This window comes from Sphingobacterium bovistauri, assembly GCF_020295405.1.
GTDB lineage: Bacteria > Bacteroidota > Bacteroidia > Sphingobacteriales > Sphingobacteriaceae > Sphingobacterium > Sphingobacterium bovistauri.
Window position 1 is genome coordinate 230,687 of record NZ_JADEYP010000001.1, and the last position, 57,671, is coordinate 288,357.

51 protein-coding genes (2 of these 51 running past the window's edge) are annotated in these 57,671 nt (G+C 34.5%); 16 read left to right on the forward strand and 35 right to left on the reverse strand.

All coding sequences use genetic code 11. The features are described from left to right. From IPZ78_RS00980 to IPZ78_RS00990, 3 genes are all read right to left on the reverse strand, one after another. Window positions 1–2,333: the 5' portion of a SusC/RagA family TonB-linked outer membrane protein gene (locus IPZ78_RS00980; protein ID WP_225551052.1), read on the reverse strand. The gene continues 1,078 nt to the left of window position 1, outside the view; only the first 2,333 of its 3,411 coding nucleotides appear in the window; its start codon is at window positions 2,331–2,333; the stop codon falls past the left edge of the window. 192 nt (window positions 2,334–2,525) lie between these two features. Continuing rightward, window positions 2,526–3,605: a FecR family protein gene (locus IPZ78_RS00985; protein ID WP_225551053.1), complete on the reverse strand. Its 1,080-nt coding sequence runs from the start codon at window positions 3,603–3,605 to the stop codon at window positions 2,526–2,528. A gap of 63 nt (window positions 3,606–3,668) precedes the next feature. After that, window positions 3,669–4,271, reverse strand: a complete 603-nt coding sequence (locus IPZ78_RS00990) for an RNA polymerase sigma-70 factor (protein WP_225551054.1) — start codon at window positions 4,269–4,271, stop codon at window positions 3,669–3,671. A gap of 140 nt (window positions 4,272–4,411) precedes the next feature. Between IPZ78_RS00990 and IPZ78_RS00995 the strand changes: the two genes are divergently transcribed. Then, window positions 4,412–5,302 (forward strand): sugar phosphate isomerase/epimerase family protein, encoded by an 891-nt coding sequence (locus IPZ78_RS00995; RefSeq protein ID WP_225551055.1) that lies wholly within the window; start codon window positions 4,412–4,414, stop codon window positions 5,300–5,302. A gap of 38 nt (window positions 5,303–5,340) precedes the next feature. Here the strand turns inward: IPZ78_RS00995 and IPZ78_RS01000 are convergent, their stop codons facing one another. After that, complete coding sequence (locus IPZ78_RS01000; RefSeq protein WP_225551056.1) at window positions 5,341–6,618, reverse strand: Gfo/Idh/MocA family protein; 1,278 nt, start codon at window positions 6,616–6,618, stop codon at window positions 5,341–5,343. A 194-nt stretch (window positions 6,619–6,812) separates the two neighbouring features. Here IPZ78_RS01000 and purL point away from each other — a divergent pair, with 194 nt between their 5' ends. From purL to IPZ78_RS01015, 3 genes are all read left to right on the forward strand, one after another. Beyond that, complete coding sequence (purL, locus tag IPZ78_RS01005; RefSeq protein WP_225551057.1) at window positions 6,813–10,481, forward strand: phosphoribosylformylglycinamidine synthase; 3,669 nt, start codon at window positions 6,813–6,815, stop codon at window positions 10,479–10,481. 189 nt (window positions 10,482–10,670) lie between these two features. Continuing rightward, window positions 10,671–12,404: a sensor histidine kinase gene (locus IPZ78_RS01010; protein WP_225551058.1), complete on the forward strand. Its 1,734-nt coding sequence runs from the start codon at window positions 10,671–10,673 to the stop codon at window positions 12,402–12,404. Next, window positions 12,404–13,144, forward strand: coding sequence for a LytR/AlgR family response regulator transcription factor (locus IPZ78_RS01015; RefSeq protein ID WP_225551059.1), 741 nt, complete (start codon window positions 12,404–12,406; stop codon window positions 13,142–13,144). Before IPZ78_RS01010 ends, IPZ78_RS01015 begins: the two co-directional genes overlap by 1 nt. Before the next feature lie 160 nt (window positions 13,145–13,304). On the opposite strand, the gene IPZ78_RS01020 is transcribed toward IPZ78_RS01015, so the two are convergent. Together IPZ78_RS01020 and IPZ78_RS01025 are read right to left on the reverse strand one after the other, a co-directional pair. Next, window positions 13,305–14,039 carry a DKNYY domain-containing protein gene (locus IPZ78_RS01020; RefSeq protein WP_225551060.1) on the reverse strand — a complete coding sequence of 245 codons (735 nt, stop codon included), beginning with the start codon at window positions 14,037–14,039 and terminating at the stop codon, window positions 13,305–13,307. An 11-nt stretch (window positions 14,040–14,050) separates the two neighbouring features. Beyond that, window positions 14,051–14,821: a hypothetical protein gene (locus IPZ78_RS01025; protein WP_225551061.1), complete on the reverse strand. Its 771-nt coding sequence runs from the start codon at window positions 14,819–14,821 to the stop codon at window positions 14,051–14,053. A gap of 1,166 nt (window positions 14,822–15,987) precedes the next feature. Here IPZ78_RS01025 and IPZ78_RS01030 point away from each other — a divergent pair. The 3 genes from IPZ78_RS01030 (at window position 15,988) to IPZ78_RS01040 (ending at window position 17,555) form a co-directional block, all read left to right on the forward strand. Then, window positions 15,988–16,290 (forward strand): antibiotic biosynthesis monooxygenase family protein, encoded by a 303-nt coding sequence (locus IPZ78_RS01030; RefSeq protein ID WP_225551062.1) that lies wholly within the window; start codon window positions 15,988–15,990, stop codon window positions 16,288–16,290. 140 nt (window positions 16,291–16,430) lie between these two features. Continuing rightward, window positions 16,431–16,937, forward strand: a complete 507-nt coding sequence (locus IPZ78_RS01035; RefSeq protein ID WP_225551063.1) for an S-ribosylhomocysteine lyase — start codon at window positions 16,431–16,433, stop codon at window positions 16,935–16,937. Next, window positions 16,938–17,555 carry a 5'-methylthioadenosine/S-adenosylhomocysteine nucleosidase family protein gene (locus IPZ78_RS01040; RefSeq protein WP_225551064.1) on the forward strand — a complete coding sequence of 206 codons (618 nt, stop codon included), beginning with the start codon at window positions 16,938–16,940 and terminating at the stop codon, window positions 17,553–17,555. 82 nt (window positions 17,556–17,637) lie between these two features. On the opposite strand, the gene IPZ78_RS01045 is transcribed toward IPZ78_RS01040, so the two are convergent. Further along, window positions 17,638–18,324, reverse strand: coding sequence for a phosphoribosylaminoimidazolesuccinocarboxamide synthase (locus IPZ78_RS01045; RefSeq protein ID WP_225551065.1), 687 nt, complete (start codon window positions 18,322–18,324; stop codon window positions 17,638–17,640). Window positions 18,325–18,517: 193 nt separating this feature from the next. On the opposite strand from IPZ78_RS01045, the gene IPZ78_RS01050 reads away from it, so the two are divergent. The 3 genes from IPZ78_RS01050 (at window position 18,518) to IPZ78_RS01060 (ending at window position 20,293) form a co-directional block, all read left to right on the forward strand. Further along, window positions 18,518–18,811, forward strand: coding sequence for a hypothetical protein (locus IPZ78_RS01050; RefSeq protein ID WP_225551066.1), 294 nt, complete (start codon window positions 18,518–18,520; stop codon window positions 18,809–18,811). Between the two features lie 106 nt (window positions 18,812–18,917). Then, window positions 18,918–20,090 carry a BaiN/RdsA family NAD(P)/FAD-dependent oxidoreductase gene (locus IPZ78_RS01055; protein WP_225551067.1) on the forward strand — a complete coding sequence of 391 codons (1,173 nt, stop codon included), beginning with the start codon at window positions 18,918–18,920 and terminating at the stop codon, window positions 20,088–20,090. 5 nt (window positions 20,091–20,095) lie between these two features. Then, window positions 20,096–20,293, forward strand: a complete 198-nt coding sequence (locus IPZ78_RS01060) for a hypothetical protein (RefSeq protein WP_225551068.1) — start codon at window positions 20,096–20,098, stop codon at window positions 20,291–20,293. On the opposite strand, the gene IPZ78_RS01065 is transcribed toward IPZ78_RS01060, so the two are convergent. Next, window positions 20,290–20,673: a hypothetical protein gene (locus tag IPZ78_RS01065; RefSeq protein WP_225551069.1), complete on the reverse strand. Its 384-nt coding sequence runs from the start codon at window positions 20,671–20,673 to the stop codon at window positions 20,290–20,292. The genes IPZ78_RS01060 and IPZ78_RS01065 overlap by 4 nt on opposite strands. A 71-nt stretch (window positions 20,674–20,744) precedes the next feature. Continuing rightward, window positions 20,745–21,149 (reverse strand): GlcG/HbpS family heme-binding protein, encoded by a 405-nt coding sequence (locus IPZ78_RS01070; protein ID WP_225551070.1) that lies wholly within the window; start codon window positions 21,147–21,149, stop codon window positions 20,745–20,747. 118 nt (window positions 21,150–21,267) lie between these two features. Between IPZ78_RS01070 and IPZ78_RS01075 the strand changes: the two genes are divergently transcribed. Then, window positions 21,268–22,164, forward strand: coding sequence for a helix-turn-helix domain-containing protein (locus IPZ78_RS01075; RefSeq protein ID WP_225551071.1), 897 nt, complete (start codon window positions 21,268–21,270; stop codon window positions 22,162–22,164). Between the two features lie 30 nt (window positions 22,165–22,194). Here IPZ78_RS01075 and IPZ78_RS01080 read toward each other — a convergent pair whose 3' ends face one another. The 3 genes from IPZ78_RS01080 to IPZ78_RS01090 are packed head-to-tail and all read right to left on the reverse strand — an operon-like array spanning window position 22,195 to window position 24,001. After that, complete coding sequence (locus IPZ78_RS01080) at window positions 22,195–23,337, reverse strand: glutathionylspermidine synthase family protein (RefSeq protein ID WP_225551072.1); 1,143 nt, start codon at window positions 23,335–23,337, stop codon at window positions 22,195–22,197. Beyond that, complete coding sequence (locus IPZ78_RS01085; protein WP_225551073.1) at window positions 23,337–23,708, reverse strand: hypothetical protein; 372 nt, start codon at window positions 23,706–23,708, stop codon at window positions 23,337–23,339. Before IPZ78_RS01085 ends, IPZ78_RS01080 begins: the two co-directional genes overlap by 1 nt. Then, window positions 23,708–24,001 (reverse strand): hypothetical protein, encoded by a 294-nt coding sequence (locus tag IPZ78_RS01090; protein WP_225551074.1) that lies wholly within the window; start codon window positions 23,999–24,001, stop codon window positions 23,708–23,710. Before IPZ78_RS01090 ends, IPZ78_RS01085 begins: the two co-directional genes overlap by 1 nt. A gap of 325 nt (window positions 24,002–24,326) precedes the next feature. Here IPZ78_RS01090 and IPZ78_RS01095 point away from each other — a divergent pair, with 325 nt between their 5' ends. Continuing rightward, window positions 24,327–24,545 carry a hypothetical protein gene (locus IPZ78_RS01095; protein ID WP_225551075.1) on the forward strand — a complete coding sequence of 73 codons (219 nt, stop codon included), beginning with the start codon at window positions 24,327–24,329 and terminating at the stop codon, window positions 24,543–24,545. Window positions 24,546–24,617: 72 nt separating this feature from the next. On the opposite strand, the gene IPZ78_RS01100 is transcribed toward IPZ78_RS01095, so the two are convergent. The 7 genes from IPZ78_RS01100 to eno form a co-directional block, all read right to left on the reverse strand. Continuing rightward, window positions 24,618–25,514 carry a BT_3044 domain-containing protein gene (locus IPZ78_RS01100; protein WP_225551076.1) on the reverse strand — a complete coding sequence of 299 codons (897 nt, stop codon included), beginning with the start codon at window positions 25,512–25,514 and terminating at the stop codon, window positions 24,618–24,620. Between the two features lie 24 nt (window positions 25,515–25,538). Then, window positions 25,539–27,560 (reverse strand): RagB/SusD family nutrient uptake outer membrane protein, encoded by a 2,022-nt coding sequence (locus tag IPZ78_RS01105; protein WP_225551077.1) that lies wholly within the window; start codon window positions 27,558–27,560, stop codon window positions 25,539–25,541. Window positions 27,561–27,584: 24 nt separating this feature from the next. Continuing rightward, entirely contained in the window at window positions 27,585–30,692 is a 3,108-nt protein-coding gene (locus IPZ78_RS01110; protein WP_225551078.1) for a SusC/RagA family TonB-linked outer membrane protein, read from the reverse strand. Window positions 30,693–30,711: 19 nt separating this feature from the next. Beyond that, a complete protein-coding gene (locus IPZ78_RS01115) occupies window positions 30,712–32,064 on the reverse strand; it encodes an IPT/TIG domain-containing protein (RefSeq protein ID WP_225551079.1) in 1,353 nt (450 codons plus the stop codon). A 211-nt stretch (window positions 32,065–32,275) separates the two neighbouring features. Continuing rightward, on the reverse strand, window positions 32,276–33,841 hold the full coding sequence (locus IPZ78_RS01120) for a calcineurin-like phosphoesterase C-terminal domain-containing protein (protein WP_225551080.1): 1,566 nt from the start codon (window positions 33,839–33,841) through the stop codon (window positions 32,276–32,278). Between the two features lie 163 nt (window positions 33,842–34,004). Continuing rightward, window positions 34,005–34,304, reverse strand: a complete 300-nt coding sequence (locus tag IPZ78_RS01125) for an FtsB family cell division protein (RefSeq protein ID WP_225551081.1) — start codon at window positions 34,302–34,304, stop codon at window positions 34,005–34,007. A 112-nt stretch (window positions 34,305–34,416) separates the two neighbouring features. After that, on the reverse strand, window positions 34,417–35,715 hold the full coding sequence (gene eno / locus IPZ78_RS01130) for a phosphopyruvate hydratase (protein ID WP_225551082.1): 1,299 nt from the start codon (window positions 35,713–35,715) through the stop codon (window positions 34,417–34,419). 303 nt (window positions 35,716–36,018) lie between these two features. Here eno and IPZ78_RS01135 point away from each other — a divergent pair, with 303 nt between their 5' ends. Then, the gene (locus IPZ78_RS01135; protein WP_225551083.1) at window positions 36,019–37,326 is read left to right on the forward strand and encodes a DEAD/DEAH box helicase; all 1,308 of its coding nucleotides are present in this window, start codon (window positions 36,019–36,021) and stop codon (window positions 37,324–37,326) included. A gap of 89 nt (window positions 37,327–37,415) precedes the next feature. On the opposite strand, the gene IPZ78_RS01140 is transcribed toward IPZ78_RS01135, so the two are convergent. The 6 genes from IPZ78_RS01140 to IPZ78_RS01165 form a co-directional block, all read right to left on the reverse strand. After that, window positions 37,416–37,745, reverse strand: a complete 330-nt coding sequence (locus IPZ78_RS01140; protein WP_225551084.1) for a hypothetical protein — start codon at window positions 37,743–37,745, stop codon at window positions 37,416–37,418. A gap of 4 nt (window positions 37,746–37,749) precedes the next feature. Further along, window positions 37,750–38,307 carry an RNA polymerase sigma factor gene (locus tag IPZ78_RS01145; protein ID WP_225551085.1) on the reverse strand — a complete coding sequence of 186 codons (558 nt, stop codon included), beginning with the start codon at window positions 38,305–38,307 and terminating at the stop codon, window positions 37,750–37,752. Between the two features lie 5 nt (window positions 38,308–38,312). After that, the gene (locus IPZ78_RS01150; RefSeq protein ID WP_225551086.1) at window positions 38,313–38,645 is read right to left on the reverse strand and encodes a hypothetical protein; all 333 of its coding nucleotides are present in this window, start codon (window positions 38,643–38,645) and stop codon (window positions 38,313–38,315) included. A gap of 112 nt (window positions 38,646–38,757) precedes the next feature. Beyond that, window positions 38,758–39,222: a pantetheine-phosphate adenylyltransferase gene (gene coaD, locus IPZ78_RS01155; RefSeq protein WP_225551087.1), complete on the reverse strand. Its 465-nt coding sequence runs from the start codon at window positions 39,220–39,222 to the stop codon at window positions 38,758–38,760. Between the two features lie 2 nt (window positions 39,223–39,224). Continuing rightward, window positions 39,225–39,758, reverse strand: coding sequence for an RsmD family RNA methyltransferase (locus tag IPZ78_RS01160; RefSeq protein ID WP_225551088.1), 534 nt, complete (start codon window positions 39,756–39,758; stop codon window positions 39,225–39,227). Then, window positions 39,749–40,543, reverse strand: a complete 795-nt coding sequence (locus IPZ78_RS01165) for a DUF3822 family protein (protein WP_225551089.1) — start codon at window positions 40,541–40,543, stop codon at window positions 39,749–39,751. Before IPZ78_RS01165 ends, IPZ78_RS01160 begins: the two co-directional genes overlap by 10 nt. A gap of 94 nt (window positions 40,544–40,637) precedes the next feature. Between IPZ78_RS01165 and IPZ78_RS01170 the strand changes: the two genes are divergently transcribed. Beyond that, a complete protein-coding gene (locus IPZ78_RS01170) occupies window positions 40,638–42,056 on the forward strand; it encodes an ATP-dependent DNA helicase (protein WP_225551090.1) in 1,419 nt (472 codons plus the stop codon). 54 nt (window positions 42,057–42,110) lie between these two features. Here the strand turns inward: IPZ78_RS01170 and IPZ78_RS01175 are convergent, their stop codons facing one another. After that, window positions 42,111–45,257, reverse strand: a complete 3,147-nt coding sequence (locus IPZ78_RS01175) for a glycoside hydrolase family 2 TIM barrel-domain containing protein (RefSeq protein WP_225551091.1) — start codon at window positions 45,255–45,257, stop codon at window positions 42,111–42,113. Window positions 45,258–45,522: 265 nt separating this feature from the next. Here IPZ78_RS01175 and IPZ78_RS01180 point away from each other — a divergent pair, with 265 nt between their 5' ends. Both IPZ78_RS01180 and IPZ78_RS01185 read left to right on the forward strand, forming a co-directional pair. Continuing rightward, entirely contained in the window at window positions 45,523–48,012 is a 2,490-nt protein-coding gene (locus tag IPZ78_RS01180; protein WP_225551092.1) for a S9 family peptidase, read from the forward strand. Between the two features lie 6 nt (window positions 48,013–48,018). Then, a complete protein-coding gene (locus IPZ78_RS01185; RefSeq protein ID WP_225551093.1) occupies window positions 48,019–48,576 on the forward strand; it encodes a hypothetical protein in 558 nt (185 codons plus the stop codon). On the opposite strand, the gene IPZ78_RS01190 is transcribed toward IPZ78_RS01185, so the two are convergent. The 9 genes from IPZ78_RS01190 to IPZ78_RS01230 all read right to left on the reverse strand — a co-directional run. Beyond that, window positions 48,553–49,305 carry a hypothetical protein gene (locus IPZ78_RS01190; protein ID WP_225551094.1) on the reverse strand — a complete coding sequence of 251 codons (753 nt, stop codon included), beginning with the start codon at window positions 49,303–49,305 and terminating at the stop codon, window positions 48,553–48,555. The two genes, IPZ78_RS01185 and IPZ78_RS01190, sit on opposite strands and share 24 nt — an antisense overlap. A gap of 14 nt (window positions 49,306–49,319) precedes the next feature. Beyond that, the gene (gene ruvB, locus IPZ78_RS01195) at window positions 49,320–50,342 is read right to left on the reverse strand and encodes a Holliday junction branch migration DNA helicase RuvB (protein WP_225551095.1); all 1,023 of its coding nucleotides are present in this window, start codon (window positions 50,340–50,342) and stop codon (window positions 49,320–49,322) included. After that, window positions 50,342–51,067: a polyprenol monophosphomannose synthase gene (locus IPZ78_RS01200; protein ID WP_225551096.1), complete on the reverse strand. Its 726-nt coding sequence runs from the start codon at window positions 51,065–51,067 to the stop codon at window positions 50,342–50,344. Before IPZ78_RS01200 ends, ruvB begins: the two co-directional genes overlap by 1 nt. Before the next feature lie 123 nt (window positions 51,068–51,190). Continuing rightward, window positions 51,191–52,984 (reverse strand): peptide MFS transporter, encoded by a 1,794-nt coding sequence (locus IPZ78_RS01205; RefSeq protein WP_225551097.1) that lies wholly within the window; start codon window positions 52,982–52,984, stop codon window positions 51,191–51,193. 126 nt (window positions 52,985–53,110) lie between these two features. After that, window positions 53,111–54,700, reverse strand: a complete 1,590-nt coding sequence (locus tag IPZ78_RS01210; protein ID WP_225551098.1) for a peptide MFS transporter — start codon at window positions 54,698–54,700, stop codon at window positions 53,111–53,113. Between the two features lie 137 nt (window positions 54,701–54,837). Then, a complete protein-coding gene (locus IPZ78_RS01215; protein WP_225551099.1) occupies window positions 54,838–55,572 on the reverse strand; it encodes a hypothetical protein in 735 nt (244 codons plus the stop codon). 81 nt (window positions 55,573–55,653) lie between these two features. Beyond that, a complete protein-coding gene (locus IPZ78_RS01220) occupies window positions 55,654–56,532 on the reverse strand; it encodes a sugar phosphate isomerase/epimerase family protein (RefSeq protein WP_225551100.1) in 879 nt (292 codons plus the stop codon). Window positions 56,533–56,561: 29 nt separating this feature from the next. After that, complete coding sequence (locus tag IPZ78_RS01225; RefSeq protein WP_225551101.1) at window positions 56,562–57,296, reverse strand: (Fe-S)-binding protein; 735 nt, start codon at window positions 57,294–57,296, stop codon at window positions 56,562–56,564. Continuing rightward, window positions 57,289–57,671 carry the 3' portion of an MFS transporter gene (locus IPZ78_RS01230; RefSeq protein WP_225551102.1) on the reverse strand. 934 nt of this gene lie beyond the right edge of the window, so only the last 383 of its 1,317 coding nucleotides appear in the window; its start codon lies beyond the right edge, outside the window — the gene reads right to left on this strand; it ends in the stop codon at window positions 57,289–57,291. Before IPZ78_RS01230 ends, IPZ78_RS01225 begins: the two co-directional genes overlap by 8 nt.

Genomic DNA, 57,671 nt, shown 5'->3' on the forward strand with positions numbered 1-57,671 from the left:
GGTAACCCCGCCCATTGGTTAGTCGCAATAAAATAAACGGTATTGATATCATAGATATCTGGTGCGCCTTTAGCAATTGTCCAGTTGCTTCTTACTTTCCAAAAAGATAACCAATTGGTTTTGGGTAATAAATCAGACAGAATTAAACTTCCTGACACAGATGGGTAAAAATATGATCTGGTCTCTTCTGGTAAAGTCGAAGTCCAATCATTACGCATTGTAGCTTCTAAAAATGCTAGATTTCTCCAATTTACTCCAACCTTTCCAAACACACTGTTGGTTTGTTTCTTCCAAATAACAGAATTCACTGCTGCGGGATTTATTGATGCTTTTAGTGAATAATAACCAGGAACGGATAAGCCACCTTGAGTTTTTGCTTCTATTCCCTCGTCTTCCTTATAAAAGATTGAAGTCCCTATAAACCCATCAAATCCAAAATCGCCAGCAGTCGCATCTCCCAATAACAAAGCTTCTGTATTAGTACTAAATCCTCTACTTAATCCACTACTAAAAGAACCTTTTGTTGTTTCGCCCCAAATTTCGGTCCCACCACGATTCATTACTTTTGAATTACCACCTCCCTGATATGACCCCTGAGATATACGAACAATCTGTTTATCACTATATGTGTCATATCCTGTTCTTATTGTTGCCTTTAATCCTTTTATTATATCGTAATTTAATGTTAGTTGACCATTAAACACATCTTTATTATATGGTCTAATTCGCTCATACCTATCAAAATAAGGATTATTATTACCTGCAGTAAAACTGTTATTTTGCTGCTCATTTGGCATCAACCAATAATCTTTATAATCTAATATATTCCAATCTGGTGATCCCCAAATAAGCATACTATACATAGGGTCATACCCTGTATAGCCACCAAAACCAAGATTAGGTGAATTATGTTTATTATAAGATAAGGATGTCACTATGGAAGTTTTATTAAAATTTAAATCTCCACCTACACTGTAGGTGATCTTATCAAACCGTGAGTTCGGATATGTTCCCTTATTATTAACCCAAGTAGAAGAAACACGAATTCCACCAAATTCACCTCTGTTAGCAATGCTCAAATTATTATTTAGAATATGACCATTCTGTAGAAAATTTTCAAAATTATTTGCACCTCTTGCTATGTATGGTATCGATATCATTGTGCGACTAACGGGGTCCCACTGTATAACATCTTGACCTTCCAATGGTGGCCCCCAAGATCCATCTCCAGTCCTTACATAAGTATTAGTTGAAGTATTTACGACGCGACCATAAGTGGTCTGCGTTTCAGGGATAGCGAGGTATCCAGCTTCTAGCATACTACTACTATTGAATGAAATTTCCAATCCATTGTTAGCAGCACCTTTGATTGTTGTCACCATCACAGCACCAGCTCCTCCGCGCTCACCGTATAAAGCTGATGCAGTAGCACCTTTAAGAAAATCAATAGATTCGATATCATCCTGAGGTATATCTCGTAATGTCATATTACCATATGGCACACCATCTATAACTATTAAAGGTGATTCACCTCGCAAAGACAGTTCTGGAGCTTGAGCAAACTCTGCACTATTTTTTACGATCATACCTGCTACTTTACCAGTTAATGATGTTGCTACATCTATACCTTTAGTAGTTTTCAATGTATTACCTTTTACATTTTGTGTTGAATAGCCCAATGCTCTTTCTTCTCGTCTTACCCCAAGTGCTGTAACAACTATATTTTCCAGTTCAGTGATAGTTTTTTCAAGCACAACCACTTTAGAGTTAACTAACTGATGGTACGAAACTTCTTTAGAAGCATAACCTATATAGCTAAACAAAAAAATTGAATTACTATTTATAGTTTGCAAACTAAATTCACCCTCTCTATTGGTAGATACGGCAATTGATGTTCCTTTAATAGAAACAGACGCTCCTGCTATTCCCTGCCCCTCTTCGTTCACTACTTTACCTGTAATCACTTGCACATCTGATAATAATGTTCCATTATTGGAAGAAATCGAATGAGTTGCTTTAAATAGCACAACCTTATTATCCACAACCTCGTAGTCAATTCCATAATTTGAAAGAATATTTTTTAAAAATGATTCAATGGAAATCTTTTTTTCAGAAAGGCTAAAAAACAATTCGTCAGCTTTGATTGCATTTTTACTATAGGAAAATGAGACTTTCGTTTGAATCTGAATATCTCCAATTACATCACTTAATGACTGATTTTTGATATCCAATGAAAATTTACGTTCCAGAACATGTTGTCCATGGGCTTCGTTTGCGTAAAGAGAACTAATAGTCACTAAAATTAGTACTATTGGGGTTAGTGTTATCCTCATAATTAAGCATATTGAAGCAACTGTATGTTGCCTATTTTTCATATATTTAGAAGTTTTTGGTTTGCAATTAAATTAAAAACACAAGAAGCATTCATGTGCTTCGAAGAGTCGGTTGGTCCACGAAACTAATCGGCTCTTTCATTTTATACTATGTAGGTAGACGTTCTTTCATAATCAGCTATATTATTGGTTTTACATTTCGCATCCAGATCCTTTAATTATAATATCCGTTCCTATTACTTCATACGATGAATTTGTCGCCAAACAAATAATTTTCAGTTTGGAAAAAAGATTTGTATCAGATAAACTACCTGTGAAAGTACAACCATTCAAATCACTATTGTCCAAATAAATACGAACACCATATGTCGTTTCTAACATTTTAAATATTTCAGAAATTCTTTCTTGGTCATATTCATTTTTTTCTGAACGACTTACATCAATGGAATTATTTTTTTGAATGAGTGGCTGAGGACTTGTAATCAACGTTTTATTTAATGCACGACTTTTAATATTATACACACCCTTCTGATTTGGGGTTAGTAACACTGCTTTTTCAAGTGCAGAATCATTTACCAAATTGCCCCCTACCTCTCTAACTTCTACTAAACCTGTTCTAACTTCTACTTCATCAATTCCATCCTTGAGATTAGAATTCACTAAAAAGCTAGTCCCTAAAACCTTCGTTCTCAACTTCCCACTTAATACTATAAATGGCTTGGATTTATCTTCTGTAATTGTGAAAAATGCTTTCCCAATTAGGGTTACTTTTCTAATATTATCCGTAAATGATAATGGGTAAGTTAAGTTAGAGCTAGGATATAAATCCACAGTACTTTGATCTGCTAAAACTATCTGTTGAATTGTATCTGAATCGTTAAAATACACCAAATCATTATGTAAATAATCATCTTTATGTTTAGTAATATTAGGATACTTATAGAAAAACAGCCAACCCAACCCCACTAGTGTGATAAGTGCTGCAATAGAGGTAATATAAATCCCAATTTTGCGAATTGAAAACCGAGATTGTTGTCCAAGAGATTTAGAATTCTTTAGTATTTCACGAAAAACAATATCACTTTCATCAGCAGATAGCTGTTCGTTTGATCTTAGAGAGGCTTGGGTTAATTTTTTATAGATATCATCAGTTATTATATGATCATATTCAGAACTCCTAATAAATTGATATAATTGATCACATTCTTCTTTAGATATTACTTCCTTGACATACTTGTCTAGCAAGTATGTGAAATATTCATTGTCTTTCATACACCCAATTGGTTAATCAGCTTTATTGTAAGACAACCACAAATATGTATCGGAGTACAACGATTAAAAAAAATCTTCAATAAAAATTAAAAACAGTGGTATCTCAAGTCCATTTCTACTAATTTTAGCACGAATAGCTTGCAATGCTCTAGCCATATGAGTCTTAACCGTCAATGGTGACAAATGTAATTTTTCGCCAATCTTATCATAGGTTAAGTTGTCGTGACGAGCTAATTCAAATACTTTCTTTTGCTGCTCAGGAAGAGAATTAATTGCATCCTGTAATAGAGACTGATAATCTTTTGCGTGAAGTTGATCTTCTGTATTGGTATCTAGGAGCTCTGTCCTTAAACTGAAATATTCTTTTGCCTTACTCTCCACCGCGATTCGCTTCAATTTGTTCAGAACATTATTTTTAGTTACTCTATACAGCCAGGATTTCAAGCATTTAACATCTGCAAGACCATCCTTATCAACCCAAATTTTTAAAAACACATCTTGTACAACTTCTTTCGCCACTTCTTTGGATTTCAAATACTGTAGTGCTACATGATATATTTGTGAGCGATAATTATCATAAAAAAATCGAAACGCTAATTCATCGCCTAAACGAATACATGATAAGAGATGATCCTCATCTAAGTTTTTATAATTGGTTCGTTTCAAAATACTAGAGATAAACAACTCAAATGTAATAGATTTACAGAATCAAAACAAAAAATATTAAGGTAAAAAGGTATATCGTTTCTCCAATAATATAATTACTTTTACTGGTAAATAACCTAAACAATCTACAAATTTAAATCATGATAAGACTCCTTATTTTTAGTATCCTAGCTTTATTACAATACGCTACAGTATTGGGACAATCCAAAGAAAAATTAAATTCAAAATTTGGTGGCGTTCAAATTGGTGTGATCACCTATTCGTACAGGTCCATGCCACAAGATCTTGAGAGCTTAATTCAACAAATAAAAATGAGTGGAATTAATGCCATAGAATTAATGGGAGATCCTGTTGAACTGTACTTAGGCAGACCAAAGGATGCAGAAGAAATAAAAAAATGGAGAGAGTCCATTTCTATGAATGAATTTAAGAAGGTAAGAAAAAAACTCAAAAAAGAAGGTATAGAAATCTATGCTTACAAACCGAATCTTCTTAATAAAAACAATACAGACAAGGAAGTTGAATTTGCAATGAAATCAGCAAAAGCTTTAGGAGCCAAATCCGTGACGACAGAATTACGTATAAATGACGCTGATCATTCTGAGCGATTAGGACGCATAGCATCCAAATATAAAATGCTAGTTGGCTACCATAATCATTTGCAAGGAAACGACCTTGCATGGAACACTGCCCTAGGTCAAAACGAATACAATTCTGTTAATTTGGATTGTGGACATTATATCGCGGCTGGAGGAAATAATACAGTAGAATCATTATTAACTTACATCAAGGGTAATCACACCCGTATCTCTACGATTCATATGAAAGATCGTAAAAACAAAGTAAATGGTGCAGATAATCTAAAATGGGGAAATGGAGACACACCGATTAAGGAAATACTATTACTCTTAAAAAATGAAAAGTATAATATACCAGTCACTATTGAACTGGAATATAAAATTCCTGAAGGATCAAATGCAGCACAAGAAGTAAAAGTCTGTAGAGATTATGTGAAACAAATTTTACAATAAAACAAAAGTCAGTTGCTACACCAACTGACTTTATTTATTTAGAACTTTGTGTAATCCCAACTTCCTCGGTACGGACGAGAACGCATATTATTAGCAAATCCATTATCAAAACTTTCCTTTTTAGGGTCCCATTTCAAAGGTTTTTGCAATTCATAAGCAATATTAGCTGCATTACAGACTGTTGATGTGCGGTGCCCTACTTCTACAGATGCTACAGGATTTGACCTTTCTTTCATTGACTTCACCCAATCTGCATAGTGATTATCAGAAAAATGCACACGCTTATCAGAAGATTTAAATTGTATATTCTCCAACTTCGGATTATCAAATCTTAAGAATGAACGAGACACTTCAATTTTACCTTCTGTACCGATAAATTGAATTGCATTACTTTCACCCCAATTTTTATGATAGATAGTTGGGCCATTCTCATATGTATAATACAATCCAAATTTAGCACCTGGTTTATCTGGAGGTACAAACGCATTTGGACCTGTGTGATCTTTTTCTAATGCCCATTGAATAATATCAAACATATGCGCCCCCCAATCCGCAATATTGCCACCTCCAAAATCCCTATACCAACGCCAACCTGCCCATTGCGTCGATTCTATTGGAGGCGAAAGATCAGAATGATACCCACGATAAAGGGAAGGTCCTACCCACATGTCCCAATCCAAATAATCTGGAACAGCCATATTCGGTAGATCACACTGCTTAACGGGTTCACCGATATGTACATTAACAGTATGAACCTCACCGATGTAACCATTACGAATTAAATCCACAGCCTGTCTGAAATTGTATTGCGAACGCTGCATGCTTCCTGTCTGCAGTACTCGCTTATATTTTTTCACTGCATTACACATTGCCCTTCCCTCATCGATGGTTAGCGCTAGAGGTTTTTCGCAATAAATATCTTTTCCAGCCTTTGCCGCATCAATGACATGTAATGCATGCCAATGGTCTGGTGATGCTACTACTATTGCATCAATATCCTTACGTTGTAATAGCTCTCTATAATCAGCATATCCCTCTACATTTTTATTACTTTTCTTAGCATTTACCTGATTTGCGGAACTTATAAAACGAGTAAGCTTACGCTGATCAACATCAGACGCGGCAATAATCATAGTTTCGGGTAATTTTGCCAATCCATTCATCAGCGTCCCAACTTGCTTTCCTACACCAATATAACCAAGATTAATTCGATCACTTGGTGCCAGAAAATTATTTCCTCCCAACACATGCCGTGGAACAATAGTAATACCAGCTAGTGCCAAAGCTGTATTTTTAAGAAAATCGCCTCTTTTCATAGTAGTTTATAATTTAGGTAGAGTTGAATATATAAATAATTTTCAAAAGATTCGTTTTAGAACCTATTTATATTTTACTATAAATTGTGAATAAACAGCTTTTTACTAACATCTCTACTTTCTTGTGAATGATTCTAAAATAATGCGTATTTTTGTATTTTAATTTGAAGAACGTTCAAAACTAACATACAATAATGATCCATTTCTTTGAGAACCCATCGAACATCGTTTATGCTGTTCAAAGTGTTAACTCTTTATCACAAGAAGACATTACTAAACTAAACTGGCTATTCGGCAGCGCCAAAAAACTTGACGATCAAACCCTTAATCATTTCTTTGTAGGTCCTCGTGCCGCGATGATTACGCCTTGGAGTACCAACGCCGTAGAAATCACGCAAAACATGGGTATTGAAGGTTTGATTCGTATTGAGGAATTTCAACCTGTATCGGCAGATTTCAACGATTTCGATCCAATGATTTCGCAGAAATATACTGCCTTGACACAAGAAATGTACAGCATCAATATCGAACCAGAACCTATCTTGGAAATCGAAGATATTGATGGGTATAATAAAGCTGAAGGTCTAGCTTTAAACTCCGAAGAAGTAGAATATTTAAATAATTTAGCGACTAAATTAGGTCGTAAATTAACGGATTCAGAAGTTTTCGCTTTCTCTCAGGCTAACTCAGAGCACTGTCGTCACAAAATCTTTAATGGTACTTTTATCATTGATGGCGAAGAGCAACCAACTTCTTTATTCAAACTCATCAAGAAAACATCTGAAACTAATCCTAACGAGATTATTTCTGCATATAAAGATAATGTAGCTTTTGTAAAAGGCCCACGCGTTACACAATTCGCACCATTATCCGCTGATAAACCTGATTTTTATGCGGAGAAAGAATTTGATTCTGTATTATCAGTTAAAGCAGAAACACACAATTTCCCTACTACGGTAGAACCATTTGCTGGTGCTGCTACAGGATCAGGCGGTGAAATTCGTGACCGTCTGGCTGGTGGTCAAGGTGCTTTGCCTTTGGCAGGTACAGCAATCTATATGACGGCTTACTCGCGTTTGTTGCAAGATAGACCTTGGGAAAAAGCTGTTCAAGAGCGTGAGTGGTTATACCAAACACCTATGGATATCTTAATCAAAGCGTCAAACGGTGCTTCTGATTTTGGTAATAAATTTGGTCAGCCTTTAATTACTGGTTCGGTATTAACATTCGAACATGAAGAAGAAGGTCGCAAATTAGGTTACGATAAAGTAATCATGCAAGCTGGTGGTGTAGGTTATGGTAAATTAGACCAAGCTAAAAAACACAAACCAGAAACAGGTGATAAAATCGTTATCCTAGGTGGTGAAAACTACCGTATCGGTATGGGTGGTGCTGCGGTATCATCGGCTGATACAGGTGCTTTCGGTTCGGGTATCGAATTAAATGCCATTCAACGTTCTAACCCCGAAATGCAAAAACGTGCGGCTAACGCGGTTCGTGGTATGGTAGAATCGGACAACAACCCTATTGTTTCTATCCACGATCACGGTGCTGGCGGTCACTTAAACTGTTTATCTGAGTTAGTAGAAGATACAGGTGGTTTGATCGATTTAGATGCTTTACCAGTAGGTGACCCTACCCTTTCTGCGAAAGAAATCATCGGTAACGAATCACAAGAGCGTATGGGCTTAGTGATTGCCGAAAAAGATATCGAAACATTAAAACGCGTTGCAGATCGTGAACGTGCGCCTATGTACACCGTAGGTGATGTAACTGGCGATCACCGTTTTACATTCCAATCGAAAACTTCTGGTGAAAAACCAATGGATTATGCCTTAGAAGATTTCTTCGGTTCTTCTCCAAAAACATATATGAAAGACAACACTGTCGTGAGAAATTACGCAGATGTGGAATATAACGTAGCTGACGTTCCTACTTATTTAAACAATGTATTGCAATTAGAAGCTGTTGCAGCTAAAGATTGGTTGACGAACAAAGTTGACCGTTGTGTAGGTGGTCGTGTTGCGAAACAACAATGTGCAGGTCCATTACAATTGCCATTGAACAATGTGGGTGTAATGGCTTTAGATTTCAAAGGTAAAGAAGGTATCGCGACAACTGTTGGTCATTCTCCAGTAGCAGCTATCGTAGACCCTGCTGCGGGTAGCCGTACAGCGATTGCAGAATCTTTATCAAACTTAGTGTTCGCGCCTATCAAAAATGGTTTAGCTGGTGTTTCTTTATCGGCGAACTGGATGTGGGCATGCAACAATGAAGGCGAAGATGCGCGTTTATACCAAGCAGTGAAAGCTTGTTCAGATTTTGCTATTGAATTAGGCATCAACATCCCTACAGGTAAAGACTCTTTGTCGATGAAACAAAAGTATCCGAATGGCGAAAATGTAATCGCTCCAGGTACTTTGATCATCTCTGCTGCGGGTAACTGTACAGATATTAATAAAGTAGTAGAGCCAGTTTTAGCTAAAAATGCAGGTTCTATCTATTATATCAATTTATCGAAAGATAACTTCAAATTAGGTGGTTCTTCATTCGCTCAAATCTTAAATAAGATTGGTAAGGAAGTACCAACTATCCAAGATGCAGCTTACTTCAAAAAAGCATTCAACACGATTCAAGATTTAATCCAAGCGGGTCAAATCGAAGCGGGTCATGACGTTGGTTCTGGTGGTTTAATCACTACGTTATTGGAAATGACTTTTGCAGATGTAAACTTAGCGGCTAACTACGATTTATCTGGTTTAGGCGAGGTTGATACCGTAAAAGCATTATTTAATGAAAACATAGCTGTAGTATTACAAGCGAAAGATGACGTAGCATTCGAAGCGACACTGGCACAAGCAGGTATTGAAGCTGTAAAAATCGGTCAAGCGATTGAAGGTGCTGACGTTACCATCAAAAACAACACTGATACTTTCACTTTCAATGTAACTGAAACGCGTGATACTTGGTACAAAACGTCCTACTTATTAGACCAAAAACAATCGAAAAACGGTACGGCGCAAGAGCGTTACAACAACTATAAAAATCAACCATTAGCGTTTACATTCCCTGCTCAATTTACAGGTGTAAAACCTAAACACGAAGGCGCTCGTCCTAAAGCGGCTATTATCCGTGAGAAAGGTTCCAACTCTGAGCGTGAGATGGCGAATGCGATGTATTTAGCAGGATTTGATGTGAAAGATGTACACATGACAGATTTGATTTCTGGTCGTGAGACATTAGAAGACATCCAATTCGTAGGTGCTGTTGGTGGTTTCTCTAACTCAGATGTTTTAGGTTCGGCTAAAGGTTGGGCTGGTGCATTCAAGTACAACGAGAAAGCGCGCACTGCATTAGAAAACTTCTTCGCTCGTTCTGAGACGATGTCTGTAGGTATTTGTAACGGTTGTCAATTGTGGATGGAATTGGATTTAATCAATCCAGACCATGAAGTTCACGGTAAAATGACACACAATACTTCAGGCAAACACGAGTCGAATTTCGTATCGGTGAAAGTGCAAGACAACAACTCGATCATGTTAAGCACCTTAGCTGGTTCGACATTAGGTGTTTGGATTTCACATGGTGAAGGAAAATTCAAATTGCCATATAGCGAAGACCGTTATAACATTGTAGCGAAATACGCTTACGAGCAATATCCACACAATCCTAACGGTTCGGACTTCAACACAGCAATGATGTGTGATGCTACTGGTCGTCACTTAGTAACTATGCCACATATCGAACGTTCTATCTTTCAATGGAACTGGGCAAACTACCCAGCTGGTCGTCAAGATGAAGTAACACCTTGGTTGGAAGCATTTATCAATGCGCGCAACTGGTGTTTGGAAAACAAGAAATAAGTTGGACAAATCGTAATATTTGGAATCCTCCTGCGCTTTAAGTGTAGGAGGATTTTTTTTATAAAATAAAACTTTTTCTATTAGCTCTTCAAGTCAAATTTCACTAAATTCAAAAGCATAAATACCATATTCAAGTATTGACTAACAATAATTTTAGGCAATGTATAACTTTCCTAAAATTTAAAAATTATGAAACTAAAAATTATTGCGTTACTGCTACTGTACATTCCTATTTTAACAATTGGACAAATACCTCGTGTACAAAAATTAATCGATGGAAAACCATGTGACACTTGCTTTGTGAAACATGACATGTCATTTTCAAACATTTTACCCTATGTATCTATCGGTACTTATTCTAACCCTCAGAGATTAAGTGATAAATTAAAAGAATTTAAAGTAAATGAATTTACTAAAGATGAGAAAGCATCGTATAGTAAATTTTTCGAATCACATCGCCATATTATTACAGATAGTATTTTTAGGCTGGTATTTGTCACTGAAAATGATGACAAACGCTATTGGCCAATCCGTCATGATTATAAAAATTATGATTATAAAGAAGTTGAAATCTTAATAGAAAAAAATAACAAAATTTTAAATAATTGGCAAATATTGGATAAACTACCACCTGTATACGGTTATCAACTAAATAGATTTACCGACGGAGATTCGAAAAATGGTATATCAGAACCTTGGGCTTCAACGCATCAAACAGATGATATTCATTTATACTATGATGATATAATAACTTTTACTTTTAGAAAATCTGACACTAAGGAGATAATCCAAACAACACATATTAAACGTATCTTAGATAAACCAAAAAAGTTCGTTTATTATCAAACGCAAACAAATAGTAAAGGAATTAAAGAATCTTTACAATCATTTTTAAATGATCCTTTGAATTCCGATTTCATCAGAAATAAAGACACCACGAATTCTTTTGAGTTAAGGAGAAACAATCTCGGTGTATTAGTATTTAATTCCCTAGAAGAGGGTGAAGAGATAGAATTTACACTTGATAAGCAAACGGGTTGGAAATCGATTCAAAAAAATGGCAAGTCTGCTTTTGAACATAAATTTATCATCCTAGATAATGAAGACATACCACCGGGTACGAATAAAACATTGTACTTAAGGTATAAAAATCAGCCAGAAACAGAAATACCAATTACTATTCGGGGTGTTGAAGATCTTACACAAACTTCCATATTTAAAATTATAGCGGGCTTTATGCTCGCTTCTTTGCTGTTTGGCTCTTGGTTTTATTTTAAAAATAAACTAATTAAAAAGAAATTAGCAGACCTGAATAAAAAAAACAAAGCTATAGAAACGCAACTTTCGCTGCTTAGTGGACAACTCAATCCGCATTTTCTTTTTAACTCTTTGAATGCTATCCAAGGTACTATTATGAATAAAGATTTTGAAACCGCGAATGCATACATTTCTGATGTGGCAAGTTTTATGCGTCGTGTAATGGATGATGGCAAAAAAGAATTTATTTCACTAAGCGAAGAATTAAAATTGGAAGAAGATTATCTCCAATTGGAAAATAAAAGAAAACCTTTTACTTACACTATTCAAATATCACCAAGCATTACTACTAATGCTATTGACTTTCCTCCTCTACTTTTGCAACCCATCCTAGAAAATGCCATACGCCATGGACTAAAGAACGAAATAGTAAATCCGCATATTGGAATCAAAATTTTAGAAAAAAATCTTGATCTTATCTTTCAGATTACAGATAATGGAAAATATTGGGATGTATCAAAAGCTCAAAATGGTCAAGGTTTGTCCTTAACTCATAAAAGAATTTCAATTTACAATGAAAAATTGGATGCTATGAAAATAACAATGGATATTACATACCAAGAAGGAACTTTGACTAGATTTACATTTAAAAATTGGTTAGCCTAATGCAGTTGAATTGTTATATAGTAGATGATGAGCCAAGCGCCATCGAAACATTGAGCTTATTGATCAAAAGATATTGTCCTACATTACATATTGTAGGATCTGCTTGCACAGTTGATCAAGCGTTACAAGACTTGCATAATGACTCAACTGATATTTTGTTTTTAGATATCAAGATGCAAAATGAAACGGGATTTGATCTTCTACATCAATTGAACGTTAATATACCCCATATCATTTTTGTCACAGCACATGATGAATATGGCATACAAGCCATCAAATTTTCCGCAACAGATTATCTGTTGAAACCTGTGAATACAGAAGAATTAATAGCGGCTGTGCATAAGGTGACGTTAAAAAAGCAAATGGAAAAACAACAGATGGAATTGCTTTTGGAAGCATATCAACAGGCAAAACATGTTCAACAAAAAAGAATTGCATTAGCCGACCAAAACGAAATACGCTATATATTAATCGAAAATATTATATGCTGTAAGTCCGATAATAGTTACACCACATTTTATATAGCCCATCAAACGGCTCCGATTGTAGTGTCTACTCCTATTTCAGAGTATGAAAACATCCTATCCCCTTATGGTTTTCAAAGAATACACCAGTCCTGGTTAATTAATAAATCTAAAGTTTTATCGTATAAAAAAGAGGACGGTGGTTTCCTTATTATGGAAAATATGCTGTCCGTACCAGTTTCGAGACAACGAAAACATTTACTGAAAGAATTATAATATATGTTAGATAAATTGTAATATTTGGAATCCTCCTGCGCTAAAAAGTGCAGGAGGATTTTTTGTTTTTAAAAAAACAAACCATTCATTTATTTTACAATAAAATAGATTCTTCGACTAGCATGAGTAGTTTATATATGACTTATTTTATATAAATAAATTACTTCCTCTTTTTCTTTCCAAAATAATAGCGTGCATCTCCATATATACCATAGCCCTGTTTGTTGATGACTTCAAACTTAAAATCTTCTGGATTTTTGACTTTAATTATCTTAATGCTGGGGCTTACTGTATTGACAAAGTAAGCATTATTAGCATCTACAGCATACCACGCGTGGTCTTGTCCTTGATAGTATTCTCCTTCAAAACATTCGGGCAGAAATTTAAAGGTATTGATGTAAATTTCTGGCACAATCTCATTTCTGTAAATGAAATGATTTTTATCTCGAGCAAAATTAAAATCGGGGCCTACAATTTTAAAAGTATCTACATCAACTCCGATTAGTTTTTGTTGATAAGCAAAATAAATATCACCCTTAACTTTTTGATAAAATGAAGAAAGCTCAATTGCATCTGCCAAATTAAAGGGGATTTTATTATCAAAATAATAGTCCCCATTAGAACAGCTAGCTAATCCTTTTTCTAAATCAACTATATGAAAACTATGAGGATCAGCATCCTTTAAAATCGCTTGTCCACACATGTAGCTATCTAAATACACGTGATTTTTATCTTTAAAATACGATGTTGAATCTTTGTAAGGTGTAATCAGTTCGAATGTTTCGAAGTCTATCTTATTGTATAATTTTTTAAAAATTTCATTTCCATATCTAATAATCATTTTACGATCCACAACGTAAATAGATTTCGAATTATCTAATGCTTTTTTATTCATTGATTAAAAAATTAAACTACTAATTGATGTTTTGAAACATAATCTTCTGGAATTAAACAAGACGAAATCTCATTTTGGGAAACCATCACTTTAATTTTATCACCCACTTTATAGTCGGTCAAGAAAGAATGATCTTTAGTTAACGCTTCATTAGTTTTTTTCCTACCATTTCGTTTATAATAGCAATAAGTCACATTTACTTGTAAAGTACTACTATTATACACCTTATCTCCAGATTGAGAAACAAAAGCATTACCAACATCAATACCTAAAATTTCAGCTTCTTTAACGTCGCCAGTTTTATACAATAAATATTTTTTTCTAGCTGGCACAATACTAATGGATAAGAATGTAATGCCTAAAATTGCAAATACTAGCGGAATAATACAAAACACCCATTTCATAGCGAATGTAAACGGTTCTACTCCCATCATCGCAGACTGATTTTGGTAAAATTTAATTGAAATAGTATCACCAACATTAAGATGTGAAACTTTGGGCCAATCTATGGTTTCAAATTCATCATTAGCTGGTTTTCCATTGCTTTTGTATTGATAAGAAAAAACAACAGGGCTCTTTCTATTGTACTTTACATTATACTTTATGTTTATATACGTGATGCTGGCCTTTGTTTCTGTGCCTAATAATTCAATATTTTTATAATCGTAGTCTTCGTATTTGCTCCTTTTACTGTTTGAAATTGTATTTACTAAAAACAAAGTACCAATAGCGGTTAAAGTAAAAATAAGTCCGACCCATGCAAATGCCTTTTGTTCGAACATAAGTTTAAAAAACAAAGAAAACGGAACAGTTCTTTTCTTCAAAATTATCAAGATTAACTATATAATAAAGCTATGTTAAATATTGCTATAAAAGAAATAGCCCATCTTTAAATTTCCCTATAGAATTATTTATAATACTTCCGTTGCTATTGGTCAAGACGAAGTTACACCTTGGTTAGAAGCATTTGTAAATGCGAAAGAATGGTGTGTAGTGAATAAGAAATAAGTTAGATAAATTCTAATATTTGAAATCCTCTTGCGCTAAGAAATGTAGGAGGATTTTTTTGTTCTATTTGAATATAACTAATAATTACTAATTAGGTCTTACATATTATAACTTTTAATCCTAATATAACACCTAAGGAAAATATAACACAGTATAAATGTGATGATGCATGATAGCTTAAGGGTAATATCAACACTTTTCCAATTTAATAATAAGCTAAAAAACAGAAAAAATATAGGGAAAAAACCCAAAAGAATCGCCCATAATGTCGCATGCAATTGCCAAAAGCGAAATAGTATATAGACTATTGAAAAAATAACAAATCCAATGCCCAGTACGCTTAAGAATAAAATTTGAGCCAGCGGATATAAGAATATAAACTTACCACCTAATAAAAAACAAATTAGCACAATCACTATCGCTAATATCAAATATTGCATAAAAAAGATGAATAATGCTTGTTTCATAAATCCGTTTTATCTATATCCGTAAAAATCCAAATAGTAACCCAAAATTTTTAATTTCAAATATTTTACAAAAACAAAAAGTAATTACCCTTGTAAGGTTTTTTTACCTCTAACTTAAACTATAGAATAGTAAATAAAAGTTTAAAAACGTTAATATTAACACCATCTTGTCTCGTAAAACGAAATAACTATGCACAAGATTTCTAACATCTTATCAATCCCGATGCTGTTAATACTAACTGGAAAGAAGAAATTCATTAAATAATTCATCATGACAAAAAATTAGTATGGCTAGACAACGAAAGCATTTACTGAAAGAATTACAATATAAGTTAGATAAATTCTAATATTTTAGAATCCTCTTTTGCTAATAAGTGTAGGAGGATTTTATTTTCTATCAACAAGCAACATTAATAATTTGAACTATTTTCAATTATAACTATCTTTAAAATTCAACTTAATAAATCAAAATTATGGTATTAGAAGTCGTAAAACTAACAGTTATAGAAGGACAACAAGAAAATTTTGAACGTGATTATAAAAAAGCTGCACAATATATTTCAGCGAGCAAAGGGTATATAAAACATTCCATTCATAAGAGCCTAGAAAAAAGTAATGAATACATTCAATTCGTAGAATGGGAATCTTTAGAAGACCATACTGTTACCTTTTTCGAATCTGAATTGTTCCAAGAGTGGGCAAAATTATTGCATGATTACTACGATCCAATGCCTACAGTAGAACATTATGAAACTAAAAATCTATTAAGTGAGTAAATAAGTTAGCAGATATCCTACGAAAAATTAATTTATTATCTTTGTAGAAGTCTTAATTTTGTGCAAGACCAACTAAATTTTATATGTAAAATACGTTATAATCATCCTAATCCTTGATTATACCATTTATCAAACAAAAGATGTATACAAAAGAAAAAGCCGTTGTAAATAGTTTCATAGTAGATCATACTATACTAAAACAAGGAATATATGCCAAGGCGTCCAAAACCAACGAATCTAATGTAGATGCATATACGACATACGATATTCGTATGATTCGTCCGAATTCTCCAGAGCGTATGTTACAACCAGATGTAATGCATACTTTGGAGCATTGTTTTGCTACTGAAATTCGTACAATTCTAGGTGACGAAGTTATCTATGTAGGTCCTATGGGTTGTTGCACTGGTTTTTATGTAGTATTAGCAGGGACAAGCAGAACTCCTCAAGATATTCAAGTGTTGATGAAACAAGTGTTGGAAACTATTTTAGAAGAAGGTTATGTAGTGCCTTTTCAAAACCCAGTTAGTTGTGGAAACTATACATTCATGGATTTTGAAAACACGTTGAAAGCTTGTCAAAATTACTTGAATTTGATCAATGAAGGTAAATTAGAATTCGAATACCCATACATTCAAGAAGCATAAATGACACTTAATAAAGATATTAAAACTGTCATTTTAGTTGCTAATAAAAATGAACTAGCTTTTGAAACAATAGATGATTCTATTGCTGTTTATGAAATTGGAGTAGGTAAAGTCAATGCATTAATTTCGCTTTCCAAACTTTATCAGGAAATAAAAGGCTTAGGTATTCATCCAATCTTCGTAAATGTGGGAACTGTAGGTTCGATAAAATATCCGATTGAACATGTCTTATATCCTACCTATTTTGCGCAAGGGGATGCTTATACAGAAGGTTTCTTTTTAGAGAACACAAAATTCTTAGTGGGTAAAGGAGAAATCAAATCTATAGACATTTCGGATTTTGATTACAGTAAAGCTTTACTTACTTCAGATCGTTTTATTAACACTACTACCGCTTTTTATCAAGATATAAAAGACTTAAATGCTGAAGCTTTCGATATGGAAGCCTATGCTTTGGCAGATTTTTGCTACCAACATCAACTGCCTCTTTATATGATCAAAATTGTATCCGACAATTGTGATGGTACAGTCAAAGATTGGGAAAATATTTTGGGTAGAATTTCTGGAAAGCTAGGTGATATAGTGACTTCTTTTCTTAAAGAATTAAAGAACAATTAAGCTTTACTGCAGAAAGCAAATGCAATTAAAAAGTCCTAGATATTTTCTAGGACTTTTTAATTGCATAAGAATACCAAATATTTTATACACCTAAGAAATCTTTTTCTAAAGCTAATGGTTCAATGTAATTTCCATTTTTGTATACGCGCATATTTCCTCCTGAAATTTCATCGATTAAGATAATTTCATTAGTCACTGCATCACGACCAAATTCTAATTTGATATCGTACAATTCTAACTCTTTAGTCGCCAATTCTGCTTTGATAATATCACAAATTTGTTGTGTCAAACCTTTCAATATTTGATATTCTTCTTGTGTCAAAATGCCTAACATTTCCAATGCATCAGCAGAAATAGTAGGATCTCCTCTTTCATCGTCTTTGATCGTAACTTCTACAAAACGATCGAGTGGTTGTCCTGATTCGCAGTAAGCACCATATCTTCTCAAGAAACTACCTACAGATTTGTAACGACAAATAACCTCTAAACCCTTTCCAAACACATTTGCTCGTTTTACAACCATCTCCACAGCGTCAATATCAGCAGAAACAAAATGTGTAGGAATACCCAACGAATTTAGTTTCTCATAGAAATATTTCGTCATTTTCAATCCAGACTTACCTGCGCCTTCGATTGTCAATCCTACCGTATTCGCTCCAGGATCAAATACACCATTCTCCCCCGTCACATCATCTTTAAATTTTAATAATACTTGGTCATTTTCCAAGCTATACACATCTTTTGTTTTTCCTTTGTAGATTAATTGCATTTTATTAATGTTTATAAAGCGAATTATCGCAAAATTCTTAATTAGTTAAACCACAAATATAAATTACCCCAATTGCATATCCTAAACCATAAAGACTTAAATGTTAAATATTTCTAAAAATTCTTGATATTAATAATTTATCATTTACTTTGTAAACCAAAGTACTTTTACAAAACATAAACAGATAAGAATTATGACAATGATTTTAAACAAAAGAAGAAAGATAATACTATCTATTATAGGACTTATATTATTACTACCAATAATTGGTATGCAATTTTCAAATGAAGTAAATTGGTCAGGTTTTGACTTTATTATAGCTGGTCTTTTATTATCTACTATTGGATTAGCTGTTGAATTGCTGTTCCAATTCACAAAAAACAATACGCAGCGATTTCTTTTCTTAGGGATCATATTAATACTAGGCTTTCTAGTCTGGGCTGAAATGGCTGTTGGTATATTTGGAAGTCCTTTCGCTGGAAGTTAGAAAATTATTAAGCTTAATATCTACCCTACTCTTTCTAATTATTTTGATACAAATTCTCAAAAGACCTTGCCCGTCATTATAAAGAATAGGATATCTTTGCAACTGTATGCAAAGATATCCTATTGTCATTATTGGTGCAGGTCCTGCAGGATTAATGGCTGCGCAGCGACTGGCTGAAGCAGGGCTAGAAGTGCATATTTACGAACAAAACAAAGCTGCAGCTCGCAAATTTCTCGTAGCAGGACATGGAGGTTTCAATCTAACACACAGCGAACCAATAGCAGACTTCATATTGAAATATGATAAAGCAGAAATTCAGCATATCGTCCAATTATTCGACAACGATAAAACTATTGCATGGTTAAAAACTATAGGTATAGAAACATACGTTGGTAGCTCGGGCAAAATATTTCCTATAAAATCAATAAAACCAATTCAAGTGCTACAATCTTGGTTGGATAAATTAGCAGAATTAGGCGTACAAATTCACTATGAGCATCAATTTGTAGATTTTGATGATGATAAGATATACTTTAAACATAAAGAAGCAAACATCGAAATTCCATACAACAAACTTATTCTTGGATTAGGTGGTGGATCATGGCAAAAGACTGGCTCTGATGCCAAATGGATTCGCGTATTTAAAAACAAAGGAATACACGTATCCCCCTTATCCGCTGCTAACTCTGGTTATAATACGACCATAACCTTCGATGATTTGGAAGGTCAAGTATTGAAAAATATTGAAGTCCAATTCGGCACTGTGCGCAAAAAAGGTGAAGTCGTTTTCACCAAGTATGGTATCGAAGGAAGTCCTATTTATTATTTAAATAGATTCACTCGTCCTCACTCCTTCCCACTGACCATTCAAATTGATTTAAAACCAAATCATTCGGTAGAAGATATAATTGACAGCTTAAATTCTTCCAACAAAACTGCTGAAATCTTAAAGAATAAACTAAAATTAAATAAAACTGCCCTATCCTTACTTAAAAGATTGGATAAAGTAACATACACCAACTCCAAGCTATTAGCTGAAGCTATTAAGGCATACCCAATACATATTCACAGCTTTCGCCCTATAGATGAAGTCATCTCGACAGCGGGTGGTGTCAAATTTGATGAACTAAACGAGTCTCTTTCGCTAAAGAAATTCCCCAATATTTATTGTATCGGCGAAATGTTAGACTGGGAAGCGCCTACTGGCGGCTATTTATTACAAGCTTGCTTTAGTACAGGAGATTACTGTGCAAAGCAAATTATTAATTCAAAATCATAAAACCTATGTATCCTTATCATAATAAAATAAAGCAGCGTATTCAAAGTGGTGAATTAGTAAAATACGAATACGTAGATAAATATAAACTTATACAACCTGCTTTGGTATTATATTTCAAAACCGAACCTTATGTACGTCCTATACGTGAACATCGTTTTGAAGAATACGAAAAATTTTTTAAAGAACTAGATATCAAAGCTTAACCTACCTTCTTAAGAACTACTTCTTTAGGAAAACTAAACTGTTGCTTATCTAACTGCACAAAGATTGTAAAGCGTGTACTAGTCGTATTGGAATTTGAAAATTTCAGATCTTGTAGTTTTACATTATCCATTTTCAAAGTATCATTCGGTCTTATTTCATATGTTTTTTGGTTTACATTCAAATCCAAATTAGCCATAGTTGCAGATTTATTCACGACAAATAAGTGAAAAGATCTATTATCCTCAGGAACAAAAGTTAAGGACTCTTTTGCCGCAAGATCGAATGTTTTTATCTTCTGCCCAGTAATACGATTAGTCTGAACAACGCATGATGTTGAAGAAAATAAAAATCCTAAAAAATATAATCGAAGTAATTTCATATGAGTGGTGTTTGTATAGTAGACGCAAACACCAAACATATGGTTGCATAGTAGTGTAAAAAAATATTGAATTATAATATTGCACCTGCGCCAGCATCAGCTACAGCGTGATCATCCTCCACAGTACTGCCACTTACACCTATTGCGCCGATGATCTCTCCAGCACGATTTTTTATCACCACGCCTCCCGGAAATGTGATCAACCCACCATTAGAATGTTCAATATTATACAGTGAGCCTCCAGGTTGGGACAATGAACCAATAATACCAGTATCCATATTGAAATATCGTGCAGTACGTGCCTTCTTCTGAGAGATATCTATTGAACCTAACCACGCGTCATCCATTTTATTGAATGCGACTAGATTCGTGCCGCTGTCTACGACAGCTATATTCATTTTTACGCCCAGGGATTCCGACTTCTTGATTGCTGCATCAATGATTTGACGGGCTTGCTCTAATGTAATATTAGCCATATTTATCTTGTTTATATATTGATTATAACGTACTTTAAAGATCTACAATTGATTTTACCTTGGTTATAACCATAATGTCAATTTGTATAACAATAATGACAACCACTGAATCGACAATATGAAGCACTTTATAGATTTACTATCCATCCTTACACCCAAACATCTGAGGCAAGGACTAGAGAACAGAACCCGATTCGATTGTGGGGATTTCGAAATCAATATCTTCGAAACTTTCCAATCGTCAACCAAGGTATTGATCCAATATGATGGGCTTTCTATATCTTCTATGCTTCGTGGCCACAAAATCGTTAACTCTCACAATAGCACCAACTTCATCTTCGAATCAGGCACTACTTTGATACTACCCGAAGGTGAAACCATCTATGCAGACTTCCCCGAAGCCAATAACAATAACCCCGTACAGTGTGCTACGATATTAATACCTAGTGAAAAATTAAAAAGTCAATTGAAATCTTTGGCCTTATTATATCCAGATAGAGACTGGACATTAGATTATAGTAATTTCCATTTTAACAACAATTCTGAATTAGCGAGGGCATTCAACGAATTGTTACTTCTTACCAAAGAACCAAACAGAAATCTAATATTAAATGATTTACTATTAAAATCCTTTCTACTACGCATCATCTATGCACAACAAGAGCATAGCGCTGAAATGAATTTTCTGCAACTAAATCACCAGCTTTTCAAAGTCAAACAATACATAAAAGAGCATATCTCAGAGCCAATCCCTATGGACAAACTAACCGAAATAGGCAATTGTAGTAAACGAACTTTATTTAGATTTTTTGAAACTTACTGCCACCGTACCCCTGGTGAGTACATATTACACGAACGTATGGCGCTAGCACGAAATCTTTTATTGCGCCCGGATAATAATATTTCCAGCGTAGCATTTACAGCTGGATTTACGTCTTTGAGTTATTTTGCAAAACAATTCAAATTGCATAATAACTGTACGCCTAGAGAGTTTATCAAGAAATTCAGAGCATAATCTTACTGCCCTAATTCCTTTATATAATTTTTAATGACGGATGATATGCGGTATAAAACGGCTTTTGTCTGTCGTGATAGGCATATCTGACTCACGAAATGAAATCCCACAAGACTCCTGACCAATCACCCAACTACCTATAATTGAAAAACCTGTATCCTCACGGTGCAATGTAGCCAATTCTTGATACACATAGCCCTCTTCACCATACTCGCCTTCAGTATCAAATATCATTTCATTATCGTAATACATCTCTATATTAGCGCCCTCACGAGATAATATAGGCTTACGCACATAATGTTTCAAATGACTTGGTTTTTCAAAATAAGACGCCAACAAATATGGATGATTAGGGAATAGCTCCCACAATATCGGCAAGATAGCTTTATTCGATAGCAACATCTTCCACGACGGTTCGATCCATTGCGCTTCGCTACTATCATTCACAATATTGAATCCAAAGTCCTCGCGCACCATCCATTCCCAAGGATATAATTTGAAAATAGATTTGATCTCCTCTCCTTCTAGATCAACAAAAGCTCTACCATCCCAGCCAATATCATCGATATATACCAACTTCGTATTGATACCTGCTTGTATAGCCGTATCACGTAGGTATTCAACATTTGTCAAATCTTCTAGTGTCTCCTTAGCACAAGAAAAGTGTAAAATATCCCCCTTTAAAAAAGGTTGAAGTCCTTTCCAGCTTTCAATCAACTGTTCGTGGATGCTATTGAATTGATCAGTCAATTCAGGGAAATAATGATTCTTCCAATTCCATTGTACAATACCTGTTTCGAACAATGAAGTAGGCGTATCCGCATTAAACTCCAACATCTTAAGCTCACCATCACTAGGATCAAATGCAAAATCAAATCGACCATAGATCGAAGGATCATCATTTTCCCAACTGCGCTCGATATGATGAATCATATAAGCAGGGATATGAAATTTGCTATATAATTTATGCTGAATCACATATTCTACAGCTTGTAGACACATATTCCATAGCTCATTGGTCGCCTTATAGATCATGTCAGCATCCTTGGCACGTATCTCATAGTAATAGTCATCCACCCAATACGGTACCCCACCCAAGCTGTGATAACCATAGCCGATAGATTCCAATCGAGATTGCCAATTGGGGTCTATACGTAGTTTCTTAATGTGCATTACGATCCAGCTGAAGCTCTAGGTGTAGATGAAACTGCCGATTTACCAAATCCGCCACGCTGTGCATTGAAAGCAGAAGCTTTAGCCGCATTCGTACCCGATACAGATTGTGGGTGTAAGCTATTATTGGCATAGCCTAGCATCCCGCCCATATGTCTAAAAGCCATGAACCACAATAACGAAGATCCCATTCCCATTCCACCTCCGTTACCTTGGTTGTAATTATTACTTACCTCGGTATACTGCGCTGTGGAATCAGCACGCATGAAGACACGTTGTTTATCATTAGATGAAGTATTCGGCTGCCCACAAGAGGCCAACACGGATGTAATCAATACTAATTGTATATTTCTAGTTGTTGTTTTTCTCATTATTGTACAGTAACATAAATTGGGACTTTACCTAAGGTATTTGCTGTATCTACAGATCCCCAAGTTTTAGGAGCAAGCTCTGTTTTGATGGTATCAGATTTGGAAGCTACTTGCTCCCCATTATACCAAATATGTTGCGTAGTGATATGCAAAACGCTATCGCCTTGCGTTACTGTTTTAAGAGTAACCTCTCTGGCAGATTTCTTATCCAATTGCTCTAATGACTTTTCTTCGGGTTTATTTGTACAAGAAGCCAAAACAAACAAAGTCGATAGTAAAAACAAATATTTCATAAAATGTATAGTCTCTAGTACAAATATAACATCTTCAGCGGTATTAATTGTAATATTCCCCCATTACTTCAATGGAAATGACGATGTATTAACACACTTCCGTACGAATAAATAAGCACAATGCGGTACACCATTTTTCATCATAAAGTAGAATCAGTGATATTTCCAAAATTAGGACAGACATTTTTTCAATTTAAAAAATGGATCCCTCCATTTGATAGTTAGACTGATTTTGGAGGACTTTAAGTAATTATTAGAAGTACAACCCTAATTTTGTTTTAACAGAATTAAGAATATTATATATTTATAAAAACAAATTGATAATATGAAAACAATAGGAAGATTATTTGGTATACTTTCACTTATTGGGTTATTTCTAGGCTTTATACCACTTTTAGGCTGGCTAAACTGGTTAAATATTCCTTTTGCAGTAATAGGATTATTGTTTTCCATTATTGGTAAAAGTAGAGGTGCTATAATAATATGTTTGGTTGCGATATTCTTAGGTGTATTTAGACTATCGATAGGTGGAGGAATTATTTAATTAACAAAAAAATACAAGGGTAATATTTTGAATATTACCCTTGTATTTTTTGTTATAAGATAAATCGATATTCTAATCTCTCACTTCCATTCTTAATTCTTCCTGCATTAATTTTGTTGTATTTCCGACTTTGTATTCATAACACAAAGAAAACACATTAAATTTACGACCAAAAGATTCTTCCACTTTGAATACATTGGGATAGCGCGTATCGTTATCTATTTGACGTATCACAAGATCTTTGTAAGGCTTTATAGTCACACTATTATCCGCTCCGACCTCAAGCATCATGGACGTTTTAGCGATACTTTCTTCATTACTCGCAAAAGATTCTATACCAGCAATTACACGTACGCTATTCTTTGATAACGGAAACAATTGTTTGCTAGCAGCTGTAATCGCCCCATCTTGTAATCCCGACATGGTATAAAATGAGTTTGTTGCTTGTGAGGCATATTGGTTATATATCATCACTTTATAAAGCACATTACTTTTTTTTGAATTGATCTCAATTCCGTTCTCTGCCATTGCTTGTAAACTGATGAAATATGTCGAATCTGGAGACAATCCCTCTGGACGCAATTTTACTAAAGCACGGCCTGTACGTTCGCCAGCTTTTATAATAATTTGAGATGATGGAATTTCGTATTTATCCTTTGCTAATAACTTGGCATATAATTTTGTATCTGCATCGTATAAGGACCAATTGTATCTATCAAAAGGTATCGTATCTTGGACTAAATTAATTGTCAAATCACTTTTTGGAGCATAAGAACCTCCAACCGATGCTGTGATATACCCTAACACTTCTTCACCATTTAACGGGACTATTTCTTCAAAATTATTATGGTAGGAACTACTGATTAAAGCCACAACATTTTTATACATTTCCTGTTCAAATACATCCTTATCATTACAAGAAAACAGAAAAAAAGGCAAGCTTAGTAGTACTGATATTCTACGTTTCATTTTTTTAATTTTACAGTTTAACTATTAATAACCAGGGTTTTGTGAGACAGAAGGTAATCTTCGCAATTCCGCACGTGGAATCGGAAGCCAAACTAATTTTTTATTTACCTCTCTTTTCAAGAAAGAAGAAGAACCAGGTATCACACGACGATAGTATGTATCAGGTGTCGCACCATCAGGATTCATCCCACTCATTGGTTCACGTTCAGTATCTTCGTAAATTCCCCATCTACGCACATCGTAATAACGAAGGTTTTCCCATAAGAATTCAACCATACGTTCACGTTCGATCTGCTCTTGAACTAAATCAGGCTGATTCAACTGCGCTTGAGAAAGACCAGGAAGACCTGCACGATAACGAACTTGATTAAAAGATTTTTTAATTTCCTCTTCATCACGGCTCAACACATAATCTTGGTTTCCTAAAGTCACCGTATGACTTCCTTTCAAATTATTTATCGCCTCTGCATAGATTAGTAAAATCTCAGCATAGCGGATTATTGAATATGCCTTATCTATTCTACGTGCACCCGTTCCTGTCAGCGCGTCCATTGGGTGATTGTATTTTTTGATAACATAGCCTGTGATCGGATAATTTGGTGACGAAGCAGTAACACCACCACGACCATCTGCCCCTTGAAAAAAGTAATCGGCAATATGATTGGTTTTAGACACCACACTAAGATTTTGCCAAACAGCTCCATTAAAACCTATAGAAGCATAAAATCGCATTTCACGATTTGCGTACATATTGTATATACCCGTATTCAATGGATAGCCTGAGAATCGTTTGGCTTGCGTAGTAAATCCTGATTCTGAATAATAACCATCTGCAGAAGCTTCTTCTTTGGTACGACCATCATCCATTAAATACGCATCAACAACTTTTTGAGTCACACAAAATCTTCCCCACCCACCTAACGATGGAGGAAATGCGCCTTGGTTGATAGTACCATTCAAATATGAAGTATTTCTTGCCCAGATGAATTCAGGATTAATTGCTGCATACGCCTCACCCGTAAAGATGTCTGAATACGAACGAAATGCATCAATACCACCAGCGCCATTAGGAAATGAACTGTAAAAATTAGGATCAGAAACGACACCCTGAGGTAGGGTTGCAGTCTGTTCATCAGCCTCAACTGTGTACAGCTTATATTTCCCCATATCCATCACACGCTTTGCAGCAACTGCTGCAATAGCCCATCTTTTATCATCATATTGTTGAGAAACATAGTGAACACCATCTGACTCACGCACCCAAGAACCAAAATACGAACTTGCTACTTGTCCTCCATTGAAAAGAGGACTCGCATGCATTAGCCTCAGGCGGGCTACTAATGCATAAGCTGCACCACGAGTAGGCTTTCCAAAATCCAAAATACCCACTTCATTAGGAATTAATAATGCTGCAGACTCAAACTCATTACACACGTATTCCATAGCCTCATCAAAAGTAGCACGCTCACGATCGTAGTAAGCCAATTCTTCGTTTGTATTGACTAATTCATCACCTAAAATAATAGGTGGACCGTAATCTAATAAAAGATAATAATATGCATACGCTCTAATGAACCTAGTATATCCTTCAATTCTCGCTCTATTTGCATTCGTTAAGTCTTGTGGTGTATCTAGATTCTGAATAATCAAATTACATTTCCTGATTATCTTGTAATAATTTCCCCATTGATTTAAATTGGTAGCTCCCTCACCATAAAAATCAGGAGTTATACGACCAGTAGCGAAATCCATACCATGATATATATTTCCACTACCATTGGCATTCGTTAATCCATTAAAACCTTCATCAGTAGCCATTGGACCTGGCGTGAAGCTGTTTCGAATAGTTTGAGATTCATCTTTAAACATAGATGCTGCTCCCCACATATACGCTTCTATATTTCGAGTACTACTGAATGCTGAATCTATCTTAAATTCATCATCAAAATAATTATCGATATTTAAATAATCCTTACATGACGTAGTTGACAAGGCAATCACTAATGCTGATGCTCCAAATACTCTTTTTAGAATCGAATTTTTCATTTAGTTGAATTATATCTTTCTCAATTAAAAATTAATGTATACCTGTACTGAATATGTTGAAGGTATTGGGTATCTACGACCATTATATCTTGCTTGCTCAGGATCGAATATTTTCACGGTATCCCAAGTGTATAAGTTGTTACCCACAAATTGAAGATCCATCGATTTGATACCTGCTCGTCTCAAGAAATTCGGATTTAAATGATAGCTTACAGTTACCTCTTGTAGACGAATATATTTTGCATCTCCTTGCCAGAATGTCGAGGTTTGATTATTATTTGCGCTTCCACCATACGATAGACGAGGAAATTTAGCATTTGGATTTTCCGCTAAAGTTGGGTCAATACCATTTGCCACGGCATATTCCATTGGAATCCAACGATTCGATGGATCAGCCACGATATCTAAAACATTACCCATTGCGCCTTCATAAAATGGTCTATACCCAATGCCTCCGTAAAAGAAAGGACTACTTCCTGTACCTTTGAATAATACTCCTAGTGATAAATTCTTATAACTAATCTCTCCACCAAATCCATACATCAACAGTGGTATTTCATCATTATGAGTCAACGGCACTTTGTCCAGATTATCAATAATACCATCACCATTAACATCTTTGTATTTAATATCACCTGGCATTACTGCTCCGAATGTTTGTTGTGGACTATAGTTGATATCGTTTTGATCTTTGAATAAACCTAATGATTGGAAGCCTCTTATTGAATTATGCGGGAAATCATTAAATTCTAAATAGGGATACTCTAGGTATGCTTGTTCCCAATTCAAAACCATATTCTTCGCATAAGTAAAGTTACCGCGTACAGTAAAGTTAAAATCAGAAGCGATCTTACCTTTATAGGAAATATTACCATCCATACCAGAACTTTGCATACGACCAACATTCGCAAACGGATTGTTCATGACACCTACATAATCTGGCACCTGAACACGTTGTTGAAAAATACCATTACGCTCATCTTTGAATATATCAAAGACAAAATCAATTTTGTTGTTAAAAAACTTTCCTTCGAAACCGATGTTTGATTTGATAGCGCGTTCCCATGCTAAATTGTCTGCGCCTATACGGGTCTCTCCTATTGTTTCGATTCCACCTATCCCCCACAAATCACTATCACTATTAGCATTCGTAGTACCTTGATTTACTTTTGTTAAATATGGGAATCGTGTATTAGAAATACGGTCATTTCCAACAGAACCATATGAAGCTCTAATTTTGAAATAGTTCAACCATGGAGCAGACTCTTGTAAGAATTCATAACTTGAAGGAACCCACCCTACAGCTATTGAAGGGAAGAATCCATATTGACGCCCCGGCTGAAAGTTTTCAGATCCAGTGTATCCAAAATTGGCATCTAAAAGGTAGGTATCCTTATAACCATATGTAAAGCGACTCGAAACTCCTTGGTAACGTAATGGAATAGCCTCAAGATTTGAAATAGCATCATCAGTATCTTTTGCATCACTTAGATAATAATAAATCAATGCTGATGTACGATGATCATTGTTAAAAACTTTATCGTAATTGATTACCGATTCTAAGAAATATTTACGGAATTGCCTAGTCTCTTTAAAATAATTAGCCTTTTCCTCAGGAACCGTTAAAATTGTGATTAAAGAACCATCTGCAGCTCTACCAATACCATTGTATAATGCAGGCTGTACACGACGACGCTCATTAAAGTAACTGTAAATATCATAGGCACCTTGAACTCTAAATTTCAAACCATCCAATACCGATGACAAATCTTGGTTTAACGCTAATGTCGTTTTTCCTCTATATTCTTCGTCTGCTGCTTTTCCTGTTCTGTTGATCATTACATAGGGAGAAGATTGGTCACCTGATCCACGCCCTGGCAATAAACCATTTGAAAATTGAGTAGGAATACTCAACGGAGTCAAACGAGATTGTGCCCCCCAAATATAATCTGTGTTAGCCACTCCTGGTTGCGTTAATACAGATAAGAAACCATCTGATCCCAAGAACACCTTCGTTGACTTCGTTAAATTAACATCTAAATTAATACGGTAGTTGTATGAATTGAAACCAACATTTGAACTGTAAACTGAATTCTCATCAACTTTGTATGCAGCAGTTTGTGTCTTACCACCTAAGCTTAAGAAATAACGAGCGACTTCGCTACCACCTCTACCACTTACATAATAACTATTAGACCAGAAGTTTTTATTTAAAATTTCTTCTTGCCAATTTACATTAGGGTACAAGTCTGGATCCAAACCATCTTTAATAATACCCATCTCTACTTGATTGTATAATGGTGAACCATCTCGAATTACATTAGCTTCATTTGCTAATAAAGCATAATTATATGCATCCAAGTATTTAGGTAATCGATTCAAAGATGAAAGAGTAGCATTGGCTCTAGCTGTCAATTGAATACGATCTACCAAACCTCTTTTTGTGGTCACCAAAACAACACCGTTTGCACCACGCACACCATATACAGCTGTAGCTGAAGCATCTTTTAATATCGAAAAACTTTCAATATCTGCAGGATCAATTGTATTCAGATTTCCTTCTAGTCCATCAATTAATACAAGAGCACTGTTATTAGCACCAAAAGTACCTATACCACGAACCCAAAAGTCTGCAATATTTTTACCTGGTTCACCACTACTCTGCATCGAAATTACACCTGCAGCACGACCTCCTAATAAATTGGTAATAGATGGTGCAGGAGATTGTAAATCTTTTGTATCGACAGAAGTGATAGCTCCTACAGAACTAATTTTACGTTGTACATTACCCAATCCTACTACTACTACTTCATCAATAGTAGAATTGTCTTCATTTAGGGTAATTAACAAATCTGCCTTATCTTCAATACTTAGATGTTCCTGTGTTTCGAAACCTATAAAACTAAACACAATTTTGTCACCATAAATAACCTTAAGTTTAAATTTACCTTCACCATCTGTAGATGACCCTGATGATGGTTTATCTTTTACATAGATGGATACGTTGGATAGTGGATTATTATCCTTATCTACGACAGTACCTGCTATGGATAATTCTTTTCCTTGCTGCGCAAAAGATGGTATCGTGAATACGATAGTTAATAGCAAGGCTATAAGTTGTGAAACTTTCATTTTTCTAATAAGAGGTTGATTATTCTATAACTAATTTTCGGATTCTAGCATTTGACCAGTCAGCAATATAAATGTGTCCCAACTCATTTACTGCTACTCCCCATGGTTGATTAAAAAGTGATTCGGTAGGACCGCCATCTTTATATCCAGGTTTTCCCGGTTGGCCAGCGACAGTAGTTACCACACCCTCAGGAGACACCATTCGAATACAATGATTCCCATAATCTGCTACAAACATATTTCCATCATTATCAAATTTGATGTCCTTTGGAAAATTAAACAACGCATCCTCAATAGATCCATCTTTAAACGCCGATCCTCCGGGTGCATTCAACCTTTTAAAGCCACCTGTACCATTAGGATTTCTAAGATCCAAGACCATAATACCTTGTCTAAATTCTATAGGACTTGCATTGGAATGTAATGTGATATATAATTCCCATGGTTTTGCAGGATTGATTGCCTGACCATATTGTGATCCATATGGTCCTTGATGAATGATTGTTGCCTCTAATGTTTGTGGATTAATTCTTGCGATCTTGCCATCTCTATAGCGTGTATATAAATTTCCATCCCAAGGAGAGAATGTTATAAAGTTTTTATATCTATCCCCCACCACGATAGATGCATAATCACTATCAGAATACTTCATGTTACGCTGCCTAGGATACCAAGCTTCCTTCGGATCAAAAGTGAACATCACCTCCTGAACAGATTCATGTGCAGCGGTGAGGACACCTGTAGAACGATCAACAGTGAGACCATTCGCATATAAAACGCGATTAGCAGATTCTGCCTGAATCAATGGCGTAACAATATTTTCTGACTCATTAATTCTTGCAACTCCAAATGTCGCTGCACTACTCCCTGCTGAATTTCCATCTCGCCAAGACATAAAAATATTACCCTCACGATCTAGCTCTAGGTATTTTCCATACACTGTCGCATCGGATAATGTACCTGGTGTAAAAGTTTTAACTCCATTACCGGTTACCGTACTCACAAGTGCTTGTGTGTGATAAAGAAAACTATTCTCGTAAATCGCAGAATCAGCACCAACAACTACAGAAACAGTTGGGTTCTCTCCTGGTAATCTAGGAACTAACGCATAGATACGATTTCCGCTACTAGAAATTACCTTAGCCTGTGCTTTGTTAAAATAGACTCTAATTTTTGACGGGTCTGATCCAAAATTTTCACCATCCAAAAGAATCTTGTCTCGCGCTCCCCCTTCTGTGGGATAAAACGATTTTAATACGACATCTTTCGTAGGATCATACGCAGTTGAAGTTGAAAGTGAACTTTCATTTTTACAACTTGAAAAACTTATTAAGGTACCGAATAAACAGACCTTTAATAGGTAGTGATTCATAGAATTATAGATTAATTTAATTTGTTTTTCTTGATGCAAGAATAGAGAGATCATATCAACAAGCTATTAAAAGCATGTTATTATAATATTATGAAGCAAAAATGTCCTTTATAAAAATTTAACACATCGAATCATTTTGAAGAAATGGTGTAAAACAAAAAAGAGGATGGGTAATTCCCATCCTCTAATTCACAAAAATTATATACTTAAATTATTTTACGACTTCAATAGTAACTTTTTGAGTATGTGTTTTACCATACATATCAACAGCCCTAATCTCCAAATTATGATTTCCTACAGCTAATTTATTTGGAAATTTAGCTTCCCATAGATGAGTTGAATTGACGGCATTTGACGGACGTCTTCCTTCTATTAATTTTTCAGCTGTATCATACTTTAATAATTCGTATTGATATGCAGGATCAGGCTGTTCGATATAATTCATATTTTTCCATTCAGCATTACCAAATCTATATTGAACTGTATCACTACTCTTACCCATGAAAAAATTAACAGCAACCTTGTAACGCTTTACTTGTTTTTCATTCACGACACGCGGTGCTACTATATTCATTTGGTACTCCTTGGCTTCACCAGCCACCTTATAGTCAAACGAATACGAATTATTATCTATATTTAATATTGCGTATCCTTTAGGGGTACCATCTCGCATTGTCGAACTTGGCACTCCTTTCAAATTATACATTCCCGAATACCAGTCACCTGATGTTGTTCCCACATTATATTCGTGATGAGGATTTTCTTGTTTCCAACCATCCGCTTTACCATAAAAAATTTGCTTCTGAAAATGCGTGTGCGCAGACATAGAAACAGTATGTTTAAATGGCGCTAAAATGTCAAATAAACGATGTCTATCATGATGTCTAAATGCTTCCGAATCTTTATTTCCTAATGGAATATGAAAGCTTAATACAATAAGTTTATCCTTAGAAACATGTTTCAAACTATTTTCGACAAAATCCAATTGATCGTTTCTAAATCCTCCTAAATAACCCTTTCCCGTTTTAGGATTTGGATACAGAATATTATCTAAAACAATGAAATAGGCATTACCATAATGAAAAGCGTAATTATTAGGACCAAAATGATATTCAAATGTTTCGTCAGACAATGAATCAGCTTTTACATCAAAATTCATGTCATGATTCCCCATCACATTATACCAAGGTTTTCCTATTTCTTTGATAGCATCCTGATATGGAGCATGGAGCACTAAGTGATCCCCCACTAAATCACCCAAACTAATTCCGAATTTAATAGCACTATCTTCACTAATATCATCAACAATACCTTTCCTGAAATAGGCTATTTCATCCAAATTATATGCCTGTGGATCTCCAAAAATTAAAGCTTTAAATTTTGTATCTTCTTGCTGTGGATATAATGGAAAATTAAGTGATTTTGGAAGTTTTCCTGTTGAATCAATCGTAGTATACTTCAATTTTGGCGAACCATTTGGTTTATGCACATAATAAAACTGAGGAAGGTTCTTATCATTCAATGAAAAAGAATAACCAGTAGGCTTTATTACAAAAATAATATTGTCGTTACCGACTGGTAATTGATACTCACCACGATCATTAGTAAGCACTACATCTACACCATTACTTATTGATACATTTTTCAATCCTATTTCGGATTTATCCTTTTTCCCATTTTTGTTGGTATCCTCATAGACAATACCTTTAGCAAAATCTTGCGCATGAGCAACACCTAGACTTAGTAATCCAGCAGCTAATAATAGTTTGATATTCATAGTTCGTTGTTTGTTCAAAAATACTATCTGCAAACTAATATTATATAAAGTAATTATTAAAAATTGGTTAATTAAATATGTCGAGATGATGTAAACAAAGCAATCTACGCATCTTAATTGCAGCCATATAAAACAAAAACCCAATATATAATTGGGTTTTTGTTTAGTTCTTAGCTTCAACTTCAGATATTACATAAATATCTTCATTGTCCTTTTTCATTTTATATTTTTCACGAGCTATACGCTGTATTTCACTTGGACTATATTGCGCATCCTTTATAGATTTTTCTAAATTAGAAACTTCAGTAGTATAAAATTCCTTTTCATACTCCAGTTTGTTTCGCTCTTTTTGATAGCCATATTGAGTAGCCAAATCATATCTATCGAAAAAACACATCCATACCAAGAATGCTACTCCTGCTATAAGGAATTTATTTTTTAGTAATGATACAGCTCTATCCATGACGCAAAAATAAGATTATGTTTTATTATGGAATAAATATATAGTTTTTCCATTAAAGTAAAAAGGAGAAACTTTCGTTTCTCCTTTTTACTTTGTCTTAAAATAAGATAACTTATTTTTTGATTGCAAATTTGAAATCTTTACCGATGAAACGTGCGTTTACACCCAATTCTTCTTCGATACGTAACAATTGATTGTATTTAGCCATACGATCAGAACGTGAAGCCGAACCAGTTTTGATTTGACCACAGTTCAACGCTACCGCTAAGTCAGCAATAGTAGCATCTTCAGTTTCACCCGAACGGTGAGACATTACTGAAGTGTATCCAGAATTTTGAGCCAATGTAACCGCATTAATTGTCTCTGTTAAAGAACCAATTTGATTAACTTTTACTAAGATAGAGTTAGCAGTATCTGACTCAATACCTTGTTGCAAACGTACAGTATTCGTCACGAATAAATCGTCTCCTACTAATTGTACACGGTCACCGATTTTCTCTGTTAAAGTTTTCCAACCAGCCCAGTCATCTTCAGCCATACCATCTTCGATAGAGATGATTGGATATTTAACTGACAATTCAGCTAAATAAGCAGCTTGCTCCTCGCTTGTACGGATAGCACCTTTATCACCCTCAAATTTAGTGTAGTCGTATTTACCGTCTTTGTAAAACTCTGAAGCCGCACAGTCTAATGCTAAACAGATTTGCTCACCAGCTTTGTAACCTGCAGTTTCGATAGCTTTCAACACAGTTTCAACTGCATCTTCAGTGCCGTCGAACGTAGGAGCAAAACCACCTTCGTCACCTACTGCTGTAGATAAATTACGGTCGTGTAAGATTTTTTTCAATGTATGGAATACTTCAGCTCCCCAACGTAAAGCTTCAGAAAATGAAGGTGCACCAACTGGCATAATCATAAACTCTTGGAATGCGATTGGCGCATCAGAGTGTGAACCACCATTGATAATATTCATCATTGGGATAGGCAATGTATTAGCATTTACACCACCGATATAACGGTACAACGGTTGACGTGACTCTTGAGCAGCAGCCTTAGCTACAGCCAAAGAAACACCCAAAATAGCATTAGCACCTAAATTAGCTTTATTTTCAGTACCATCAAGATCAATCATGATCTTGTCAATAGCATTTTGTTCGAATACATCAACACCTACTAAAGCCTCAGCAATTTTAGTGTTTACATTTTCAACAGCTTTAAGAACGCCTTTTCCTAAATATTTTGACTTATCACCATCACGCAATTCTACTGCTTCGTATGCACCTGTTGAAGCTCCAGAAGGAACCGCAGCACGACCTACAAAACCATTTTGCGTAGTAACATCTACTTCCACTGTTGGATTACCGCGCGAATCTAAAATTTGACGCGCTTTAACATCGATAATTAAACTCATTTTATTTTAATTGGGTTTATGACTTTTTCACACAATACACTTAGTGTATTTCGGACACTAATATACTAATAATACTATTTAATCCAAAAATAAGTAAATATTAATAACTATTGTTATAGATCATAAAATAAAAAAGCCTTCAACCGGGGAGATTGAAGGCTTCTTAACTAACCAATTATTAACCTAAATTATGAATTACTAAAACATATTCAATCCTTATGCCAAACTCATCTTGACAGCATTGTCTTAACAAACTTTTAACAGTTATAACTAAAGCCTCTTTTATTTACCTACTTTTGCATCATGGAAATAACATCGATACTCAAAAAACTACAAATCGCTGAATTGAATAGCATGCAAAATAGCGTGTTAGACCAATTCAAACCAAACCAAGATTTTGTACTACTCTCTCCTACAGGATCTGGCAAGACATTAGCTTTTAGTTTACTAGTATCCAAATTAATTCAATCAGACAAGAATTTAAAAACGCAAGCTCTTATTGTAGTACCTACGAGAGAGTTGGCATTACAGATTGAATCTTTCATCAAAAAAGTTATTACAGGTTATAAGATTCTTTGCGTCTACGGTGGACATGACACCAAAACCGAACGAAACGCACTCAAAGAAGCTCCAACAATTATTATTGGAACGCCTGGCCGTATTATATATCACTTAGAACGCAACTATATTAGTACAGCTGATGTACACACGTTTGTATTGGATGAATTTGACAAGTCATTGGAACTAGGTTTTCAGGATCAGCTGCAGGAGATTATGCAAGCTCATCCGAATATAAAGCAAAAAATACTGACATCTGCCACCGACTTGGATGTGTTACCTGACTTTGTGGCACTAGACAATGCTATCAAAGTAGACAACTTGGATTCGCAAGAGAACAAGCCGTCGATAATCTATAAAAAAGTAATTTCTCCTGTTCAATATAAATTAAGAACACTTTTTAATCTATTGTGTACGCTTGGCGAACAAAAGATTTTGATTTTTTGCAATCATCGTGAAGCTGTCGATCATATTTCAGAACTACTTGATGATCGTGATTTGATCCACGATGTTTTTCACGGTGGATTAGAGCAACGCGATCGTGAATTGTCTATTTTAAAATTTAGAAATAATAGCAATCGTATTTTATTGACTACAGATTTAGCTGCGCGTGGATTGGATATCCCCGAAATTGATGTAATTATTCATTATCAATTACCAGGCAAAGAGGATGCATTTATTCACCGTAATGGCCGTACTGCACGTATGCATGCAAAAGGTGAAGTAATTGTCATGTTAAAACCTGATGATAATTTCCCTTACTTGCCAGAGTCAACTGAAGAAATCAAAGTGGAAGAGGATTTATATCTTCCAAATAATACACCATACTCTACTTTGTATATTTCAGCGGGTAAAAAAGATAAAGTCAATAAAATTGATATTGTAGGCTATATCTTAAAGTTAGATGGATTAGAAAAAGATGATATAGGTGTCATAGAAGTAAAAGACAAAGAAGCCTATATAGCAGTAAAAAGAAAAGTTGCTACACAAATCATCAAAGAAGGCAGTAACGGTAAAATTAAAGGAAATAAAATAAAATTTATCCGAACATAAAAATAAAATGTCATGTTGAGACTTGTCGAAACATCTAAAAGATAATAATGCAGATGCTTCATCAAGATTCAGCATGACAAAATATCCAATTACCTAAACAGCTTTTTCAAGTCCATTTTGGATAATTTCCATAGTTTATCAGCGAACAACACGATTAATACTACATATAGCAACTGTATAACCGAAACAATTTTATCTTGCGATGCACCAGAAGGAACAAGTTCATTTAAATTTTGACTCATCAAATAATTCAAAAGAGTTCCTAAAATAATTCCAGCAAGAAAACAGATATAGCTATAAAATTTATTTTTCTCAGCAGCTTTTTTCTTTACTTCATATTCTTGGATTTTATGAATCATACGACCATCAAAATCAGAAAAAGGCAAATCAAGTTTACTATGTGAGAGTATTTCTCTCATCGTTTTATCTCGCAATTCCATAATATTCTCCTTTCATTAACTTTGACAAAATAGCATAAAGTCTTTTTCTACCACGATGCAAAATTGTTTTAATATTTGTTTCCGTCCAACCTGTCACTTCTCTTACCTCCTGCACACTTAATTCTTCGAGATAAAATAAGCGTAAAGCCAATGCTTCATTTGCAGGTAGATTTAACAAAGCTTCCTGTACCATATGTTCTTTTTCCTTTTTCTCTAACAATTGAAATGTAGATTCGTCAAAAGAAACATCGTGAACTTCCACATCAAATTCTTGATTATTGTTTTTGGTCTTACGTAAAGTTCCATAAGCACAATTCACCACTATCCGATAAAGCCAAGTACTAAATTTTGAATTACCTTTAAAATTTTTTAACGATTGATAACAAATCATAAAAGCATCTTGTACGATTTCCTCAGCAAGATGCTCTTGCTTGACAATGGATATTGCCACCGAATAAGCCATATCTTTATAAGTTTTCAAAAAATAGTTGAAAGCAGATAAATCTCCAGCCAATACTTTATCGATGTAAAGTTTATCCATTCTAATTACTCTTCAGTAGAATTTTTCTTGTCAACTTTGTTTGCGACCAACATTGACGCTCCTAAACAAAGCAAGATTATTGATAAATAAATTGCACTAGAATTCATTAATCCAAGATTACTTAATATTTCAGCAATAATAATTCCTATTGCTAGTCCTAAAACAACAATTGCTCTTCGAACCCAAATATTTTTAACCTCCTCACTGTTATCAAAACTTTTTGATGGATTTGCCATTTTATATTTATAGAAAAAATAAATTGACATTAATAAAGCTACAAAAACTAGTATTAAAATTAATACCCCGACAATAAAATACAACTCTGTAAAACCTATCATAATTTTCTCCTTTTATTACATTAGTTGCAATCCAAATAGAAAAGGTTACAATAAAAATAAAAAAGCACCTTACTTTTACATAAGACGCTTTATATCAATATTATAATTTCACTTATTTTATGTGTTTCAAAACTTCTGCTGGAACCAAAGTATCCACAGATCCACCATTCGATAATATATCACGAACTATCGTAGAGGAAATATGAGCTAATCCTGTTCGAGCCAATAAAAAATAGGTTTCAATCTCAGGAGCCAAAATCAAATTATTTTGCGCTATTGCATCTTCAAATACTAGGTCATTTGAATTACGCAAACCTCTCAAAATAAATTGTGCTTTTACACTCTTGCAATAGTTTATAGTTAACCCAGTAAAAGTATCAACAATAACTTTGGATTCGTCTTTATATAATTCGGTAATAGCTAACTTGCGAGTTTCAAACTCCATCAATCCTTTTTTTGCAGAATTGACTCCTATAGCGATATAGATCTTATCAAAAAGCTTGAGTCCTCTATCCACCAAATCTTTATGTGCTTGGGTAAATGGATCAAATGAACCTGGAAATACAGCTACTTTCATATCTACTTATTTTGATAAAAACTGAAAGAAGAATATCCATACTTTCTAGTTTCCACAAATAAATCGTGATCAACTAATTTGCGTGTAGAGGGATGTTCTATTACTAATATACCACCTTCTTTTAACAATCCATTATCCAAAATCATTTGAGGTAAGTGCGGCAGCTGTGCGACATCATATGGTGGATCAGCAAATATGAAATCGTAACTTTTCTTACAGGAAGAAACAAACTTGAATACATCAGCTTTGCGCGTTGCAATATTCAAATCATACTGTTTGGCAATATCCTTTACGTAAAACAAACATTTGGCATGGATATCAATCGCATCAACCTCTTGTACGCCACGAGATGCTAGCTCAAATGAAATATTTCCTGTACCACAAAATAAATCCAAACAACTGCAATCTTCCCAATCTATTTGATGTTGCAAAATATTGAATAAAGCCTCCTTTGCGATGTCCGTTGTAGGACGTACAGGCAAATTTGAAGGCGGATTCAATCGTATACCACCAATCTTCCCTCCTATTACTCGCATATAGACAAATCTGCCAAAGTATTCAATGATTTAATAGATAAGGATACATCCTTATTTTTCACGATCCAGTCGAAAGTGGATTTCATTTCTACCAGTTGCTTTGTGTAGATATCAATACGTTTACCCCATTCAGAATCAATCGATGCTCCACTCAATAACACCTTTTGAATTTTACCACTAATAGAAAAATTCTTCATAATTGATAAAACATAAAAGGCTAAATCATCTGGATTATGAATTTCATATGTATTGAATAAACGGATTTCACCATTTACAAATAAAAACAAGTCTGCTTGAGTACCGTATATATGTACACACAATAACTCCAAATCACAATTTATATTATTGAATGCTTGACTTAATAAAGCAGAGAAACTTGGTAGAATTGTAGCTTGTGGAAAAGCATTCTTCCATCTGCTTTGTAATGTTGAATCAATTTGATACAAGGCTGTCACACCCTGACTTTCTATTTGTTTGTATTGAATTTTATCTATTTTAGTCTCAACAAAATAATCCTTATAAAGCGCTAAATCTGTAGGATCAAACACTTCCGACGGAACCCAAACAAGACTTTGATGTGGGAGACTTATATATACATTTTCAAATGGAAAACTTAAAATCTTCGTTGCCTCCAATGATGGTTTTTCATTGTCGTATGCAATATATACCAAGACATCATTATCCAAACCTACGACTATTAAATGATCACGATATAAATCACTTTGGATATACAAAGTGTATGAAGGAATATAGTGTAAATGAAAATCTGCAGAAATGTAATTCATGAAAAAGTATATTGTATTGATCCCGACATTATGCCCATCTAACAAAATTAGCTTTTAGAATTGAATTGACAAACCTTTTTGAATAACTTTGAATGTGCATATAAAAAATTTACTTTCACAACAATTTTTATGGTCTCCAACAGCTCAACAAGAGCAAGTTTTTGATTTGCTAGGGGATTTTCTTCAGACATTTACAAAAGAGAGTTGTTTCATATTGAAAGGATATGCTGGTACTGGTAAGACAACTATTATTTCAGCACTTGTTCAGTCACTGCCTAGGCTACAAAAGAAATCTGTACTATTAGCACCCACAGGTCGCGCTGCCAAAGTAATGAGCGCTTATTCAGGTAAACGAGCACTAACCATACACAAAAAGATCTACCGTAAAAAAAGTGTAGCATCACTTCAAATGGATTTCGATATTGCCGAGAATCTTCATGAAAACACATTATTCATCGTTGATGAGGCTTCAATGATTACAACAGAAGGGTTTTCAATTTTCTCAAATGGGCTTCTTTCGGATTTAATACAATATGTACAGTCTGGCAAAAATTGCACATTGATGTTAGTAGGTGATACTGCTCAACTTCCACCTGTTGGCTTAGATTATAGCCCTGCATTAGATATCGAATATATCAATGCGCAATACAATCTAGACATCTTTACCTATGAATTAACAGATGTTGTTCGTCAAGACAAAGGATCAGGAATATTACACAATGCTACCAAAATCCGTAATGAAATAAAATTAGACGAAGAATCTCCAGCCTACACCTTTCCGCAATTTATTACACAGGGGTTCAAAGATATTTTTAGAATGAACGGTGACCGACTCATCGAAGGCTTGCATTATGCGTACGACAAGTACGATATAGAAAATTGCATGGTAATATGCCGTTCCAATAAATCCGCTAATTTGTATAATAAACATATTCGCAATCAAATTCTTTTTAGAGATGAAGAAATCACTGGTGGTGATATAGTGATGATTGTCAAAAATAATTATTACTGGTTGCAGCAACATGATGAAAAGCATACAGGCTTTATTGCCAATGGTGATATGGCTGTAATTAAAAAAGTAAGTAATGTACACGAAATGCATGGTTTTCGCTTTGCGGATCTGTATTTAGAATTTATGGACAATAATGAAGGTGACGCTATTCGATGCCGTGTACTTCTAGACAGTTTATATGTTGATGCAGCGCAAGTGCCATATGAAGATCAACAAAATCTTTACGAATCTATTGCTAAAGATTACGAAGATATATCGACAAAAAAAGATCGTATGGAAGCTATAAAAAAAGACCCATACTACAATGCATTGCAGATCAAATTTGCTTATGCAATCACCTGTCACAAAGCACAAGGTGGACAATGGCCATTGGTTTTTGTAGATCAAGGATATATGACTGACGAAATGCTCAATACCGAATTTTTACGATGGTTATACACAGGTATAACACGTGCAACAAAAGAATTATTTTTAGTAAACTTTAATGAGAAATTTTATTAAAAAAAGCCACACCTCAAATGAGATGTGGCTCAAATTATATTGGAAAAAACTTATCTATTTAATATAACTTAAAGTAAAACTATAATGATATTCTTTTCCGAAGTATCTGTACTTATCTAATGGCGGTGATTGCCACGAATCTAACCCCGCTACCCCACGTTGAAATAAATCAACATTTAAAATAACATTTTTGGCTGGCTTCACATCCACAAAATGCTGTTGCTTTTTCGTAACACCTGCATCCAAATCTTCTATTCGGTAATTTGTAGCACTTACAGACAATGGTTGTGCGCCCTCGATACGTATTCCCATACCATTATCATCTGTCAATGTCAACCAACGTACATCTGTTTTATTTCCAGTTTCTTGTGGACGATAATATGGATGTGCCTGATCTTTGACATTTCCTTTCCAAATTCCCATAAACGCATCAAACTTTCGATCAACATAATTTTCCCAAGGCCCTCTTCCGTACCAAGTGAAATTTTGAAATCTATTTTGCAGTTCAAGATTTATTCCAAATCGAGGTAATTCAGGCAAGTCATCGCCTACAGCAATATAAGTTACGTCCACCTTCAAACTACCATCTTTGTTAATCGTATAATACAATTTGACTTTTGATTCAACACCAACAGTTTTAACTGTATATTTCACTGTAAAAATACCATTGTGCTCATCGACACCATCAAAATGATACTTCTGTACATAGGAAGCAGCCTCCCATACACGCAATGACTTATTTGCCTTTTCTCCAAAATCATTGTCCGTAGGAGCACGCCAAAAATTAGGGGTCGGGAATTTCGTAATATAATCTTTATCTACACCTTTTACCGATCTAAAACCATCATTTTTGCCAAATTCAAAGGTTATTTCATTTGCTACAAAAGTCAATTTCTTATCCTCTTCATATTTCTTTACGGACTCCCCATCAATCATTGTATTCACAAAATAGTTGTTTCCTTCTAATTGAAATTCTTCCTTTGCCACCTCAAAACCAGCATCAATTATCGATGTAGCTCGTTTTGTGAAAGCGAATACTTGCAGAAAATATTCAACACCTACCTCTTGCGTAATTTTTGGTAAATTCAATTGTACTTCTTGACGAGAATCTGCAGAAATCGTCACTTCAAAATTTCCTTCCGCTATTTGTTCTCCATTCTTTAATAAGATCCACTTGAATGTATAATCCTTTGGTGTTATTGGAATAAACTTAAAATCATTAATTACAGTAATCTTACCAGTTTTCGCATCTTTAGACTCGAATAAAATATTCTGATATACTTTCTTCACGATATGCGTATGTGGCAGATATTGTTGATCTGGTGAAATGATTCCATCCATACAAAAATTACCATCATTTAGCTTGTTATAACCATTCAAATCACCACCATATGCCCAGTATTCACGTCCCTGCTCGTCTTTGCTTTTAAAACCATGGTTGTGCCATTCCCATATAAAACCACCCTGCATATTTTTGCTACTACGTATCAAATCCCAATAATCTTGAAAATTGCCCATACTATTGCCCATAGCGTGCGCATATTCACACATAATATAAGGTCTACCAACATCTTTTTTTGAAACCTCAACCATTTGCTCCCAACTTGGATACATTGGACATACAATATCTGTATTATTTGACCAATAGGCTTGTTCGTATTGAACAGGTCTACTTCTATCTCTTTTTTTGGTCCAATCATACATCGTGTAATACGCTTTACCATTACTTGCTTCATTGCCTAACGACCAAATAATTACAGAAGGATGATTTTTATCTCTTTCGACCATTCGAATCATACGATCCAAATGCGCATCTTGCCATTCATCCAAATAGGCAATATTACTTTCGCCCTGTCCCAAACCATGTGATTCCAAATTAGCCTCATCCACCAAATAAAGACCATGTTCATCACACAATCTATACCATATTGGATTTTGTGGATAATGCGACATTCGTACTGCATTAATATTCAGCTCTTTCATCAATTTAATATTACGAAGCATATATACAGAATCGACTACATTACCAGTTTCTTTATTGAATTCATGAAGATTAACACCCTTTACCAATATCTTTTTGCCATTTACAAAAAGTTGCCCATCTTTTATTTCAACCTTTCTAAAGCCTATACGATGTGATGTTGTTTCAATAATATTATTCTTCCCATCTCGCAATGTGATGAGCATATTGTATAAATTAGGTGTTTCGGCAGTCCATTGTAGAGGATTTTTAACGACACCGCCCAAACCTACTTTCTCTACGCCACTCGCTACTGCCTTTACCTTTTTACGCTGTGTAAAAATTTTCTTACCTGCTTTATCAAGTAAGGATACTTCTAGCGACTGTAGCACTGCATTTTTGCTATAATTACGAATATCCACATCCACGTTAAATATTCCGTTCTTGTACTTAGCATCTAGGTCTGCTACAGAGAAAAAGTCTTGAATACGAGTCTGATCCGTACTGTATAAATATACACCGCGATTAATACCTCCTAATCGCCACATATCCTGATCTTCCATGTAATATCCATCGCTAAATTTATGAACTTCGCAAGCCAATAAATTAGTTCCTGAACGTACATAATCTGTGATATCGAATTCTGCAGGACTTTTAGAATTTTCAGTATATCCAACTTTTCTACCATTCACCCATACATACATGGAATTAGTCCCTGCTTCAAAATGTAAATACACCCGACGACCATCCCAATTTTTTGGAATATCAAACTTATGTCTATATGCCCCGGTAGGAGAATCATTTCTATCTATAAATGGTGGATTGATAGGAATACCATACCCTATATTTACGTACATAGGTATACCATAACCATTAAATTCCCAATTTCCTGGAACAGGCATAAGAGTCCAACCTGACTGACCTGAAGTTTGATTTGGTGTACCTTTTGCCCAAAGTGGCTTTACATTATCCATATAATTCTCTTCCAAATAGAATTCTTTAGGCACATCAGCTATCTTATCAGACCAATAGAATTGCCAGTTACCATTCAAAGATTTATAAAATGGAGAACTAGAAAAATGATTTTTTAAAGCTTGGACTTCAGAAGCATAAGGAATAGAAGTCACGCGCGTGTTTTCTTTATTAATAGAAAATACCTTTGGATTTTCCCAATCTGGTATACTTTGCGCAAAAATAAAGGTGGCATAAAATAATGCCATACCTAAAAATAGTAATCTCATGAATAAGTTTAGTTGATTGTATTGTAAAAATACAATAAATTACCTTTAAGTATAATTTTATTAAAAAAAAGAAAATAAATAGCTAAAAAAATTGTGTTTCGAAACAACAATAAGTAAAATCATATCTAAACAAGAACAATCGATCTAACAAAAAACTGCGTATAAACATACGGTAACTCTATCTAAAATTTTACATGTAAAACCTGTTTCTCATAAATAGATAAGCTATTTTAGCAGTAGATTTTATATATACATAATAACCTTTATGAAATACATTTTAACAGGTTTATTCGCCTTATCTTTTTGCTTTACACAAGCACAAGAGAAAAAGAGTGAAGTAAAACCTAACTATCAATTAGCGGCCAAATTTAGCCCATCCAAATTGAGAACAATGATCTTCTCGACAGAAGTCAAACCAAACTACATCAATTATTCAGATAAATTTTGGTATGAATACATAACTTCATCTGGTAAAAATTGGTATATAGTTGATCCTACAACACGCAAAAAAAATCATTTATTTGATAATGCAGAAATGGCAGCACAAGTAACATCCATTGTGAAAAACCCATTTGACGCACAGCATTTACCAATACAAAACCTAAGGTTTTTGGATAATAGCGATAAAATCATTCGCTTTGAGGTTCAAAGCACCAAAGATACTACCAAAAGTAAGGATGAAATTAAAAAGCTAACCAACAAAAGAGATTCATTAAAAAAGAAATTATTTCATTTTGAATATGACATTGTCGCTAAACAACTTCAAGAAATCAGCGATACTACAAAAGAAAGCTCTAAGCCAAATTGGGCGATTTTTAACCCTGATACAACTAAGGTTTATTTTGCGAAAAATTATAACATCTATTGGATGGATTATAATAATTATAAAAAAGCTTTAAAAGATGAAAAAGATTCAACGATAATTGAACATCAAATTACAAAGGATGGAGTACAATTTTACGCTTGGGGTGGCGACCAATACAGTACTACAACTGGTGATTCTAAAGCTGAGATAGAAGCCAAAAAGAAAAGAAACCCTATCCGTATTAATTGGTCTCCCGATGGTAAATATTTTTCTATTACTAGAAAAAATAACCGCCATTTATCTGCTTTATGGGTAATTCATAATGTAGGTAAAACCCGTCCTGAATTAGAAACATATAAATACTTAATGCCAGGAGAAGTTGATTCAACAGAAACTGAGTTACATATTTTTGATACGGCTAATCATCAACCGAGAAAAGTAAATATAGAGGCATTCAAAAATCAAACGTTATCATTATGGAACAAAGACCAGTCAAAAGATAATTTCAAAGGCAAACATTACATTAATTACTGGCTAGGCAATAATCAAGAATTCTATATTGCTCGTTCATCTCGTGATTTAAAAAGAATTGATATTTTGGCGGTCAATGTTGATGGTTCTATTCGTGTATTAGTAGAAGAAAGAATGAATGTTTACCAAGATGTCCAAAAACCAAAATTAATAGCTGCTGGCAAACAATTTATCCATTGGTCACAACGCGATGGATGGGGACATTATTATTTGTACGACATCAATGGAAAGCTAATTCATCAAATCACAAAAGGTGAATTCCATTGTAATGATTTATCAGCCTACCAAGAGTCAACAGGTACGTTATTTTTCCAAGCAAATGGAAAAGAAAAAGATGTAGATCCTTATTATAACTTCCTTTATTCTGTTAATAAAAATGGTGGAGCTATTAAGCTGCTAACACCTGGAAATTATGATCATCAACTGGAAGGAAATGAAAATGCGAACTACTTTATTGCTAACTTTTCAAGAGTTAATACCACGCCACAATCAAATTTATATTCTTCCTCTGGTCAATTAATCATGAAATTAGAAGAAGCTGATTTAACTCAATTATTTGCTGCTGGATATAAATTTCCTGAACCATTTAAGGTAAAAGCTGGCGACGGTATCACCGACATCTACGGTGTCATGTATAAGCCTTATGATTTCGACTCTACCAGAACATATCCATTGATTGAATATGTATATCCAGGCCCACAAACTGAAGCTGTAAACAAAAGTTTCGGACGCAGTATGGATAGAATTGATCGTTTAGCTCAAATGGGCTTCATTGTTGTTTCTGTAGGCAATCGTGGAGGACATCCTTCACGTTCAAAATGGTATCATACATACGGGTATGGAAATCTACGTGATTATGGATTAGAAGATAAAAAAGTAGCGGCTGAACAATTAGCAGACAGATATCCTTTCATTGACATCAATCGTGTTGGTATTACAGGTCATTCAGGTGGTGGTTTTATGTCTACAGCTGCAATGCTAGTGTACCCAGATTTCTTTAAAGTAGCTGTTTCAGGAGCAGGAAATCATGAAAACAACATTTATAATCGATGGTGGTCTGAACGTCATCATGGTGTAGAAGAAGTTATCTCTAGCAAAGGTGATACTTCATTTAATTACAACATATCAAAAAACACAGAATTAGCTAAAAATCTGAAAGGAAAATTGTTAATTGCAACGGGAGATGTTGATAACAACGTTCACCCAGCAAATTCAATCAGAATGGTTGATGCACTAATAAAAGCTAATAAAAGATTTGATTTCTTATTATTGCCAGGTCAAGCACATGCCTTTGGGAATATGAATGAATATTTTTTCTGGAAAATGGCAGATTATTTTAGTGAACATTTGTTAGGAGAATCTAAGAGCTATGAGGTCGACATGATTGAGATTAACAAAGAAAGACCTTTGTCAAGATAAATTAGGATGCAACAAAAAAGAATAGATAAAATCACAGAAGCACTATATACATATAGTGCTTCTGTATTAAAAGAAGGAATTCTTCAATTCACTACTATTGAAGAATTGTTTGAATTGTCATTACACACACATCAGAGAACAGCTTTTCGCTCCGCTTGGGCACTAGAACATGTTCTTTTAGGGAATAATGGCAACCAATTAATCTCTGATAATGCTGAAAAAATAATAGATATCTATGTGAATAGCGATAACTGGAGTGTACTTAGAAGTATTTCCAAAGTACTAATAGTCCTATTCAAAAAAAGTGCTATCAACATCCGAACAGAAGTCCACACTGAAAAAATATTAAATAAGACATTTGACTGCCTAGAAAACACGAATTGTCCGATTGCAGTTCGCTGCAATATGTATGATATTATATACTTATTTATAGACGAAAATGATTGGTTAATAAGTGAATTACGTCATCGCATACAACTTGATATCTCTATCAATGAAACGCCAGCATTAAAAAGTAGAGCAAAGCGTATTTTAAAAAAATTAGAAAGAATACCTAAGTCCTAAAGAATAGAAATTGTACACATCATTCTTACCTTCAACCAAACTCCCATCAGAGCCATAGGGCGTATAACCATCCAACTCATCATCCTGAGAAAAGTTAGATTGAGCATTTAATACCAAACTTAATAAGGATCCCGATTGAGACATGTTACTTTTTAGAGGAATCAAACATCCAACATTCATTGATGGAAGAATCAATGACCTAGTTCTATCTCTAAATATTGGTTCTCCAATATCATTGTAACCAGCTATGGTACCAAAGGTCTTTGGTTGATTATAATCACGATATACATAATCATAACTATTAATTATATACAAAGAGCCTACCCCCAAGTACAATGATTCTAATATCACGCTACTATAATTGGTCAATACTTTTTTATTCGAAAAAAAAGAGAAAGGAAAAAAACTCAACCGAAATCCACCCGCAAAGTAATTATTATGAGACTGCATAACATTTGCATTTTGCGATGACCCAGATATTAATGTTCCAAATTGGCTTTCCAATCCTATAAGAACTCCTTTTGTAAATTGATAGTCAACCAAGATAGTTCCTGCCGAGCCGTACTCTTCATTTTCAGATATATCTCCATAAGTTGACGTTACTCCATATCCTCCTGTAATATGAAATCGTTTAATTTCTCCGACCTTCCCTACTAATGGAGGGCAATATTGAGCATTTACTGAATTATTAACTAATAAGATTAAAATAAAAATGGTTAAAATTCTCATAATTTATTTGGCTATTAAAAAAGTGTATTTCCTTTATTAGTGTTAATTCTACCGAGGTGTTTATATGCATTTTCTGTACATTCTCGCCCTCTAGATGTACGCATAATATATCCCTCTTGTATCAAAAATGGCTCATATACCTCTTCGATTGTCCCCTCATCCTCACCTACTGCCGTAGCTATAGTTTTCAATCCCACTGGACCTCCTTTAAACTTATCTATAATTGTTGACAAAATACGATTATCCATTTCGTCTAATCCATGTTCATCCACATTTAGAGCATTCAGTGCGTATTGTGCTATTTCTTTATCTATGTTTCCATTACCTTTGATTTGTGCGAAATCGCGTGTACGACGTAATAATGCATTTGCAATACGTGGTGTACCGCGACTTCTTCTCGCTATTTCATACGCCCCCACCTCACTAATTGCTGCACCAAGAATACTAGACGAACGCTGTACAATCGAAGTCAATAACTTAGCATCATAATATTGAAGACGTGCATTGATCCCAAAACGTGCACGTAAAGGCGATGTTAATAGCCCTGAGCGAGTCGTCGCACCAACTAATGTAAAAGGATTTAATGTTATTTGAACAGAGCGAGCATTCGGTCCTGTTTCTAACATAATATCAATTTTGAAATCTTCCATTGCGGAATATAGATATTCTTCGACAACAGGTGATAATCGATGAATCTCATCAATAAATAATATATCTCCTTCTTCCAAATTGGTAAGTAAACCAGCTAAATCCCCAGGCTTATCTAATACCGGTCCAGAAGTAATCTTTATCCCTACCCCCATCTCATTCGCGATAATATGTGAAAGCGTAGTTTTACCTAATCCTGGAGGACCGTGCAATAACACATGATCTAAAGCCTCACCCCTCAACCTAGCAGCCTGAACGAAAATTGATAAGTTTTCGAGAATTTTGGCTTGTCCGGTAAAATCATCAAAAGTTTGCGGACGCAAAACTCTTTCAATTTCCTTATCGGTAGGATTTAATTTTTCAGGATTTGGATCAAGATTTTCGTTCATTATTTATAACTTTTGAATAAAGATTCTAACTTCAGTTGAATAACGCCAAAAAATGCTTCTCTAAAAATTTTTGTACTCATTTTAGATTCACCCAAAGTTCGGTCTGTAAAAATAATCGGTACTTCTACCACATTGAAACCATACTGAATAGCTTTAAATTTCATTTCTATCTGAAAAGCATAACCAACAAATTTGATCTCATTTAAATTTATTTTCTCTAATACTTTGCGATTGAAACATACAAATCCAGCTGTTGCATCCTGAATAGTAATTCTGGTGATTAGACGAACATATACAGAAGCAAAGTAAGACATGAGTACACGATTCATTGGCCAATTTACAACATTTACACCTTTGATATATCGTGAGCCAATCACCATATCAGCTCCATCCAATGCTGCTTTACGCAGACGTATTAAATCTTCTGGATTATGACTGAAGTCAGCATCCATTTCAAAAATATAAGTATAATCCCTTGCTAAAGACCATTTGAAACCATGGATATAAGCTGTTCCTAACCCCAACTTTCCTTTACGCTCTTCAATAAACAGTTTTCCATCAAATTCTATCATCAGACGCTTCACAGCATCTGCCGTCCCATCAGGAGACCCATCATCCACTACCAAAACATGAAATGCAATATTTAAGGAAAACACCTTTCGAATGATATTTTCTATATTTTCAATCTCATTGAAAGTAGGAATTATTACAATACTATCAGCCACTATAAATTATAAAAATATAAGATACAAAATTAATAAAATATCCAACGCAATAAAGTCATATTTATATGGTTGTATATACGAATTAAAAAGAAATGCTCCTATGTTTATTAGGAGCATTTCTTTCTATTTCACACCGTGCATTAGCCTTTTTAGTAATGGATTGAGTGCCATCACCAATAACCCTGCAACAATTGGTACTATTGTAAAAATCAAAAAGAATGTACTTAAGGAATATTGATTAGTAATATTCTCAATCTCACCTCCCAAAATAGCTGCTAATTTATTTCCAATCGCAATTGCTAAATACCACATACCAAACATGAATGCGATCATACGTGCTGGCACTAATTTAGAAACATATGATAAGCCTACAGGTGATAGACATAATTCTCCTAATGTATGGAATAAGTAAGCCAATACTAACCAAATCATTGAAACCTTGATCCCTTCTTGAATTCCATAAGCACCAAATGCTAACAGACCAAAACCAATAGCCATGATTATTAGACCTAAACCATATTTAACAGCTGCTGGTGGATTAAATTTAGAATCCCAAATTTTAGACACATAATTAGCAAATGCTATAATAAAGAACGAATTCAAAATAGAAAACCAAGAAACTGTAATCTCTGATGATTCAGAAGTAAATTCTTTATACAACATCCATCCAGCAATTGCCCAAACACCTGCAAAACACACAAATTGTACAATATTAGAAAGAGGTGCTTTACCATATGTGGCTTTAGTTAATTTTGCTACAACATAAGTAATCAACGCTAATGGAATAATTGTCAATAAAGCGTTAACAATATTAAATATTGTCAATGAATTCCCTGCCAAAGAACGGTCTACATTATCACGAGCAAAAATTACTAATGATGATGCTCCTTGCTCAAATGACATCCAGAAAAAGATAACAAAGAATGCAAAAATGATTACTGCGATCATGCGATCACGCACCACTTTGGTATATCTTGCCAATCTTGAAATCACAACAAACAAGAACAATACTAAAGCTGACAATATAGCAACATCTTGTCCAGCAAAAGAACCAACTTGTAATGCTGACAAAATATCAATTCCTGCAATTTTCGATAATGGATCATTAAATGCATAAGCAAGCCCCAATACCGTCATGATAACAATCAAAACGGAATCTAACATCGTAAATGGATTCGGCTTGTCATCTGGGTTTACAGAAGTTTCTTGATTAGATTTGGCTATAGCTTTTTGTTCAGCTGTGGGAGGATCTCCAATTTTACCAAAAATAGGCTTAGCAAACCAAAACTGTAGTGTTCCCAAGAACATAAAGATACCTGCCAAACCAAATCCCCAGTGCCATCCAACTTTTTCAGCTAAATATCCACATAACATCATGCCGAAAAATGCACCTGCATTTACCCCCATATAGAAAATGGTATATGCACCATCTTTTTTCTGTGGAAAGCTTTTGTACATCTCTGAAAGAATAGATGTCATATTTGGCTTAAAAAAACCTGTTCCAATAACTAATGCACCCAATCCTAAATACAAGAACAATGGTGTATCAAACGCCATGAACAAGTGCCCCAATGTCATAATAGCTGCACCAATTACCACAGCCCAACGATAGCCAAGGTATTTATCAGCCAATATACCTCCGAAAATTGGAGTGATATACAGCAACATTGCATATGTACCATACAAAGCACCCGCTTGAACAGGATCCCATCCCCAACCAGAGAATGGACTTCCAACTAAAATCGCTGAGGTTAAGAAATTGATTAATAAAACGCGCATTCCATAGAATGAAAAACGCTCCCACATCTCTGTGAAAAACAAAACAAAAAGACCTGACGGATGTCCAAGAACTAGACTTCCATCCACTCCTTGTTTTTCCAATTCTGCTGAGAAAGAACTGTCTGAAGTATGACTCATTATTCTAAAATTTTTGAATTTAAGAACCAAAAATACAATTTCAACTTTGAAAATTTATAGTATTCACAAAATAATAAAGCCTATCATATTGATAGGCTTTATTATTCTAATAGACAGATAAGTTCACTAGTTGATACCGTGCATCTTCTTTTTAAGCATCGGATTCATTAATACTAAAATCAACGCTACAACCATAGGCATGATAGCTATAATCATAAAAAATGTTGATAATGAATACTTTTCAGATATACTATCAATCATTCCGCCCATTACACCAGCGATTTTGTTTGAAATTGCAGAGGCCAAAAACCAAAAACCAAAAATCAAACCTAAAAGCTTTTTAGGAGAAAGCTTACTCACATAAGATAAACCTACCGGAGATAAACACAACTCTCCCATTGTTTGGAAGAAATAGGCTAATACCAACCAAATCATACTCACACGCACTGCACCAGCGGCGGCACCTGCAGGAATATCCATAGCACCATAGGCTACCACAACAAAACTAAAACCTACAAGAAATAGTCCTAATGCGAATTTAATAGGCCCTGAAGGATTCCACACTTTTTCCCATAATTTACTAAATGCCGAAGCAAACATAACAATGAAGAAAGCATTTAAAATTTGAAACCAAGATACTGTAACTTCAGTTTCAAGAGATGTAAACTCTCTTTGTACCTTCCATAATCCTAACACAGCAATAGATGCGAAAGAAATCAATGTAAAGATAATTGTTAGTGGATATTCTTTAAATAGTTTTTTAGCTAATGATAAAAGGACGTAAGTCACTACCACAATTGGAAATATAGTTAATATAGCATCCACCCACTTAAACGTAGTTGCAGTACTTCCCTCAAGCACGCGTTGTGTAAAATCTTTAGCAAAAATACTTAAAGAACCACCTGCCTGCTCAAAAGCTAAGAAAAAGAAAATACTCGCAATCATCAAAACTGCTACAACGAATAATCTATCACGAACAACATTTTTAGGAACAACTTCTTCTTCGTCAAGTGTTTGTTTTTTAGCAGCCAATTCTTCTTTTGTTTTTGGTTTATCCCCAATTACACCGAATATTTTTTGCCCAAAATAAAACTGCAACATACCGAAGAACATGAATACACCTGCTAATCCAAATCCATAATGCCATCCAATTTTCTCACCTAAGTAACCACATAGCAAAGAACCTAAGAATGCACCTGCATTAATACCCATATAAAATATAGTATAACCAGCATCCTTTTTAGAACTTTTATCCGGATACAATTGACCAACCATGGATGAAATGTTAGGCTTAAACATACCGTTACCCAAAATCATCAATCCTAATCCGATATAGAAAAAGTTTGCGTCAAATCCTTCTAAAGCCATTGATGCGTGCCCCAAAGTCATTAATAAAGCACCTATAAGGATCGCCTTTTTGAATCCAGTCAGCTTATCTGCGATCATACCACCAATAAGCGGTGTTGCGTATACCAAACTTGTATACCATCCATACAAGCTCATCGCCTCAGCATTCGACCAGCCCCATCCTCCTTTTGTAATTTCAGAAATTAAAAACACAGTTAACAAGGCGCGCATACCATAATAACTGAATCGTTCCCACATTTCTGTAAAGAATAATACAAATAGAGCCGCTGGATGACCAAATACCTGCTTGTTGCTCGCCCCTAATTTGTCCAAATGTGGTTCTAATAATTCATCTTGTTGTTGAATCATAATTTTTGATTAAAATGAAAAATTTTTATTTAGTAATCAGAACAAAGAAAACATTTTTTTTGCAGAATAGGCTAATCCTTCAAAAAAATTACAGGAAAATATATCAACAACTGAATTTATTCATTAAATAAATACTTCTAATTGTCTAAATTCAAAACTAGGACATCTTTTAGTAGCTTCAAGCCTTTGCCTTCCAATAGATATGCATCATGTGTTAGGTCTGGTACATTTCTCTGATTAGTTGAATCTTCCAAAGGCACCAAATGATCAAATATTATCCTGTGATCTGCATTTTGAAAAGCAAGTAACATGGTAGCCTCTTTAGCATAAGTGAAAATTTTTCTCGCCAATGAAGTGTCTTCCAAAAAAATATTATCCCCCAATTTTATATCACCATTCGGCATGAATCGGAGTACCTCAATTACCTTTTTAGTGTTTTGTGCGTTATGTCCTTTCCAACCTAACAATATGTATTTGTCCTTTTGAAAAGGTATAATATCATAATATTGCGCACCATACCAAAAATCATTCCCCACTATATCTAGCTCTGCATTTTTGATTTCAAATGTTTTATCTAATAATGGAATTAAATTGAGCGAGCCTGATTTACGTTGTATACTCCCATAATATAGATAGGAACCATCGTGCATAGGGATATTCCATGAAAAAATTCGAAAAGTATCGTCTGGGGACCGAACACTTGAAATGATTTTCAATTTGTCAAAATTGAAAAAGTAAGAGTTTGGCTCTTTAAGAGCTGAAACTAAAATTTTAATAAATAAAAAATTGCTTTCTATCCTCTCTAGTTCTGAAGTATTAGGAGCGTAAATCTTTTGTCCCAAATTGAACAAACTATCTTGCCAATTTTGCATCTTTTGCAAATTCTGTGCAAAAGAATTCTGTACTCCAAAAAATAAAAAAAGAATGAGAAAGCAATTTTTAAGCATATATGCCTATTTAAATCTTTCTAATAATTTCTTAGTTGCGATAATACCGTCTACTTCACTAAGTTCAGAACCTTCGTATTCAATACCTACAAAACCTTTGTATTTTGCATCTTTTACGATTTTCATCATTTTAGCGTAATCAATATTACGTTCATTACCGCTTGCATCGAACACATTTGATTTAGCACTCACACCTTTTGCGTAAGGCATCAAATCTATCACACCTTGGTAACGATCATATTCATAGAAATTACCAAAATCAGGAAGAGCACCACAGTTCTTTTTACCTACCGATTTCAATACACCAGATAACCAATCACCATGTGATGAAATGCCCCCGTGATTCTCTACTATTACATTGATTTTAGCTTTTTTACCATAATCTGCTAAAGTCGACAAGCTATCTACCACACGCTTAGCTACATCCTCCTTAGCACCATTACCAGCTGCATTTACACGAATTGATGTACAACCTAAGAAATTAGCTGCATCGATCCATTTATAATGGTTCTCCACAGATTTCAATCTTTTAGCATTATCCTCGTCACCTAAATTACCCTCTCCATCTACCATGATTAAGACATTTTTAACACCACTTGACTTCGCACGATTTTTCAAATCTTTCAAATAAGTCATATCGTTTGCCTTGTCTTTGAAGAATTGATTTACGTATTCAACTCCATAAATACCGAATTTTTCAGCTGTAAATTGAGGAAAATCAATGTTTTTTAAGTCTCCTTTAAAAAGTGTTTTATGTAAAGACCATTGCGCTAATGAAATGTCAAACCAAGACTTCTTAGCTGCAAATAAATCTAATGAGGGAGCAAAAGCAACTCCTGCTGTAACCAACCCCAAGTTTTTGATAAAATCTCTTCTAGAATTCATGTTTATTATTTTAGTTATTGTATAGTGTTTTAGATATTTGCCCAACCTGATGTCAGTACATCTACAAGATGTATTGTTTTAATTGGGATATTATGTTTGTCAATATATGCTTGCAATTGTAGTAAGCATGAAGAATCTGTAGAAATGATATAATCCGCATTCACGGCTTGCGCATTTTTGACTTTTTGTTCAGCCATTGCGCTGGATATCCCTTCGAATTTGACAGCGAAAGATCCACCAAAACCACAACAAGTCTCTTGATCTCGCATTTCGACGATCTCTAATCCGCCAACATGCGATAATAACTTACGAGGCTCTTCTTTGATTTTACATTCACGCAATGCAGAGCAAGAGTCATGATAGACTGCTGTCCCTACCAATTCTGCTCCGAAATATTCTTTTTTAAGAATATTCACCAAAAAATCAGAGATCTCGAATATATTACGTTGAATTGATCGACATCTATTGTGCTCAGTTGTATTGGTAAACAAATCATCGTAACCAGATTTCACCATCCCAACACAGGACGCAGATGGTGCTACAATATAATCAGTATCTGAAAAATCATTTAAAAATTTAGATCCCACTTCTTTTGCTTGATCCCAAAAACCAGCATTATATGCAGGTTGGCCACAACAGGTTTGTTCTGCATTATACATCACCTCGCAACCAGCTCTTTCAAGCAATTTTATAGTATTAAAAGCTGTTTCAGGATATAGTTGATCTATAAAACAAGGAATGAACAACTCCACTTTTTTACTCATCGATACGCGCTTTTAAATCTGAATTAAATTTTAACACCCTCAATAATAACAAAAATCCAATAATAAAGAAAATCGATAATGATAATGCCGAGTAACGAATATTATGTGTTAATTGTTCTATAACCCCGAAACAAACTAGGCCAACTACAATACCTAACTTTTCTGTTATGTCGTAAAAACTAAAGAAAGCTGTTGTATCTTCTGTATTGGTTGGAAGCATTTTGGAATAAGTAGACCTAGACAACGATTGTATCCCTCCCATTAGCAAACCAACCATCACTGCAAGGCCATAAAACTGTGTAGCATTGCTTAAATAAAATGCAGATATGCATATTGTTACCCACAACAAGGTAACCAAAAGCAACACGACTATAT

Excerpts from the sequence above, each read along its gene's own strand:
- IPZ78_RS01125 (WP_225551081.1), bottom strand. The coding sequence starts at position 34,304 with ATGGATAGAGCTGTATCATTACTAAAAAATAAATTCCTTATAGCAGGA.
- IPZ78_RS01045 (WP_225551065.1), bottom strand. The coding sequence starts at position 18,324 with ATGCAATTAATCTACAAAGGAAAAACAAAAGATGTGTATAGCTTGGAA.
- IPZ78_RS01160 (WP_225551088.1), bottom strand. The coding sequence starts at position 39,758 with ATGCGAGTAATAGGAGGGAAGATTGGTGGTATACGATTGAATCCGCCT.
- IPZ78_RS01100 (WP_225551076.1), bottom strand. The coding sequence starts at position 25,514 with ATGAAACGTAGAATATCAGTACTACTAAGCTTGCCTTTTTTTCTGTTT.
- IPZ78_RS01080 (WP_225551072.1), bottom strand. The coding sequence starts at position 23,337 with ATGCACATTAAGAAACTACGTATAGACCCCAATTGGCAATCTCGATTG.
- IPZ78_RS01110 (WP_225551078.1), bottom strand. The coding sequence starts at position 30,692 with ATGAAAGTTTCACAACTTATAGCCTTGCTATTAACTATCGTATTCACG.
- IPZ78_RS01165 (WP_225551089.1), bottom strand. The coding sequence starts at position 40,543 with ATGAATTACATTTCTGCAGATTTTCATTTACACTATATTCCTTCATAC.
- IPZ78_RS01205 (WP_225551097.1), bottom strand. The coding sequence starts at position 52,984 with ATGAGTCATACTTCAGACAGTTCTTTCTCAGCAGAATTGGAAAAACAA.
- IPZ78_RS01135 (WP_225551083.1), top strand. The coding sequence starts at position 36,019 with ATGGAAATAACATCGATACTCAAAAAACTACAAATCGCTGAATTGAAT.
- IPZ78_RS01015 (WP_225551059.1), top strand. The coding sequence starts at position 12,404 with ATGCAGTTGAATTGTTATATAGTAGATGATGAGCCAAGCGCCATCGAA.
- IPZ78_RS01120 (WP_225551080.1), bottom strand. The coding sequence starts at position 33,841 with ATGAATATCAAACTATTATTAGCTGCTGGATTACTAAGTCTAGGTGTT.
- IPZ78_RS01000 (WP_225551056.1), bottom strand. The coding sequence starts at position 6,618 with ATGAAAAGAGGCGATTTTCTTAAAAATACAGCTTTGGCACTAGCTGGT.
- purL (WP_225551057.1), top strand. The coding sequence starts at position 6,813 with ATGATCCATTTCTTTGAGAACCCATCGAACATCGTTTATGCTGTTCAA.
- IPZ78_RS01065 (WP_225551069.1), bottom strand. The coding sequence starts at position 20,673 with ATGAAATTACTTCGATTATATTTTTTAGGATTTTTATTTTCTTCAACA.
- IPZ78_RS01010 (WP_225551058.1), top strand. The coding sequence starts at position 10,671 with ATGAAACTAAAAATTATTGCGTTACTGCTACTGTACATTCCTATTTTA.
- IPZ78_RS01050 (WP_225551066.1), top strand. The coding sequence starts at position 18,518 with ATGACAATGATTTTAAACAAAAGAAGAAAGATAATACTATCTATTATA.
- IPZ78_RS01095 (WP_225551075.1), top strand. The coding sequence starts at position 24,327 with ATGAAAACAATAGGAAGATTATTTGGTATACTTTCACTTATTGGGTTA.
- IPZ78_RS01225 (WP_225551101.1), bottom strand. The coding sequence starts at position 57,296 with ATGAGTAAAAAAGTGGAGTTGTTCATTCCTTGTTTTATAGATCAACTA.
- ruvB (WP_225551095.1), bottom strand. The coding sequence starts at position 50,342 with ATGAACGAAAATCTTGATCCAAATCCTGAAAAATTAAATCCTACCGAT.
- IPZ78_RS01075 (WP_225551071.1), top strand. The coding sequence starts at position 21,268 with ATGAAGCACTTTATAGATTTACTATCCATCCTTACACCCAAACATCTG.
- IPZ78_RS01180 (WP_225551092.1), top strand. The coding sequence starts at position 45,523 with ATGAAATACATTTTAACAGGTTTATTCGCCTTATCTTTTTGCTTTACA.
- IPZ78_RS01055 (WP_225551067.1), top strand. The coding sequence starts at position 18,918 with ATGCAAAGATATCCTATTGTCATTATTGGTGCAGGTCCTGCAGGATTA.
- IPZ78_RS01025 (WP_225551061.1), bottom strand. The coding sequence starts at position 14,821 with ATGTTCGAACAAAAGGCATTTGCATGGGTCGGACTTATTTTTACTTTA.
- IPZ78_RS01175 (WP_225551091.1), bottom strand. The coding sequence starts at position 45,257 with ATGAGATTACTATTTTTAGGTATGGCATTATTTTATGCCACCTTTATT.
- IPZ78_RS01140 (WP_225551084.1), bottom strand. The coding sequence starts at position 37,745 with ATGAGAGAAATACTCTCACATAGTAAACTTGATTTGCCTTTTTCTGAT.
- coaD (WP_225551087.1), bottom strand. The coding sequence starts at position 39,222 with ATGAAAGTAGCTGTATTTCCAGGTTCATTTGATCCATTTACCCAAGCA.
- IPZ78_RS00995 (WP_225551055.1), top strand. The coding sequence starts at position 4,412 with ATGATAAGACTCCTTATTTTTAGTATCCTAGCTTTATTACAATACGCT.
- IPZ78_RS01020 (WP_225551060.1), bottom strand. The coding sequence starts at position 14,039 with ATGAATAAAAAAGCATTAGATAATTCGAAATCTATTTACGTTGTGGAT.
- IPZ78_RS01035 (WP_225551063.1), top strand. The coding sequence starts at position 16,431 with ATGTATACAAAAGAAAAAGCCGTTGTAAATAGTTTCATAGTAGATCAT.
- eno (WP_225551082.1), bottom strand. The coding sequence starts at position 35,715 with ATGAGTTTAATTATCGATGTTAAAGCGCGTCAAATTTTAGATTCGCGC.
- IPZ78_RS01150 (WP_225551086.1), bottom strand. The coding sequence starts at position 38,645 with ATGATAGGTTTTACAGAGTTGTATTTTATTGTCGGGGTATTAATTTTA.
- IPZ78_RS01030 (WP_225551062.1), top strand. The coding sequence starts at position 15,988 with ATGGTATTAGAAGTCGTAAAACTAACAGTTATAGAAGGACAACAAGAA.
- IPZ78_RS01105 (WP_225551077.1), bottom strand. The coding sequence starts at position 27,560 with ATGAAAAATTCGATTCTAAAAAGAGTATTTGGAGCATCAGCATTAGTG.
- IPZ78_RS01090 (WP_225551074.1), bottom strand. The coding sequence starts at position 24,001 with ATGAAATATTTGTTTTTACTATCGACTTTGTTTGTTTTGGCTTCTTGT.
- IPZ78_RS01145 (WP_225551085.1), bottom strand. The coding sequence starts at position 38,307 with ATGGATAAACTTTACATCGATAAAGTATTGGCTGGAGATTTATCTGCT.
- IPZ78_RS01185 (WP_225551093.1), top strand. The coding sequence starts at position 48,019 with ATGCAACAAAAAAGAATAGATAAAATCACAGAAGCACTATATACATAT.
- IPZ78_RS01040 (WP_225551064.1), top strand. The coding sequence starts at position 16,938 with ATGACACTTAATAAAGATATTAAAACTGTCATTTTAGTTGCTAATAAA.
- IPZ78_RS01060 (WP_225551068.1), top strand. The coding sequence starts at position 20,096 with ATGTATCCTTATCATAATAAAATAAAGCAGCGTATTCAAAGTGGTGAA.
- IPZ78_RS01115 (WP_225551079.1), bottom strand. The coding sequence starts at position 32,064 with ATGAATCACTACCTATTAAAGGTCTGTTTATTCGGTACCTTAATAAGT.
- IPZ78_RS01215 (WP_225551099.1), bottom strand. The coding sequence starts at position 55,572 with ATGCAAAATTGGCAAGATAGTTTGTTCAATTTGGGACAAAAGATTTAC.
- IPZ78_RS01085 (WP_225551073.1), bottom strand. The coding sequence starts at position 23,708 with ATGAGAAAAACAACAACTAGAAATATACAATTAGTATTGATTACATCC.
- IPZ78_RS01210 (WP_225551098.1), bottom strand. The coding sequence starts at position 54,700 with ATGATTCAACAACAAGATGAATTATTAGAACCACATTTGGACAAATTA.
- IPZ78_RS01220 (WP_225551100.1), bottom strand. The coding sequence starts at position 56,532 with ATGAATTCTAGAAGAGATTTTATCAAAAACTTGGGGTTGGTTACAGCA.
- IPZ78_RS01070 (WP_225551070.1), bottom strand. The coding sequence starts at position 21,149 with ATGGCTAATATTACATTAGAGCAAGCCCGTCAAATCATTGATGCAGCA.
- IPZ78_RS01190 (WP_225551094.1), bottom strand. The coding sequence starts at position 49,305 with ATGAGAATTTTAACCATTTTTATTTTAATCTTATTAGTTAATAATTCA.
- IPZ78_RS00985 (WP_225551053.1), bottom strand. The coding sequence starts at position 3,605 with ATGAAAGACAATGAATATTTCACATACTTGCTAGACAAGTATGTCAAG.